The 57671-nt window shown below is 55.0% G+C and carries 52 protein-coding genes, 1 tRNA gene, 1 pseudogene and 2 riboswitches (2 of these 56 running past the window's edge); of the genes and pseudogenes, 30 read left to right on the forward strand and 24 right to left on the reverse strand.

Annotation, left to right across the window (positions count from 1 at the left end):
* From gcvP to gcvT, 3 genes are all read right to left on the reverse strand, one after another.
* Nucleotides 1–643, reverse strand: partial view of an aminomethyl-transferring glycine dehydrogenase gene (gene gcvP, locus GWA01_RS11005; RefSeq protein WP_146797958.1) — the 5' end (the start) only. Its footprint begins 2195 nt before the window's first position; only the first 643 of its 2838 coding nucleotides appear in the window; its start codon is at nucleotides 641–643; its stop codon lies off the left edge, out of view.
* A gap of 74 nt (nucleotides 644–717) precedes the next feature.
* Complete coding sequence (gene gcvH / locus GWA01_RS11010) at nucleotides 718–1077, reverse strand: glycine cleavage system protein GcvH (protein WP_146797962.1); 360 nt, start codon at nucleotides 1075–1077, stop codon at nucleotides 718–720.
* Between the two features lie 12 nt (nucleotides 1078–1089).
* Nucleotides 1090–2223, reverse strand: coding sequence for a glycine cleavage system aminomethyltransferase GcvT (gene gcvT, locus GWA01_RS11015; RefSeq protein ID WP_146797966.1), 1134 nt, complete (start codon nucleotides 2221–2223; stop codon nucleotides 1090–1092).
* Between the two features lie 60 nt (nucleotides 2224–2283).
* A riboswitch (glycine riboswitch) is annotated at nucleotides 2284–2357 on the reverse strand.
* Nucleotides 2358–2446: riboswitch (glycine riboswitch) on the reverse strand.
* A gap of 90 nt (nucleotides 2447–2536) precedes the next feature.
* On the opposite strand from gcvT, the gene GWA01_RS11020 reads away from it, so the two are divergent.
* Complete coding sequence (locus tag GWA01_RS11020; protein WP_146797968.1) at nucleotides 2537–2839, forward strand: putative quinol monooxygenase; 303 nt, start codon at nucleotides 2537–2539, stop codon at nucleotides 2837–2839.
* 1 nt (nucleotide 2840) lies between these two features.
* Nucleotides 2841–3101 (forward strand): putative hemolysin, encoded by a 261-nt coding sequence (locus GWA01_RS11025; protein ID WP_146797970.1) that lies wholly within the window; start codon nucleotides 2841–2843, stop codon nucleotides 3099–3101.
* A gap of 3 nt (nucleotides 3102–3104) precedes the next feature.
* On the opposite strand, the gene panB is transcribed toward GWA01_RS11025, so the two are convergent.
* Complete coding sequence (gene panB / locus GWA01_RS11030) at nucleotides 3105–3944, reverse strand: 3-methyl-2-oxobutanoate hydroxymethyltransferase (RefSeq protein WP_146797972.1); 840 nt, start codon at nucleotides 3942–3944, stop codon at nucleotides 3105–3107.
* A gap of 159 nt (nucleotides 3945–4103) precedes the next feature.
* Here panB and GWA01_RS11035 point away from each other — a divergent pair, with 159 nt between their 5' ends.
* Nucleotides 4104–4541 carry a MarR family winged helix-turn-helix transcriptional regulator gene (locus tag GWA01_RS11035; protein ID WP_146797974.1) on the forward strand — a complete coding sequence of 146 codons (438 nt, stop codon included), beginning with the start codon at nucleotides 4104–4106 and terminating at the stop codon, nucleotides 4539–4541.
* A 42-nt stretch (nucleotides 4542–4583) separates the two neighbouring features.
* Here GWA01_RS11035 and speE read toward each other — a convergent pair whose 3' ends face one another.
* The 6 genes from speE to miaA form a co-directional block, all read right to left on the reverse strand.
* Nucleotides 4584–5456: a polyamine aminopropyltransferase gene (speE, locus tag GWA01_RS11040; protein ID WP_146797976.1), complete on the reverse strand. Its 873-nt coding sequence runs from the start codon at nucleotides 5454–5456 to the stop codon at nucleotides 4584–4586.
* A 76-nt stretch (nucleotides 5457–5532) separates the two neighbouring features.
* On the reverse strand, nucleotides 5533–6003 hold the full coding sequence (speD, locus tag GWA01_RS11045; RefSeq protein ID WP_146797978.1) for an adenosylmethionine decarboxylase: 471 nt from the start codon (nucleotides 6001–6003) through the stop codon (nucleotides 5533–5535).
* Between the two features lie 371 nt (nucleotides 6004–6374).
* Entirely contained in the window at nucleotides 6375–7394 is a 1020-nt protein-coding gene (gene ilvC, locus GWA01_RS11050) for a ketol-acid reductoisomerase (protein ID WP_146797980.1), read from the reverse strand.
* Nucleotides 7394–7921, reverse strand: a complete 528-nt coding sequence (ilvN, locus tag GWA01_RS11055) for an acetolactate synthase small subunit (RefSeq protein ID WP_146797982.1) — start codon at nucleotides 7919–7921, stop codon at nucleotides 7394–7396. Before ilvN ends, ilvC begins: the two co-directional genes overlap by 1 nt.
* Nucleotides 7921–9717, reverse strand: a complete 1797-nt coding sequence (ilvB, locus tag GWA01_RS11060; protein WP_146797984.1) for a biosynthetic-type acetolactate synthase large subunit — start codon at nucleotides 9715–9717, stop codon at nucleotides 7921–7923. Before ilvB ends, ilvN begins: the two co-directional genes overlap by 1 nt.
* Nucleotides 9718–9747: 30 nt before the next feature.
* Nucleotides 9748–10731 (reverse strand): tRNA (adenosine(37)-N6)-dimethylallyltransferase MiaA, encoded by a 984-nt coding sequence (miaA, locus tag GWA01_RS11065; protein WP_146797986.1) that lies wholly within the window; start codon nucleotides 10729–10731, stop codon nucleotides 9748–9750.
* A 41-nt stretch (nucleotides 10732–10772) separates the two neighbouring features.
* Between miaA and serB the strand changes: the two genes are divergently transcribed.
* Nucleotides 10773–11666: a phosphoserine phosphatase SerB gene (gene serB, locus GWA01_RS11070; protein WP_146797988.1), complete on the forward strand. Its 894-nt coding sequence runs from the start codon at nucleotides 10773–10775 to the stop codon at nucleotides 11664–11666.
* Nucleotides 11667–11672: 6 nt separating this feature from the next.
* On the opposite strand, the gene GWA01_RS13055 is transcribed toward serB, so the two are convergent.
* Complete coding sequence (locus tag GWA01_RS13055) at nucleotides 11673–12263, reverse strand: hypothetical protein (RefSeq protein WP_186819558.1); 591 nt, start codon at nucleotides 12261–12263, stop codon at nucleotides 11673–11675.
* Between the two features lie 128 nt (nucleotides 12264–12391).
* Nucleotides 12392–12907 (reverse strand): DUF721 domain-containing protein, encoded by a 516-nt coding sequence (locus GWA01_RS11075; RefSeq protein WP_146797990.1) that lies wholly within the window; start codon nucleotides 12905–12907, stop codon nucleotides 12392–12394.
* On the opposite strand from GWA01_RS11075, the gene mutY reads away from it, so the two are divergent.
* Both mutY and GWA01_RS11085 read left to right on the forward strand, forming a co-directional pair.
* Complete coding sequence (gene mutY / locus GWA01_RS11080; RefSeq protein ID WP_228118593.1) at nucleotides 12891–13985, forward strand: A/G-specific adenine glycosylase; 1095 nt, start codon at nucleotides 12891–12893, stop codon at nucleotides 13983–13985. The genes GWA01_RS11075 and mutY overlap by 17 nt on opposite strands.
* Nucleotides 13982–14608 carry a hypothetical protein gene (locus GWA01_RS11085; protein WP_146797992.1) on the forward strand — a complete coding sequence of 209 codons (627 nt, stop codon included), beginning with the start codon at nucleotides 13982–13984 and terminating at the stop codon, nucleotides 14606–14608. The genes mutY and GWA01_RS11085 overlap by 4 nt, the downstream gene beginning before the upstream one ends.
* A 49-nt stretch (nucleotides 14609–14657) precedes the next feature.
* Here GWA01_RS11085 and GWA01_RS11090 read toward each other — a convergent pair whose 3' ends face one another.
* Nucleotides 14658–16148 carry a catalase gene (locus tag GWA01_RS11090; RefSeq protein ID WP_146797995.1) on the reverse strand — a complete coding sequence of 497 codons (1491 nt, stop codon included), beginning with the start codon at nucleotides 16146–16148 and terminating at the stop codon, nucleotides 14658–14660.
* A 240-nt stretch (nucleotides 16149–16388) separates the two neighbouring features.
* On the opposite strand from GWA01_RS11090, the gene GWA01_RS11095 reads away from it, so the two are divergent.
* Together GWA01_RS11095 and GWA01_RS11100 are read left to right on the forward strand one after the other, a co-directional pair.
* Nucleotides 16389–16586 (forward strand): hypothetical protein, encoded by a 198-nt coding sequence (locus tag GWA01_RS11095; protein WP_146797997.1) that lies wholly within the window; start codon nucleotides 16389–16391, stop codon nucleotides 16584–16586.
* Between the two features lie 109 nt (nucleotides 16587–16695).
* Nucleotides 16696–17979 carry an Hsp70 family protein gene (locus GWA01_RS11100; RefSeq protein WP_146797999.1) on the forward strand — a complete coding sequence of 428 codons (1284 nt, stop codon included), beginning with the start codon at nucleotides 16696–16698 and terminating at the stop codon, nucleotides 17977–17979.
* 18 nt (nucleotides 17980–17997) lie between these two features.
* On the opposite strand, the gene GWA01_RS11105 is transcribed toward GWA01_RS11100, so the two are convergent.
* Nucleotides 17998–19062, reverse strand: a complete 1065-nt coding sequence (locus tag GWA01_RS11105; protein ID WP_146798002.1) for a transporter — start codon at nucleotides 19060–19062, stop codon at nucleotides 17998–18000.
* 190 nt (nucleotides 19063–19252) lie between these two features.
* Here GWA01_RS11105 and GWA01_RS11110 point away from each other — a divergent pair, with 190 nt between their 5' ends.
* The 3 genes from GWA01_RS11110 (at nucleotide 19253) to GWA01_RS11120 (ending at nucleotide 21479) form a co-directional block, all read left to right on the forward strand.
* Complete coding sequence (locus GWA01_RS11110; RefSeq protein WP_146798004.1) at nucleotides 19253–19627, forward strand: superantigen-like protein SSL4; 375 nt, start codon at nucleotides 19253–19255, stop codon at nucleotides 19625–19627.
* 101 nt (nucleotides 19628–19728) lie between these two features.
* Complete coding sequence (gene ahcY / locus GWA01_RS11115) at nucleotides 19729–21024, forward strand: adenosylhomocysteinase (RefSeq protein WP_146798006.1); 1296 nt, start codon at nucleotides 19729–19731, stop codon at nucleotides 21022–21024.
* Nucleotides 21025–21095: 71 nt separating this feature from the next.
* On the forward strand, nucleotides 21096–21479 hold the full coding sequence (locus GWA01_RS11120; protein WP_146798007.1) for a DUF3597 domain-containing protein: 384 nt from the start codon (nucleotides 21096–21098) through the stop codon (nucleotides 21477–21479).
* A gap of 215 nt (nucleotides 21480–21694) precedes the next feature.
* Here GWA01_RS11120 and GWA01_RS11125 read toward each other — a convergent pair whose 3' ends face one another.
* Both GWA01_RS11125 and sucB read right to left on the reverse strand, forming a co-directional pair.
* A complete protein-coding gene (locus GWA01_RS11125; RefSeq protein ID WP_146798009.1) occupies nucleotides 21695–22681 on the reverse strand; it encodes a L,D-transpeptidase in 987 nt (328 codons plus the stop codon).
* 110 nt (nucleotides 22682–22791) lie between these two features.
* On the reverse strand, nucleotides 22792–23883 hold the full coding sequence (gene sucB / locus GWA01_RS11130; protein ID WP_146798011.1) for a dihydrolipoyllysine-residue succinyltransferase: 1092 nt from the start codon (nucleotides 23881–23883) through the stop codon (nucleotides 22792–22794).
* Nucleotides 23884–24047: 164 nt separating this feature from the next.
* Here sucB and GWA01_RS11135 point away from each other — a divergent pair, with 164 nt between their 5' ends.
* The 3 genes from GWA01_RS11135 (at nucleotide 24048) to rho (ending at nucleotide 27779) form a co-directional block, all read left to right on the forward strand.
* Nucleotides 24048–24683 carry a gluconate 2-dehydrogenase subunit 3 family protein gene (locus GWA01_RS11135; protein WP_146798013.1) on the forward strand — a complete coding sequence of 212 codons (636 nt, stop codon included), beginning with the start codon at nucleotides 24048–24050 and terminating at the stop codon, nucleotides 24681–24683.
* Nucleotides 24680–26227 (forward strand): GMC family oxidoreductase, encoded by a 1548-nt coding sequence (locus GWA01_RS11140; RefSeq protein WP_228118594.1) that lies wholly within the window; start codon nucleotides 24680–24682, stop codon nucleotides 26225–26227. The genes GWA01_RS11135 and GWA01_RS11140 overlap by 4 nt, the downstream gene beginning before the upstream one ends.
* Nucleotides 26228–26486: 259 nt before the next feature.
* Entirely contained in the window at nucleotides 26487–27779 is a 1293-nt protein-coding gene (gene rho / locus GWA01_RS11145) for a transcription termination factor Rho (protein ID WP_146798238.1), read from the forward strand.
* Nucleotides 27780–27844: 65 nt separating this feature from the next.
* Here rho and GWA01_RS11150 read toward each other — a convergent pair whose 3' ends face one another.
* Entirely contained in the window at nucleotides 27845–28291 is a 447-nt protein-coding gene (locus GWA01_RS11150) for a methylated-DNA--[protein]-cysteine S-methyltransferase (RefSeq protein WP_146798015.1), read from the reverse strand.
* Between the two features lie 460 nt (nucleotides 28292–28751).
* Here GWA01_RS11150 and GWA01_RS11155 point away from each other — a divergent pair, with 460 nt between their 5' ends.
* The 10 genes from GWA01_RS11155 to GWA01_RS11200 all read left to right on the forward strand — a co-directional run bounded on the left by GWA01_RS11155 (nucleotide 28752) and on the right by GWA01_RS11200 (nucleotide 40458).
* Entirely contained in the window at nucleotides 28752–31037 is a 2286-nt protein-coding gene (locus GWA01_RS11155) for a PQQ-dependent dehydrogenase, methanol/ethanol family (RefSeq protein WP_146798017.1), read from the forward strand.
* Nucleotides 31038–31100: 63 nt separating this feature from the next.
* A complete protein-coding gene (locus GWA01_RS11160; RefSeq protein ID WP_228118595.1) occupies nucleotides 31101–32498 on the forward strand; it encodes a cytochrome c in 1398 nt (465 codons plus the stop codon).
* A gap of 102 nt (nucleotides 32499–32600) precedes the next feature.
* Entirely contained in the window at nucleotides 32601–32996 is a 396-nt protein-coding gene (locus GWA01_RS11165; RefSeq protein WP_146798021.1) for a nuclear transport factor 2 family protein, read from the forward strand.
* A 51-nt stretch (nucleotides 32997–33047) separates the two neighbouring features.
* The gene (gene mnmE, locus GWA01_RS11170) at nucleotides 33048–34343 is read left to right on the forward strand and encodes a tRNA uridine-5-carboxymethylaminomethyl(34) synthesis GTPase MnmE (protein ID WP_146798023.1); all 1296 of its coding nucleotides are present in this window, start codon (nucleotides 33048–33050) and stop codon (nucleotides 34341–34343) included.
* Nucleotides 34344–34346: 3 nt separating this feature from the next.
* A complete protein-coding gene (gene mnmG, locus GWA01_RS11175; protein ID WP_146798025.1) occupies nucleotides 34347–36200 on the forward strand; it encodes a tRNA uridine-5-carboxymethylaminomethyl(34) synthesis enzyme MnmG in 1854 nt (617 codons plus the stop codon).
* On the forward strand, nucleotides 36200–36781 hold the full coding sequence (gene rsmG / locus GWA01_RS11180; protein ID WP_146798027.1) for a 16S rRNA (guanine(527)-N(7))-methyltransferase RsmG: 582 nt from the start codon (nucleotides 36200–36202) through the stop codon (nucleotides 36779–36781). Before mnmG ends, rsmG begins: the two co-directional genes overlap by 1 nt.
* A complete protein-coding gene (locus tag GWA01_RS11185) occupies nucleotides 36771–37574 on the forward strand; it encodes a ParA family protein (protein ID WP_146798029.1) in 804 nt (267 codons plus the stop codon). The genes rsmG and GWA01_RS11185 overlap by 11 nt, the downstream gene beginning before the upstream one ends.
* 5 nt (nucleotides 37575–37579) lie before the next feature.
* Complete coding sequence (locus GWA01_RS11190; RefSeq protein WP_146798031.1) at nucleotides 37580–38452, forward strand: ParB/RepB/Spo0J family partition protein; 873 nt, start codon at nucleotides 37580–37582, stop codon at nucleotides 38450–38452.
* 123 nt (nucleotides 38453–38575) lie between these two features.
* Nucleotides 38576–38651 (forward strand) — tRNA-Lys (locus GWA01_RS11195).
* Between the two features lie 322 nt (nucleotides 38652–38973).
* Nucleotides 38974–40458 carry a glucosyltransferase domain-containing protein gene (locus GWA01_RS11200; RefSeq protein WP_228118596.1) on the forward strand — a complete coding sequence of 495 codons (1485 nt, stop codon included), beginning with the start codon at nucleotides 38974–38976 and terminating at the stop codon, nucleotides 40456–40458.
* Nucleotides 40459–40486: 28 nt separating this feature from the next.
* On the opposite strand, the gene GWA01_RS11205 is transcribed toward GWA01_RS11200, so the two are convergent.
* The gene (locus tag GWA01_RS11205; RefSeq protein WP_146798036.1) at nucleotides 40487–42538 is read right to left on the reverse strand and encodes a glycoside hydrolase family 32 protein; all 2052 of its coding nucleotides are present in this window, start codon (nucleotides 42536–42538) and stop codon (nucleotides 40487–40489) included.
* A gap of 112 nt (nucleotides 42539–42650) precedes the next feature.
* Between GWA01_RS11205 and GWA01_RS11210 the strand changes: the two genes are divergently transcribed.
* From GWA01_RS11210 to GWA01_RS11225, 4 genes are all read left to right on the forward strand, one after another.
* Nucleotides 42651–43622, forward strand: a complete 972-nt coding sequence (locus GWA01_RS11210; protein WP_146798038.1) for a bile acid:sodium symporter family protein — start codon at nucleotides 42651–42653, stop codon at nucleotides 43620–43622.
* A gap of 183 nt (nucleotides 43623–43805) precedes the next feature.
* Nucleotides 43806–44579, forward strand: a complete 774-nt coding sequence (locus GWA01_RS11215; protein ID WP_146798040.1) for a sulfotransferase family 2 domain-containing protein — start codon at nucleotides 43806–43808, stop codon at nucleotides 44577–44579.
* Nucleotides 44580–44798: 219 nt separating this feature from the next.
* Nucleotides 44799–47291: a TonB-dependent receptor gene (locus GWA01_RS11220; protein ID WP_146798042.1), complete on the forward strand. Its 2493-nt coding sequence runs from the start codon at nucleotides 44799–44801 to the stop codon at nucleotides 47289–47291.
* Nucleotides 47292–47479: 188 nt separating this feature from the next.
* Nucleotides 47480–47986: a DUF892 family protein gene (locus GWA01_RS11225; protein ID WP_146798044.1), complete on the forward strand. Its 507-nt coding sequence runs from the start codon at nucleotides 47480–47482 to the stop codon at nucleotides 47984–47986.
* A 24-nt stretch (nucleotides 47987–48010) separates the two neighbouring features.
* Here the strand turns inward: GWA01_RS11225 and GWA01_RS11230 are convergent, their stop codons facing one another.
* Entirely contained in the window at nucleotides 48011–49417 is a 1407-nt protein-coding gene (locus GWA01_RS11230) for a glycosyltransferase family 2 protein (protein ID WP_146798046.1), read from the reverse strand.
* Between the two features lie 381 nt (nucleotides 49418–49798).
* On the opposite strand from GWA01_RS11230, the gene GWA01_RS11235 reads away from it, so the two are divergent.
* Nucleotides 49799–50668: a helix-turn-helix domain-containing protein gene (locus tag GWA01_RS11235; protein ID WP_146798048.1), complete on the forward strand. Its 870-nt coding sequence runs from the start codon at nucleotides 49799–49801 to the stop codon at nucleotides 50666–50668.
* Nucleotides 50669–50678: 10 nt separating this feature from the next.
* Here GWA01_RS11235 and GWA01_RS11240 read toward each other — a convergent pair.
* Nucleotides 50679–50996: pseudogene (locus GWA01_RS11240) on the reverse strand (bifunctional heptose 7-phosphate kinase/heptose 1-phosphate adenyltransferase); the annotation flags it as partial.
* Between the two features lie 389 nt (nucleotides 50997–51385).
* Nucleotides 51386–53269, reverse strand: a complete 1884-nt coding sequence (htpG, locus tag GWA01_RS11245; protein WP_146798049.1) for a molecular chaperone HtpG — start codon at nucleotides 53267–53269, stop codon at nucleotides 51386–51388.
* 189 nt (nucleotides 53270–53458) lie between these two features.
* On the opposite strand from htpG, the gene GWA01_RS11250 reads away from it, so the two are divergent.
* Entirely contained in the window at nucleotides 53459–53797 is a 339-nt protein-coding gene (locus GWA01_RS11250) for a metal-sensitive transcriptional regulator (protein ID WP_146798051.1), read from the forward strand.
* 37 nt (nucleotides 53798–53834) lie between these two features.
* Here the strand turns inward: GWA01_RS11250 and GWA01_RS11255 are convergent, their stop codons facing one another.
* The 3 genes in view from GWA01_RS11255 to flgE are tightly spaced (at most 18 nt apart) and all read right to left on the reverse strand, a layout consistent with a single transcriptional unit that may run on beyond the window.
* Nucleotides 53835–54908 (reverse strand): flagellin, encoded by a 1074-nt coding sequence (locus tag GWA01_RS11255; RefSeq protein ID WP_146798053.1) that lies wholly within the window; start codon nucleotides 54906–54908, stop codon nucleotides 53835–53837.
* A 2-nt stretch (nucleotides 54909–54910) separates the two neighbouring features.
* Nucleotides 54911–56437, reverse strand: coding sequence for a flagellar hook-associated protein FlgK (gene flgK / locus GWA01_RS11260; RefSeq protein ID WP_146798055.1), 1527 nt, complete (start codon nucleotides 56435–56437; stop codon nucleotides 54911–54913).
* 18 nt (nucleotides 56438–56455) lie between these two features.
* Nucleotides 56456–57671: the 3' portion of a flagellar hook protein FlgE gene (gene flgE, locus GWA01_RS11265; RefSeq protein ID WP_146798057.1), read on the reverse strand. 35 nt of this gene lie beyond the right edge of the window; the window shows 1216 of its 1251 coding nt (coding positions 36–1251); the start codon falls outside the window, past its right edge — the gene reads right to left on this strand; the stop codon is at nucleotides 56456–56458.

Genomic DNA, 57671 nt, shown 5'->3' on the forward strand with positions numbered 1-57671 from the left:
ACAGCAACGCACCAAAAACAGTGGAAGCATCCAGATCGGTCTCTGGATTACCAACAACAATTTCCCAGCCGAGAGGCTCGGCGCGCGTGCGGATCACTGCGATCGTTTGCGGGTGCGTGTCGGCATCCACAAAGAAACGGTCTGATTTTGCCTTACAGACACGCTTGGCAAGCCCCATCGCCTCGGCACAGGCCGTGCCCTCATCGAGCAGCGATGCGTTGGCAATATCAAGCCCGGTCAGATCTGCAACGAGCGTCTGGAAATTAAGAAGTGCTTCCAGACGTCCCTGACTGATCTCCGGCTGGTAGGGCGTATACGCCGTGTACCATGCGGGATTTTCCAGAATGTTGCGCTGGATGACGGGAGGCAAAACTGTATCGTAGTATCCCTGCCCGATCATGGATGTCATGACGACATTGCGAGAGGCAATCTCGCGCAGACGCGCAAGCGCCTCCTGTTCGGTCAATGCGGCACCAACCCCATGGTTGCTGCGATCCAGAATTGCGGACGGCACAGTCCGGTCAATCAGGTCATCAATGCTGGAAGCACCCACAACACGCAGCATCTCTCCAATTTCGGAGGAGCGCGGGCCAATATGGCGGGAGCTGAAGGCTTCGGTCTGGTCAGGCCACAGGGTCGTCACAATGGTTCTCTGGATCGGGCTTCAGGGCGTAGAAATTTAAAAGGGCCCTGCCAAAGCAGGACCCACAGAGCGCGTCAGAGGCTCTTGTACTGCTCGGCCGTCAGCAGGCCCTTAAGGTCATCGGGGTTCGAGACTGTCATCTTGTAGATCCAACCTTCACCCTCTGCATCGCTCCCGACCAGCGTCGGCTCGTCGGAAAGCTTCGTATTGAAACCCGACAACGTGCCTGCCACTGGCGCATAGATGTCTGAAGCCGCCTTGACGGACTCAACAACAGCCGCCGTATCGCCAGCAGCGACTTCGGTGCCTTCGTCCTTGGCTTCAACGAAAACGAGTTCGCCCAGCTCTTCCGAAGCATGAGCCGTAATGCCCACCGTTGCTTCTTCACCGTCCAGACGGATCCACTCATGTGACTTGGTGTAATAGGTCGTCATCACTGTATTTCCTTAGCGCTTGAAACCGGGAGCCACGAACGGCATTGCCCGGACATGGACAGGCACAAACTTTCCACGCAGTTCCGCAAACAGTGCGGTATCCACATCTGCAAATTCGGTAGCAACGTATCCCATCGCCACCGGAGCATTGACCGTCGGGCCAAAGGCACCAGACGTTACAACGCCAATTTCTTTCGTGCCTTCAGCGTCCGCAAAGAGCTTCGCGCCCGCACGCACCGGCGCACGCCCCTCAGCCATCAAACCGACACGCTTGCGCGACACTCCCTCGCGCGCCTGACGAAGCACGATATCCGCGCCGGGATATCCCCCCTCACGGGAGCCACCTTCACGGCGGGCTTTCTGGATTGCCCATGCAAGAGACGCTTCGATCGGGGTGGTGGTCGGATCAATATCGTTGCCATATAGACACAAACCAGCCTCCAGACGCAGCGAGTCACGCGCGCCAAGACCAATCGGAAGTATCTGAGGCTGCGCCAGAAGCGCACGCGCTACAGTCTCTGCATCCTTGGCGGCAATCCCGATTTCATACCCGTCTTCACCGGTGTATCCTGAACGTGACAGTGTGACCGAAACACCGGCAAGCTCGGTCTCGATCGCATCCATGAATTTCATGTCTGCTGCTGCCGGGCAAAGCGACGTCAAAGCATTCTGGGCTTCCGGTCCCTGCAGAGCAATCAGTGCCCGATCAAAATGCCGGGTCACGATGCAACGATCACCAAGCGCCTTCTCGATCAGGTCCGCGTCCTGATGCTTGCATGATGCGTTGACCACAACGAACAGATCCTGCCCCATATTCGCGACCATCAGATCATCACGAATACCGCCTTCATCGTTCGTCAGCAGGCCGTAACGCTGCCTGTGCACACCAAGAGCCGCATAATCCGCTGGGATGAGCGTCTCGAGAGCGAGTGCCGCGTCGCGAACATCGCCACTCTTTGCCGCAATGCGAAGTTGCCCCATGTGTGAGACATCAAACAAACCTGCACTGGAGCGGGTATGAAGATGCTCTGCCATGAGACCAGCCTTATACTGGATCGGCATTTCATAGCCTGCAAACGGCACCATTTTGGCACCGAGTTCCAGATTAAGAGCATGCAGTGGTGTTTGGTGAAGCGTATCGCTCATGCAGGAAGTTCCAGACACAACAGGGACATGAAAAAGCGGACGCATCCCTCACAGGAAAACGCCGCCCCTTCTGTCCTTTTGCCTGAGATCGCTATCCCGTCGGCGGGCGCAACCGCGCCACTCTCCAGAATTTACCGATCGACTCGGTCCTTTGGCCTGAGAGTTTCCGGGGCGGTTGCTCCTTCGGCGCTGGCTCAAGGCCAGTCTCTCCCGTGTCGATCACTTTTTATTCTGCCAGCTTCCTCAAAGCTCCGCAATCGTTACGATCGACTGTGCGTTACATGTTTTATCGCCAACACGAGGGGAAACGTTCATGGTCGGACAACTCACGGTTATCGCCGAGTTTGAAACCACATCAGATACCTATGACAAATTTCTGGAAATCTGCACCTATGACAGTGAGCGTTCCGTGGCGGACGAGGCAGGCTGTCATGCTTTCAACGTCCTCACCCCGCAGGATGAAGCAAACACGATCGTCCTTGTTGAAATTTATGAAGACCGCGCAGCATTCGAGACGCATCTGAAAACACCGCATTTCGGTAAGTTTGCAGAGACGGTAAAGGATCTTGGCATCAAGGAAAGAAGCGTGCGTTTCCTCACACAGAGAGCGCCCTGACATGCACAGAATAATCCGATATGCGGCTTTTCCTACGCTAATAATGATTGCGGGATGTACCCATCACGCACCACCCGAACGCATCGGAATGCCCAACCCCGCAAGTGCATACTGCGTCCAGCAGGGTGGGCATGATGAAATCCTGGACACCCCACAGGGACAGATCGGGATCTGCCATCTATCCAATGGCAGAGCCTGTGAAGAATGGGCGCTTTTCCGCGAGCACCGCTGCACGCTTCCGACGCCACAGGTCGGGCGATAGGCTTTAGCGATCAGTGATCTGCTGAAGTGCCTCCTGAAGAATTTCAGGCTTGATGGAGGCACTTTGCGCAGCCGTTGGAAATGCTCCAGACGACACCTCCGCTACATACACCTTAAGCGCCTCTGTCATCTGCGCTCCGATCTCGGCAAACCGCTTTGCATGCCTTGGTGATTTTTCCTCGAAAAGGCCAAGAACATCATGCCAAACCTGCACCTGCCCATCGCATCCGGCGCCCGCGCCAATTCCAATGACAGGAATATCAAGACGCTCTGAAATTATCGCCGCCAGTTCTGCAGGCACAACCTCCAAAACCAGACCGAAAGCGCCCGCCTCCTGAAGCGCTAAAGCATCTTCAATCAGTTTCTTGGCCGCCCTGACATCTTTACCTTGCACACGCAGGCCAATCTGATGCTGGGACTGTGGCGTCAGCCCGAGATGACCCATCACCGGCACACCCATTTCCGTAAGTTTGCGGACAACAGGAACCATTTCGGCTCCCCCCTCAAGCTTAAGGGCCTGCCCGCCCCCGCCTTGCATGATCTTTCTGGCGGATGTCACCGCATCTTGCAGTGTTGCATACGTCATGAACGGTAGATCCACGACGACAAGCGCTTCCTGGCTTCCGCGCATGACCATTCTGGCATGCAAAATCATGTCATCGACCGTGACAGGTAATGTCGTATCGTGGCCATGCACGACCATACCAAGCGAGTCCCCAACCAGAATTATCTGCACGCCAGCACGCTCTGCGATCAGGGCTGAGGAATAATCATAAGCCGTGAGCATGGTAATTTTCTCACCTGCGGCTTTCATGTTCCGAATATCAAAAATTGTTCTGCGCATGATTTCTCACCAACCGTGACCAAAATGTTAGCCTACCTAGCGTGCACCAGCAGGAAGGAACACAGCTCGAGTTTACTGCGCCTCGTACGGAACAAAATAACTACGGAACGGAATTTATATAACATGTTATATAGTTATTACTGATACAGGAGATCAGCGATGGCCGATGAAAATTCCACCCCGAGGCCCGGACAACTGGCCAATCAGACCGCGCGCCTTTTTATTCGAGCCATTGATCAGGCATTAAAGCCCCTTGGTATTCGCTCCGGGCAAATTCCCGTCCTGCTCGCACTGCGAAATGGCAAGGAATTAAACCAGCGCGCCCTTATTGAAATTGTGGGTATTGAACAGCCGGGCATGGTGACGCTGCTTTCAAGAATGGAGCGCGACAACCTGATCAGGCGAACACCAGACGCAAAGGATAAACGGAGCGTACGCATCAGCCTTACAGACGAAGGCGAGGAAAAGAGCGCGCGTGTCCCGGAATTTCTGGAAGAGGTAAACAATAAGGCACTTACGGGTTTTACAACCCTCGAACGCAGCATTCTGACAGCGTTGCTGGACCGTATTATTTTAAATCTGGAAAATAAAGAATAATGCCTGCATCCGGGAATTTTCCGGATGCAGGAAACGCAAAAATTATTTCGCGCTCGTGGGCAGATGCTCAGCAATATACGGCGGCAGATTAAATGAGCCGACGTGAATTTCTGGCGTCCAGTAGCGTGTGGTTCCAAGAATATCCGCCGCTTCAGCGCGCGCGCGGATCTGCTCCAGCGTCTGCGTATTCGGAGACTGACCCTTGGAGGCCATACCAAGCGTCATGAAGCCACCGACATATGTCGGAACAGCGGCAACATAGGCAGTGACATGGGGGAAGAAATTCGCACGGCGCAGGCTTGTTTCATGCAGTTCATCAGCCTGCATGAAAGGCACGCCGCACTGGTTCACAATCAGACCTTCATCTGACAGGATACGTGCGCAGTTGCTATAGAACTCGTCCGTAAACAGAACCTCGCCAACACCGATCGGATCCGTGCTGTCGACGATGATCACATCGAACGATCCGTCCGCAGCTTTTGCAACGTAGTCGATACCGTCACCAACAATGACTTCCGCGCGCGGATCATTCCACGCATCACCTGCGATGTTCGGCAAATGCTGCTTGGAAAGCTCGATCACTACACCGTCGATCTCGACCATAACGGCCTTCTCAACGGTGCCGTGCTGCAGAACACGACGCAGAACGCCCCCGTCTCCAGCACCAATGATCAAAACACGCTTTGCGCATGGGTGCGTCAGCATGGGCACATGCGTCAGCATTTCCTGATAGACGAATTCATCCCGCTCGGTGATCTGGATCACGCCGTCCAGCACCAGGACGCGGCCATGGCTTGAACTCTCAAAAACCACAACGTCCTGAAAATCGGACTTTACGCGCGCAAGTTCGCGCGTCACGAGAAAACGCTGTCCCCAGTCCGGGTACAGAGTCTCGTTGATCCATGTCTCTGCCACGGTCATCGTTTCCTTGTCGGATTTTTAGTGCAAAAGGCCGGCACGCGCCGGCCCTCTCTGCCTGGAAGAAGACTGCTTACGCAGCCCGGTCCTGCACACGTCCACGGCGCATCGCGTCAACTTCGACACGACCTGCCTGGAACAGGCGCTGCATCACCGGAATCGACAGATTCGGATCACAAGCACCACACATGAACACGTCCACAGCTGCGAAATTGCGTTCTGGCCAAGTGTGGATCGAGATGTGGCTTTCTGCGAGCACGATCACACCCGACACGCCACCATTAGGCGTGAAATGATGAAAATGGCTGTGCAGAATCGTTGCGCCAGCAGCAATTGCTGCTTCGCAGAGCGTTTCATCAATCCGCTTCGGATCATCGAGGTTCTGGGCGTCCCAGAAATCGATCAGCAGATGGTTGCCAGCGTAACGCATGCCGTCACGCTCGATGAAGTAATCTTTACGCTCCTCTTCAACAGAGTGAGCTTCGACGTTCTGGATATCTCTCGGGAGTCCCGATACCATCCCCAGTTGAGCAAGTGCGTTCATCACGTACCCCCAAACCAGTAGACAGCCTGTTGGGCGAAATTCGCCCCCTTGGGCCAGGAAGCGCGCTAGTTAGAGTGCCCATTCCGAGGATGCAAGGCTTTTCTGGGCTAATTCGTCAATATGTCACATTCGGTGCCCTGAGAGGCTGTATATTTCCCACAGTTTCAAACCGACAGCACGAGGAAACAACGTGAATCCCCGTGCGGGCACGCCATATACCGACCAGAAAATCTACATACAAAAGCGATTCGCTACGGCAACGGTGGCAAGCACAACTGGCTGGCTACAAACACAAACACGCACCACAGAGGGTGCGTGTTCTCATGGCTCCTGCCAGCCCGATGGGGGCTGCAAAAGCAATAACCGTCAGATCAGTTGCGAGTCTTGTCGACCAGCTTACCCTTCGCGATCCATGGCATCATCTCACGCAGCTTTGCACCGACCTGCTCGATCTGATGTGCATCGTTATGCGCGCGGGTTGCCTTGAAGCCGACACCGCCAGACTGATTCTCCAGGATGAAGTTGCGAACGAACGTTCCGTCCTGAATGTCCTTGAGGACGCGCTTCATTTCAGCCTTGGTTTCAGCCGTCACGATGCGCGGGCCCGTCACGTACTCACCATACTCCGCTGTGTTGGAGATGGAGTAGTTCATGTTGGAAATGCCGCCTTCATACAGCAGATCCACAATGAGCTTCAGTTCGTGCAGACACTCGAAATACGCCATTTCCGGAGCGTATCCGGCTTCAACCAGCGTTTCGAAACCAGCGCGGATCAGCTCAACCGTACCGCCGCACAGAACAGCCTGCTCGCCGAAAAGATCGGTCTCGACTTCTTCCTTAAAAGACGTCTCGATGATGCCCGCACGGCCACCACCATTTGCCGACGCATAAGACAGGGCGATGTCCAGAGCATGGCCGGAAGGATTCTGTGCCACGGCAACCAGAGACGGAACGCCACCGCCACGCTGATATTCAGAACGCACCGTGTGGCCAGGGCCCTTTGGTGCGATCAGGAAGACGTCCAGGTCAGGACGTGCTTCGATGATGCGGAAATGGATGGAAAGGCCATGTGCGAACGCAAGAGCCGCACCCTGTTTCAAATTGGCTTCAAGATGCTCCTTGTACAGCGCGCCCTGACCCTCATCTGGCGTCAGAACCATGACCACATCGGCCCAGGCAGCAGCCTCTGAAGGGTTCATGACCTTGAAGCCAGCAGCTTCGGCCTTCTTCACAGCGGAGGATTCCGGGCGCAGACCAATAACGATCTCCGAAACACCGCTGTCCTTCAGGTTATTGGCGTGAGCGTGACCCTGGCTGCCATAGCCGATGATCGCGACTTTCTTGCTCTTGATCAGTCCCAGATCGGCATCGCGATCGTAATACACTCGCATCAGACAGGCTCCTCGTTAAGGTGAAAGACAGAAGGACCACGCGCAATCGCGGCGATCCCGGTGCGCGAAACCTCAGCCAGGCCAAGGGGGCGCATCAACTCTATGAATGCATCAAGCTTCTCGGAAGACCCCGTCAGCTCAAACACAAAACTTCCGGCGGTCGTATCGACAGCCCGGGCGCGAAAGGAATCAGCAATGCGCAGGCCTTCCGTGCGGGCTTCCCCACGCGAGACAACCTTCACAAGCGCCAGCTCACGACCAACATACTGCCCTTCTTCCAGAAGGTCGCACACGGCATGCACAGGAATCAGACGCTTTAGCTGTGCCTTGATCTGCTTGATCACCTGCGGCGTGCCAGACGTCAGAACCGTAATACGCGACAGATGCCGCTCGGCATCCACAACAGCAACCGTGAGGCTCTCAATGTTGTAGCCGCGCCCGGAAAACAGTCCGACCACACGGGCCAGCGCACCACTCTCGTCCTCGATCAGGACCGAGATGACCGATTTTTGGATATCGTCCGCCATCAGACCAGCATCATCCCTTCTTCGGTCAGACCTGCAGCCTCGGAATCCTGATCCGGGCCAAGCAGCATCTGATTATGTGCCGCACCCGATGGAATCATCGGATAGCAGTTTTCATTTTCCGCCACGCAGATATCCGCCACGACCGGGCCGTCATGGGCCAGCATTCTGCGGATCACATCATCGAGTTCACCGACATTCGTGGCACGCATACCCGTACCGTGGAAAGCTTCCGCCAGCTTGACGAAATCTGGCAGGGCCTCGCTGTACGACTGAGAATAACGCGAGCCATGCAGCAGTTCCTGCCACTGGCGCACCATCCCCATGTAGCGGTTGTTCAGGATAAAGATCTTCACCGGCAGACGATACTGCGCAATGGTTCCCAGCTCCTGAATGTTCATGAGCGTGGAAGCTTCACCGGCGATATCGATCACCAGTGCATCCGGATGTGCAACCTGCGCGCCCACAGCAGCAGGCAGCCCATAGCCCATCGTTCCCAGTCCGCCAGATGTCAGCCAGTGATTTGGCTTGTCGAACTGGAAATGCTGAGCCGCCCACATCTGGTGCTGGCCGACTTCGGTCGAGACAAACGTGTCACGGCCGCTTTCCTGCGTTAGCTCATACAGACGGCGAACAGCGTACTGGGGACGAATGATCGCAGACGGCGTCATATCCTGCGTGAAGCCGAAGCCATCAACGCTGCGCCATGACGCAATCTGGTTCCACCAAGCAGTCAGATCAGGTGCAGGCGTGTCATCCCAGGCCTCCAGCAATGCCTCAAGAGTATCGCGCAGATCGCCTTCGAGGCGAACGTCAACCTGAATGATCTTGTCGATCTGGCTTGGATCGATATCCGCATGGACCTTAAACGAATCCGGCGAGAACGCGTCCACACGTCCCGTCACACGGTCGTCAAAACGCGAACCTAGTGCGATCAGCAGGTCACAGCCATGCGTGGCCATGTTTGCCTCGACCGAACCATGCATACCCAGCATGCCGAGAAACTGCGGATCCGGAGAGGGGAATGCTCCAAGTCCCATCAACGTGGACGTTACCGGATAACCCGTCTTGCGAGCGAGACGGCGCAGCAGTTCGGACGCCTCAGGCCCGGAATTGATCACGCCGCCGCCCGTGTAGAACAAAGGACGTCTGGCCGTCTTCATGGCCTCGATCGTGCGAGCGATCGCCGCAGCGTCCGGGCCACCCTGACGACGGAAACGCTGCAGGCGTGACAGTGCAGGCGGCGTCAATGGCGCACCACCCACCGTGATATCCTTGGGCAAATCCACCAGTACGGGTCCGGGGCGACCAGAGCGCGCAACCTCGAAAGCCTCACGCACGGTCTGCGCCAGAGCGCCCGGCTCACGAACCAGATAGTTATGCTTGGTTGCAGGCCGCGTGATGCCGGTCGTATCAGCTTCCTGAAAAGCGTCGTTGCCGATCAGTTTCGTAGGAACCTGACCGCACAGGCACACAAGCGGAATGGAATCCATCAGCGCATCGACAAGACCCGTTACGGCGTTCGTTGCGCCCGGCCCCGACGTTACCAGCACGACACCGACCTTACCCGTCGAGCGGGCATAGGCCTCAGCAGCATGCACGGCAGCCTGCTCATGGCGGACGAGAATATGACGAATCCGGTCCTGCTTGAAGAGCGCGTCGTAGATCGGAAGGACTGCGCCCCCCGGATAGCCAAAAATGACCTCTACGCCCTGTTCATCGAGCACACGCAGAAGGACTTCCGCACCATTCAGCGCGTTGTTCCCCGTCTTCGGCTCTTTGTCAGCAGCACCTGTCACCGTATCCTCCCCAGGTATGAGGCGCGGGATTTAAGACGGGATTGCGCGGACGTCAACTCGATTTGATATAAAATTTTCTATTTTTTCATATTCTCTTTCCGAAAGTTGCGTAGATAACGTGTGCCTACGCAACGAAATCATCGCATCATCCTGCTTGCCCAAAGCGTGATGCCGAAACCATGTTGCCTGACGCCGGGTGTAACGGCCCGTCGCGAGAACTGCGGCGGCCTTTGCTGCCTCCATGGTTTCTTCTCCACGTAGAACGGCACAAAGCTCAGGCACACCATGGGCCCGCATGGCCGGAAGAGCGGGTGAGAGATCACGCGCAACCAGACGTCGCACTTCATCCATCGCACCCTGTTGGAGCATGAGACCAAAACGCTCGTTTATTGCGTGACGCAGCTCATCACGCGGAGGATCAAGCTGAACCGACACGAAGCGATAAGGTGCCGCAGGAAGGCCCGGCTGTGACCGCCACCAGAACAGCCCATACCCCGTTCCACGCCAGACCTCCCATGCGCGAGCGATTCTCTGTGTGTCGTTAGGCCGCAAGGAGGCTGCGGTTTCAGGGTCAACTGCCTCAAGGCGCGCATGCAGTGCAGCAGGGCCGATTTCGTCTGCCAGTGCGCGTGCTTCGGTCCGTGCTACTTCTCCCGGGTCAGGTACTTCTACAAGACCGTCTGTGAGCGCCCGGAGATACATTCCTGTGCCGCCACACAGAATGGGAATCCGGCCCGCATCACACGCAGCCTTCATTTCCCTGAGAGCCTCCTCTCGCCACCACGCCACGCTTCCGGGTTGGGCGGCATCCAGCACACCATAAAGACGGTGCGGAACAGCGGCCTCATCTGCGGCGTCCGGGCGGGCCGTGAGGATACGCAGATCACTATAGACCTGCATGGAATCGGCGTTGATAACCGTACCGTCAAAGGCACGAGCGAGATCAAGAGCGAGAGCCGACTTGCCGGAGCAGGTTGGGCCAGCCACAATGATCGCAGTCTTCGGGGCATTCATTCCCCGTTCCTGCCACACGCGCCGGACCGTTACGAGAGCCCATGTCATTTCCTTCAGTGCTGACCATCATCGCCGACCGCAAGTCTGGCCCCCTCAAACCCGAAGCCATCGATGTGGCCCGGACACTCGTCAAAGGCAGCAAGCCGGTTGTGCTGTCCGAAGGTGAGGCCGTCGACATTCCCTGCCCGAAGCCAGGGCCGGGGTCCGCAAGTGCTGCAACCATCCGCGCAACGCTTGCGCCCTATCGCGTGGATGCACTGCTCATGAAAACACGCGGGCGCCGCAAGGCGCTGCTTGTTGCAGACATGGATAGCACCATCCTCACCGGCGAGACGCTGGACGATCTCGCGGCTCTTGCAGGCTGCGGGGAGGAAGTGGCTGCGATCACTCAAGCTTCCATGAACGGAGAGCTTGATTTCGACACAGCACTTGAACGTCGGGTCGCGCTTCTCGCAGGCAAACCCGCCTCCCTTCTTGAAGACGTCTGGCAGAGCCTGACCCTGACGGATGGAGCCCGCGAGCTCGTCCAGACCATGAAGGCACACAATGCCCGTACGGCACTTGTTTCAGGCGGATTCACATGGTTCACGCAACGTGTTGCGGAACTGTGCGGCTTCGATGAGCATCATGGCAACGCGCTTGAAATCATTGATAACACCATGACCGGCAAGCTCGCAGCGGATATTCTTGGGCCAGATGCCAAACGGGATCATCTGGAACGCCTGACAGAAGAGCGCGGCGTGCAGCTTCGTGCTGCCCTGACCACGGGTGATGGCGCAAACGACATCCCCATGCTGATGGCTGCCGGTCTTGGCCTAGCCTTCCACGCAAAACCCAATGTTCGCAAGATCGTTGGCACGCAGATCAATTTCTCAGGTCTGCGTGCCCATCTTTTTGCACAGGGCTATACAGCCGGGACGTTCGTCACCGACTGAAGAACCTCAATATCCCCAGGTGTATGGCGGTGGTCCGCCGCCATATGGGGTGTATGGAACAACATATCCGGGCTGCGGCGCGTAATAGACAGGTGGCGGGGCATAGCCCTGATAAGGCGCGTAACCGTAGCCGTTATAGTAGGACGACGTTGCAGCGCCCACAGCGAGGCCGGTTGCAAGCCCAGCGCCTATGCCCCAGCCACCCCAACCCCAGCCGCCGCCCCAGCCTGGCATACCCCAGCCATAGCCGAACCAGCCGGGTCCACCCCAGCCGTTCCAGCCAGCGCCACGCCAGCCAGAGAAACGGGGGCCACCCCATCCGCCTCCCCAACCGCCACCGGGACGAAACCCCCAACCGGGACCGCCGCGATACCCACCACCACCGGGGCCGCCACGAAAGCCGCCGCCTCCACCAAAGCCACCACGCGGGCCGCCACCGTGAAAACCACCGCCACCTCCCCAACCGCCGCCATGGAAACCACCTCCCCCGCCACCATGACCGCCGCCACCGCCAGGAAATGCCTGCGCAGGAAGGGACACAGCACCTGTCATCAGGGCCAGAGCAAATACCGCGCCAACCTTTGTAAATCGTTTCATGGTCCGTCTCCTCCGGCCCAGTCATTGGCAAAAATGCCAGAGCCTCTCATATCGGTGCAGGTTGAGCGCGAAAAAAGGGCGAAATACGGTAGTGGAACATTCTGTTTCACGTGAAACATCCAGTCGCATTATCTTCGGCGGCGCCGGGCACTCACATGCCCTCCAAGGCGCTCCAGAGCCTGACGCAAATCCTCATCATCAATATCCGCTACATTCACCTGAAGGGGTTTCGGTCTAACGGGACGCGGTGTCTCGAATGCCGTCATGTCCTGAACGACCTTCAACCGCTTAAGTGTATGTTCACCACGCAGCCCGCAGGCCGTGTTGATGCGTTCGAGAATCTGCGGAGCAAAATGCTGGAGTTCCATCGCCACCGGCCCCGAGCAGGCAAGGGTAAGTGTTCCTGCGCTCATGCGTCGTGGCTCGGTCTCGCGCCCCAGACGTGGGCCGACAAAATCCTCCCAGTCCATCATCAACCGAACAAGCAAGGGCGATTTTTTCTTAAATGCCAGCTTTGTCAGGCCTGGGATAAAGGTTCCGATCTGGCGCTCGCCCCATTTGCGGGGCTGCCATCCACCATCCTGAGCATTTCCCTGAGTAGAAGACGCTGTCGGGTGCTTGTTTGAAATGCGATCCTTCGTCATATCCGCTCCTGTGACTCCCGATGCATCCGCCCTGCTCCGCTGGTATGATACCCACCGGCGCGTTCTGCCCTGGCGCAGCCTCCCCGGCCAGCGGCCAGATCCCTATGCCGTATGGCTGAGCGAAATCATGCTTCAGCAAACAACGGTCCGCGCCGTCATATCATATTACGAGCGCTTCCTGAGCCATTATCCAACCGTTCAGGATCTGGCGGCAGCCCCGCTCGAAGATGTTCTGCATCTCTGGGCAGGTCTTGGCTATTACGCACGCGCCCGGAACCTGCATGCCTGCGCCCGGCGCGTTACGGAAATGGGCGGGTTCCCGCAGACGCTCGCAGAACTACTCACTCTTCCCGGCATCGGCGCATATACCGCGCGCGCCATCGCGGCGATTGCGTTTGGCGTTCCTGTCGTGCCAGTGGATGGCAATGTGGAACGTGTAACGGCGCGTCTGTATTCGATCGAAGACCCCCTGCCTGCTTCCCGCCCACTCCTCGCGAAACATGCAGCCAGACTGAATACCGACCAGGAAGCACAGGACCGACCATCCGATTTCGCACAGGCTCTGTTTGATCTTGGCGCAACGATCTGCACCCCGCGCAATCCGTCCTGCCTGACCTGCCCCTGGCAAAAAAAATGCATGGGATTGAAGAATGGAGTCGCGGCGAACCTGCCCCTCAAAACACCCAAACAGGCAAAGCCTGTTCGTTACGGCGTTCATTTCCTGCTCCATGATCACAATCAGAACATTCTGCTGCGTACGCGACCACCCAAAGGGCTTCTCGGCGGCATGGACGAAATTCCGGGTACTGAGTGGCGCTCGGAACGATGGTCTCCCGCCGAAGCTCTGGCGGCTGCGCCAGCACTCGTAAACTGGGTGGCACGCGGAGAAATCAAGCACGTCTTTACGCACTTCACGCTTTATCTGATGGTGTATGAAGCAACGCTCCCTGCGAACCACAATGCCGGGATCGATCCCTCCTTTGGCGCGTTTCGAACCACGAAGCGGGCCGCACTGCCCGGCGTCATGCAGAAATGCCTGTCCCTTGCTGCCCCCGAAACGGACGCGGAAACACCATGAACCTGACTTCTCCCAGCACACGGCTCTGGATCATGGACTGGCATGGCTGGATGCTGGACCATGATCCTGTCAGCGATTCATACGCGCGCAGCCCCTTCCGTCCGGGGTACTATCCGGGTCTTTCCTTCATAGCCCCGGCAGATTTTTCACTCCCGTGCCCATTAGTCGCGGAAAAGAGCATCTCGATGCCCCGAGCCCTGCCTCAGCTAACGATGATCGAAACGCCCCGCTCGCCTCTCGTCGCTTTATCACGACAGAAACCCGAAAGCCTTGTAACCTGTGCACCCGTACCCGGTGCACGTGGTGAAGTGCATTTTAACGCCACGGTACTCAACGACTGGGAAATGTTCCTTCCCATGACCGGAAACATGGTCCGTGGGTTGGGCATTCTCATGGAAGCAAGTGCTTCAACAATGAGCTATGCAGACGGCACGCCCTGCGATCAGCTCGTTGTCCGCAGCGCTATGACAGCGCAGACAGGCACTTTTCGGTTTTCTCTCGCTGCCCATCACGACCAGATCGAAGGGGTCAGCCTGTTGGGCAATGGTGAAACACTCACACTCCATCTCACGAGCGTGGACGGCGAAACCAGCCATAATCTGACCGTCAAGCGCGCGGCCTGATCCTCAGGGACGTTTCTGCACGTCCCTGAGCAACGACTGATTAATCAGCTTAATCAGCAATCACTTCCTGATTGGTTGCCGCTGAAGCATGACCAACTGGCTTGTCTTTCTCAATCGCCCGGCGAACACCCTGAGCCCATTCAGGATCAGCCTTCTCAAAAAGTGCGAGCTGACGGTCTACGATATGCTGGGGTACGCCCTGCATGGCCCCTGCAAAGTTCTCAAAGAAGCGCTCCCGCTGCCCAGCATCGAACATCCTGAACAGGACACGGGGCTGAGCAAAATCATCCCCATCTGCCCGGTGCTCGTAAAAGCCGATGTCCCCGCTGACGCGCAGTGGTGGTTCGATGACGCTTCGGTCTTCCGTAGGGCCACCAAATGAGTTCGGCTCGTAATATTCTCCATCACCGGGATGAGGCGCGTCAAAACGCATCGGGCCATCCAGATGGTAATTCTTCACGGGCATTTTCGGACGGTTTACCGGAAGCATCTCATAATGCGTTCCAACCCGGTAACGGTGTGCATCCGCATATGCAAACAGACGGCCCTGTAACATCCTGTCTGGAGAAAACCCGATCCCCGGCACGATATTCGAAGGAGAAAACGAAGCCTGTTCCATCTCCGCAAAATAATTCTGCGGATTACGGTTCAGCTCCATCACACCCACTTCATGAAGCGGAAAATCCTTCTGTGACCAGACTTTGGTGACGTCAAACGGATTGAAGCTCACGCGCTCCGCCTCAGCCTCCGCCATGATCTGGATGAATACGGTCCATTGAGGGTGCTCACCACGCTCGATCGCATGGTAGAGGTCTGCCTGCGAAGATTCGCGGTCCCTGCCAATAACCTCATTGGCCTCGCTGTTCGTCCAGTGCCGATGTCCCTGCCGGGTTTTGAAGTGAAACTTCACCCAGAACCGCTCACCCTGCGCATTCCACAGGGAATAGGTATGGCTGCCATAACCGTTCATGAACCGATAGCCCTGAGGAAGGCCACGATCAGAAAACAAAATGGCGACCTGATGCAGGCTCTCCGGGCTCAAGGACCAGAAATCCCACATTGCCGTCGCCGAACGCATATTGGTTCGCGGATGGCGCTTTTGGGTATGAATGAAATCAGGAAACTTGATCGGGTCACGCACGAAGAAGACCGGCGTGTTGTTCCCCACCAGATCCCAGTTTCCCTCGTCCGTATAGAATTTCAGTGAAAACCCACGGACATCACGCTCTGCATCTGCTGCTCCGCGCTCTCCAGCAACGGTGGAAAAGCGGGCCAGCAGCTCCGTCTTCTTACCGACTTCGGAAAAAATGGCAGCACGCGTGTAGGCAGTAATGTCCTTGGTGACCGTGAAGGTCCCATACGCACCTGAGCCCTTCGCATGAACCGTACGTTCCGGAATGCGCTCTCGGTTCTGGTGCGCCAGTTTTTCGATAAGCTGATAGTTTTCCAGCAGCAGCGGGCCACGGGCACCAACCGTCTTGCTGTCCTGATTGCTTCCCCAAGGGGCGCCCGCGGTCGTCCGGATCGTATTATCAGTCATGTCAGGTCTCCTGCTTCAACAAGCTAAGCGGCGTCAGATTATAAAACCAGGAAAAAAGGTAAAACCGATTTATTCTATCTCTCTGATCGGAAAATATAGTCTTTAAGTATGCACTTGGCTGCTGTGTTCCTGTCGGGTCCCGGGATTTGCTGAACGAGGTGTCGCCAGTCTGGAGCGAGCGTCAGGAACCATGGCGCTCAGACTGAGCAATGTCTCATCCGGAAAATCTTCAGCCACAACATGCCCTCCCTAGACCGGCGTGTCGCTCCGGCAGAGAAACTGGCCCAGATTGGCCTCAAGCACCATTTCGCAGCTGCGGGTGATTCCTGGTTCAACGGCGGCGTTGGTGGAGCAGGCGGCCTGGGGCAAGCGTGTTACATCCGCCAACTCCCGCAAGCCACAGCAGGGCTGAGCTTTTCCGAAGAAGTTTGCCCTTGATACCCCGCTGCAGACTCTGTCTGCAGCGGGGGTTTTTGTGTGCTTTTTCGCATCTTTTCCATGATCAAACCGGATGGACTTGCCGAAAGCGCACGTCTATTGACGCCCGATGTCATCGGTCACGCTCCCCAATACCCTCCGGCTCGGCATCGATTTTGGCACGACCAACAGTGTCATCGTTCTGGCCACACCAGACGGAGAGACGAAAACCATCCGGTTCTCGTTCCCCGATCATCCGGATTCCGATACCTGTCGGACACTGCTGTGTCTTTGGCAGGATCATGAAGGCGGCCGCCTCGTTCTGAAAGAAGCCGTAGGCCCGGCAGCTATTGATGCATATCTCGACGATCCGGCGGAAAGCCGCCTGATCATGTCGATGAAAACATATCTGGCTCAGAAATCATTCCGCGAGACACAGCTGCTGGGTCGCCGGATGACGCTGGACATGCTGATCGCACAGTTCCTGAAATGCCTGCTGGACAATGTTGGCCTTGATCCCGCTCAGGTCAGCACCACGGTCGGGCGTCCCGTACATTTTGCCGGCGATCGCGCGGATGACGCTTTTGGCGAACAGCGCCTGCGAGAGAGCTTTGCACGGGCAGGTTTCGGGAAGGTTTCCGTAGCACTAGAGCCCGAAGCTGCGGGCTGGCGGTTTGCCCAGCGCCTCAAGGCACCGGCAACGGTTCTGGTCGGTGATTTTGGCGGCGGCACAAGTGATTTTTCGATCCTGCGCCTCGATCCGGATTCTAAAAAAGGTGCTGAAGCACTGGGCTATTCCGGCGTAGGAATTGCGGGAGATCAGTTCGATTACCGCATTATCGACAACGTCATTTCGCCACATCTCGGCAAAAACTGCACCTACCGCGTGATGGGCGGCTCCCCCCTGCCCGTGCCGATCGAATGGTACGCGAGCCTTGGCCGCTGGCATCGTTTGTCCCTCATGCGAACGCCACAGACCATGCGCAACATACAGGACGTTGCACGCACGGTTTCCGAACCGGATAAACTTCAGGCACTCCTCACCATCATCGAGGACCAGCAGGGTCAGGAGCTTTACAAATCCGTCGGAGAAGCCAAGCGCGCGCTCTCTTCCGCAGAGAGCACCGTGCTGCGTTTTGCGTACGAAAACATCCGGATCGAGGAAGAGGTCACCCGCGCCGATTTCGAACGCTGGATTGCACCGGATGTCGCGCGCTTCGAACAGGCGGTAGAGGAGGCACTCTCACAAGCCGGTCTGAGCGCTGACGGCGTTGACCACGTCTTCCTGACGGGTGGAACATCATTCGTCCCGGCAGTGCGCGACATGTTCATCCGCAAATTCGGTGCAGAGCGCGTCGATATGGGTGGCGAATTTGTTTCCGTCGCTGAGGGTCTGGCGCTGATGGAGGGATAATTTCCCTCCTGCGGCCAGTCAGAGCAGGCGCAGCAGCTTCATAAACAAGAATGTCACGCCCATGAACACGAAGCAGACAACCCCTGCTTCGACGGTTCCAAACGTTCCCTGAGCCAGAAACATTCCGCCCGTATTCATGCCAAAAAATCCGGTCACGAATGTAGCGGGGAGCATGAGGGTCGTTGCGACCGAAACGATATACAGGCGCCGGTTCGTCTCTTCCGCCTGGCTTGATCCCAGCTCATCCTGAAGAGACCGCGCACGGTCCTGAAGCGCAATAAGATCGTCCAGTGCCGCGTGTACCTGACGTTCCGCCCGGTCACGCAAATCGTCTTCGGCCCATTCCGGAAGACTCAGATCCTCGTCCTTAAGCACACGGTCGATCGGGGTCACAACACGACGCAGTTCCGTCGCACGTCTGCGGACCTTGCCCACGATTCCGCCCAGATGACCCAGATCCGAACGATGCTCAATTACAAGCAACACGTCCTCCGCGCGGTCCAGTTCATCATCGACCTGAGCAAGCTGCCTGCGGACAATTCCCGTAAATTCACGCAATGCACGATCAATGACCCCCGCAGGCGTGCGGGGAATCGTATCCGGCCGTAGCGAGCGATATGCAGCACCCAGCACCGGAATCGGGTTGCGTCGTGTGGTAATGAGAAGCTCTGGGCGCATGGCGAAACGCCACGCACAGATTTCCCGATCCTCTTCCGACAGGGCATCGTCGAATGCAGGCAGCGCCCCCCATACGAGATCGCCCCAGGCTTCAAGCGCTATGCCATATTCGGTTTCCGCCAGCATCGCACAGACATCTTCCGGGAGGTCCGGAAGATTCGCGACATGCGCACGCGCCGAGCTATGAACGGTATCGAAATGAAGCCAGTACCAGCCATCGCCTGTCAGCTTCCGGCCCGGTGTGAGCAGAATTTCGACTTCAGACGCCTCAAGGGTACGGATTTCCTGTCCCGGAACCGCGTGAATGGCCCAGACGAGTCCATTTGCGAAAACCGGCTTGTCTCCCTCGCGGTAAGCGGGGTCGATCACGGTAAACGGGAAATTATAGACAGTGCTGTCTGACACGGCATCCTCCCGTCTTCCGAGGCTCTGTGCGACCGGCCGGAAGGCCAGGGTTCAGTTTGGTAACCGGAGGCTGTCTGACACGACGTTCCCCCACACGCAATATGCTCCACAACGCAACTGTTCGCGCCACCCAGAGTTATCAACGTATCCCCTACAGGACCAGCTCTCCTCTGAAAAGGAACGAACTGCCATGTCCATTCATCTCAAATCCACTTTTCTCGCAAGCGCCCTTCTGGTTGCCGCCTCATCCTACGGAGCAACCGCATCCGCACAGGCCGTCAGCACACCCAGCACCGATCAGGCGCAGTCTGCAAACTCGGCTGTTCAGAAGGCCCAGAATTCAACAGGCACCCAGCCTGTAAACAACCTGCCTTCATCCCAGAACGTCATCAACGAACAGCCCGGCACGAACAACCCGTCCACACCACCAACAATGGTCCAGGACCCTTCTGGCAAGACCGGCGCAGTGCCTTCAGCCCAGAAAAACCCGCGCCGCGTAAAGACGCACCATCATGGCCATAAAACCGCACCAGCCACGCAGAGCACGACATCCAGCCCTGAGTGACATGAAACGGACATTCATTCCCTGAGCGCCGGGCACTTTGCGTGCCTCGCGCAAGGCTCTATACCCTCACTGCATCAGATACCGGCAGTGAGGGCCTCTTCATGACCACGCAGGATTACAAGGTTCACGACATTTCCCTGGCCGATTGGGGCCGCAAGGAAATTTCCATTGCAGAAGGCGAAATGCCGGGCCTGATGGCCCTTCGCGAGGAATACAAGGACAGCCAGCCGCTCAAGGGCGCACGCATTGCGGGTTGTCTGCACATGACCATTCAGACTGCTGTTCTGATCGAGACGCTGACGGCTCTCGGCGCAACAGTCCGCTGGTCCTCATGTAACATCTTCTCAACCCAGGACCATGCTGCTGCTGCAATCGCTGCTGCCGGTATTCCCGTCTTCGCCTGGAAGGGCCTGACGGAAGAAGAGTTCAATTGGTGCATCGAGAAGACAATCACGGGTCCTGACGGCTGGACGCCAAACATGATCCTCGATGATGGCGGCGACCTGACGGTCATGATGCATGACCACTTCCCTGACCTTCTGAAGGACGTTCGCGGCCTCTCTGAAGAAACCACAACGGGCGTTCACCGTCTGTGGCAGATGGAAAAGGCTGGCACGCTGAAGGTTCCGGCCATCAACGTGAACGACAGTGTCACGAAGTCCAAGTTCGACAACCTTTATGGTTGCCGCGAGAGCCTCGTGGATGCAATCCGTCGTGGTACGGACGTCATGATGGCAGGCAAGGTTGCCGTTGTTGCCGGTTACGGCGACGTCGGAAAGGGCTCCGCCGCATCTCTGCGCAGCGCAGGCTGCCGCGTACTCGTGACGGAAGCAGATCCGATCTGCGCCCTGCAGGCCGCCATGGAAGGCTATGAAGTCGTCACGATGGAAAACGCTGCACCGCGCGGTGATATCTTCGTCACATGCACAGGCAACGTGGACATCATCACGATCGACCACATGCGTGAGATGAAAGACCGGGCAATCGTCTGCAACATCGGTCACTTCGATAGCGAAATTCAGGTTGATGCCCTGCGCAACTATCGCTGGAACAACATCAAGCCGCAGGTGGACGAGATCGAACTGTCAGAAGGCCGTCGCATCCTTCTGCTGTCCGAAGGCCGCCTGGTGAACCTTGGTAACGCCACCGGACACCCATCCTTCGTGATGTCAGCGTCCTTTACCAACCAGACGCTGGCCCAGATCGAACTATGGACGGCAAAGCCTGGCCAGTACGACGTCAAGGTTTACACCCTGCCAAAAGCACTCGACGAAAAGGTTGCTGCACTTCACCTCGCAAAGGTTGGCGCAGAATTAACTCAGATGTCGAAGAAACAGGCAGACTACATTGGCGTTCCTGAACATGGGCCGTTCAAGCACGATCTCTACCGTTACTGATCGGACCGGACTGTACGGGGCGAAGTCCTTTCGCCCCGGGTCCTCTCCCGTCACAAGTCAGGAGTATCTCCATGGGTATTTTCAGCACGATCATGTCAAAGATCTTCGGCCATGCCGAAGCCGCGACAACGGGCGCCACGGCTGACGCCCAGCCTGCAGCAGGCACACCTGCCGCAGCACCCGCCACGCCAGCCGCTCCCGTGGATGTCGATGCCGTTCTGTCTGATCTGGCTTCCAAAGCCGGTCAGCCTCTGAACTACAAGACCTCCATTGTGGATCTCCTGAAGCTGCTGGGTCTGGACAGCTCGCTTGATGCCCGCAAAAGCCTCGCTGGCGAACTGCATTATTCAGGCAGCACCGATGATTCTGCCACGATGAACGTATGGCTCATCAAGCAGGTTTATGCCGAGCTCGCCAAAAACGGCGGCAAGGTACCGGAAGGCTGGGCCCACTAAGTCCTCATCTTTCCGTATACAAAAGAAAAGCCCGGGTCATTTGCCCGGGCTTTTTTTATTCTAATTCCAATTCATATTTCAGATACGGAGCACCACAAAAAGTCCGTCAGGCTGGGGGGGGCTCTTATGAGAAACTCTACCGTAGTTTTGTGCTCATATTGAACAGTGCGAAGAAATTGTTTCTAAACAAAAACATTACTTTTAGAGAATATTATTCAGGGAATTTGTCTCTTGTCTGCTAACGGGTCAATTTTCGGCTCCGTCTGAGGCCCGGAATCAACCACGACAATCAGATCCCCAGCAATTTTGACAGGCTCACGATCCTTGGGAAGCAAAGCGCGAAAGCGCGTGTCATAACTTGCAGCCTGCTCGTACAAAACATCTATAAGTCCATAATGATCCATGAAGTGGTTCATTGTCGCAGGAATACGGATACACCCTTCAGAGGCAGGATGCCCGAGACGCCATTCCAGAAAGTGAGGATCCGTTGCATGAATTTCCAAACGGATCTGACCGGTCTCGTGCTTGGGTAACCATCCCTTGGTCGCCGTCTGCCACCCCAGATCCCAGACGCGCGATCCTTTGGCACCAATTCCCATAATGCCATTCTTGTTCTTTGTGCCCTCAGCGCGATAGCCAAGTCTATCTGCACTGTTCTGGAATACACCCGTTGGGGTTATGTAATAATATTTGCGCCCCGTATTCCCTGTCGAAACAGGACTTCCCCCCAAAGACACCCACGGCGCATCAGGTAGCGCCAGAACATAATCCATCCTCTGCACGTTTTCGTTGCGGTCAACAATCATGATCAGTTGCGGCCGGTCGATGACCGTTCCTGCTGCCTGAATTTCAGTCTGTGCCAGCGCAATGAAACGTGCGCGATGTTCAGGGGTGTATGTTGTAAAGCGCTTGATCTGCTGCCGCATTTTCAAAACCAGAGCAGCGGCTTCTTCACGCGCCTCCCCATCACTCACGACGGGCAGTGGTGGGATCACGACCGGAGATGGAATCGGCGCCGCATCAGTTGGTGGGTTAGATGCAGGAGTTGCGGTCGGATCACTGATCGGCGGTACCGGCTGGGCGGCACTAGGTTCAATCGCATCCGGATGTGCACATGCATTGAGCGGCAAGGCAGCACTCACCAGAACTGTAACGGCAAAAGCCTTTGCGAAAGGTTGGGTCAGTCGGGCGATCTGCCACATTCAGAAATTTCCTCGGGTCCAATATTACAGTTGAACGCGAGGGGGCACACAAAAGTGCCCAGCGTTCGATGAATGAGCGGTATTTTAATTATGCCCCTCCCCATTCAAGGTTACAGATCAAGCAGCAATCGGCGTGGGTCCTCCACAAGCTGCTTCACCCTTACAAGAAAGCTGACAGCTTCCCGACCATCTACCAGACGGTGATCATAGGAAAGCGCGACATACATCATTGGCCTGATAACAACCTGACCATCGCGCGCGACAGGCCGATCCTGAATCGCATGCATTCCCAAAATACCCGATTGCGGGGTGTTCAAGATCGGGGTGGAAAGCAGGGAGCCGAAAATCCCACCATTCGTGATGGAAAACGTTCCGTGTGAGAGTTCTTCGAGTTTGAGCCCCCCCGTGCGTGCGCGCTTTCCATAATCCGCGATCCGACGCTCAAGCTCGGCAAACCCCATCTTGTCCGCATCATGCAACACCGGAACGACAAGCCCGCGCTCTGTTCCAACAGCGATACCGAGATTGACGAAATCACGATAGACAATCTCGTCCCCTTCGATCTGCGCATTCAGAGCAGGATAATCCTTCAGCGCCCCGACAACAGCCTGCGCGAAAAAGGACATGAAGCCCAACCTTGCGCCGTCGTGCTTCTTCTCAAACGCTTCACGATACTCTGCGCGTAGTTCCCGAGCGGCACTCATATCGATTTCGTTGAACGTCGTCAGAATAGCAGCAGTGTTTTGAGCTACCTTCAGATTACGGGCGATGGTCTGACGCAGGCGCGATAACGGAACCCGGCGCTCCCGCGTATCGGAACTGGACGGAATTTCGGCTGCAGGCGCACGTGCCGTCACCGCGACGGGCTCGGGAGATTTCGGCGGAACAGGCTTCTCCGGCACTGGTGTCGGTTCGGCTGCAATAACAGGTTCAGGCTTTGGGGCAGCTTCCCGCACAGGGGCACTCGCCGTCTCATCCACAGCCCCCAGAACGGACCCGATTTCCACCTCGGTTCCTACGACAACGCAGGCCTCAAGAACACCGCTGGTCGGCGCAGGAACTTCAACACTGACCTTGTCTGTTTCCAGTTCAAGAATGGTTTCGTCATGCTGAACATAGTCGCCAGGCTGTTTCAGCCAGCGCGCAACGATCGCTGTCGTCAGGCTTTCACCCAGAACCGGCACCCTGATCTCGACCGTCATCACCACTCCTCAACTGTCCGAACCCGGAAAGGGTATGTATCGTGTCTGCATGCCCGACCATCGGGCACGGTTTTCAGAGTGACGATACTGCATCTTCTCCGCAAGCGGGAGGCGGAACCATCTCTAATGCCGGGACTTTGAGACCAAAGCAAAAGGAGGCCGACATGACACCGACCCCCAACATCACAGATTTCCTGAGTTCGGACCATATTTCCGAACGCACCCGAGCCATTCTCCAGCAGCGGGCCACACCGGTTCCCGAGGATTATGCCCCAGGGCAACTGTCTCCCGAAAGCTTCCGGATTTTACGGAGCGTCACAAATGACCTCCTCCCACAAGAAACAGTACTGGGTACACAGGCTCTCGATCTCGCAGCACGCATCGACATGTCATTGGCAGGCAAGCGAGACGGCTGGCGTTATGCTGAGCTTCCATCTGATATTCAGGCCTGGGAAGCAGGTCTTCTGACCATCACCGATCTGGCTTTCACCCAACACGGCTCTTCATACCCGGACCTGACACCCGAACAGCGTGGCACTCTTCTTGATGATGTGACGAAAGGGCTAGCGGGAATAGATCAGGCAAACCGCCTCAATGCCCCTCAGATGAAGCTCTGGACCAGCGATCTACGCGCTGAAACAGTGGCATGTTTCATGTCACATCCTGCTGTTCAGTGCGCGTTGGGTATTTCCTCCTCCATGACCGGTGGAGACAATGTGTTCCAGGGCTTTGCAAATGTGACACCAGACAGCAAAGAAGCCTTTGAACCCGAGGCCATCGTTGCGGAGGCCCGTGTATGAATATGGAAACAGCAATGCGTCATTACGCGAATACCGACTGCGTGGATGTCGTCGTGGTCGGAGCTGGCGCTGGTGGCTCTCCGTTGGCAGCCGAACTCGCCAGACATGGCAAAAGCGTTGTCGTTCTTGAAGCAGGCCCGCGCTTTCGGCCAGAGGGCCATACGCCGGACGAACCAGTCGCCAATGAGCTTTACTGGCTAAACGAGCGCCTCTCCGGAGGGGAATCACCACAGGCTTTCGGCGGCAACAACAGCGGCACCGGGCTTGGTGGCTCTTTGCTGCACTACGGCGCCTTCATGCCACGCATCGATGCCCGTGATTTTTATCTGCATCGCGAGACGGGAAAAGGCTTTGACTGGCCCTTCGGACTGGAAACGCTTCTTCCTTATATAGAGCGCGTAGAATCTTTCATCGGGGTCTCTGGCCCCGCGCAATACCCTTGGGATGCAAAGCGCCGCTACGCTTATGCTCCTCCTCCCGCCAACTCCGCGGCCCTACGGATGCGCGAAGGGTGCGAAGCCGTAGGCCTAAAACATGCGGACGGACCGGCTGCCGTCATTACACGCGATATCGAACAGCCCCATTTCGGCACCAGACATGCCTGCGCAAACTGTGGCGCGTGCCATCAGGGCTGCCGGAACGGAGCCAAATCGGGCACCGACAACACTTGGCTGCCCATGGCCGTGGCTTATGGTGCAGAGCTTCGCGATGGCTGCTTCGTCCACGACATCGAGCGTGATCAAGCTGGCCGCATCATTGCCGTGGTCTATCTGCGGGATGGCAAGCAACATCGCCAACGCTGTGCTGCCCTTGTCCTCGCAGCGGGAGCTGTCGAGACACCCCGCCTGCTGCTCCATACCGGCCTGGCGAACAGTTCGGGTCAGGTTGGCGAAAACTACATGACCCATGTTTCGACGCAGGTTTGGGGAACATTTGATCAGGATATGCGCCCCAACCGCGGCTATCCATCGCTTACAATCACGGAAGATCTTGTGCGTCCCAAGGATGCAGATTTCGTTGGGGGTTATCTTGTTCAGTCCCTGGGTATGATGCCCGTAACATGGGGCCTGAACATGGTACGCGGCACCACCATTCGTGGTCAGAGCCTGACCGACGCCCTTTCACGCTACAATCGCAGCGCTGGCATCGGGATCAACGGTGAATGCCTGCCACGCCCGGAAAACCGTGTCAGTCTTTCGGATGAGACAGATGCAACAGGGATGCGCAAACCCCGGATCGATCATTCATACGGACCTAATGAGCTGGCAATGCACAACCATGCAGCCCGAACGCTCTCGGATATCTGGAAAGCTGCAGGCGCGCAGGACATCCGCGTGATCGACCGCGCAGCTCATATGAGTGGCACATGCCGCATGGGCACCGATGGCAGTTCATGTGTTGTCGATCCGGTGGGAAGAAGCTTCGATATCGAAAACCTCTGGATCTGTGACCACTCGGTCTTCCCCAGCGCAACCGCGGCAAACCCTGCGCTGGCAATCATGGCACTTTCTTTGCGCACGGCAGAAGCCATGCTGGCAGCGTAATTCCTGCGAAGAACCGGCCTTTACAAGGGAAAACTTGACACCGGATCAGGCACTCAGGTAATCGGACAGAGACTTCCTGGTGGTGTTCCATCGCCGGGGCTCCCCTCCCAACCGGATGACGCCTGCTTCCGGTGTCGGGCTTTACCACCTCGAAAAGCCTGACATCCGAAGCCTCCGCTTCTGGCTTCTGTCATTAACAGACCGGCGCATCCTCCCGTATCAGGTCTCGCCCCCTGCGGCACATCAAGGCGCGTATTTCATGCATCTCGCCGAACTGAAGAAGAAGTCTCCCGCCGATCTGCTCGATTATGCAGAAGAGCTGGAGATCGAAAATGCTTCGTCCATGCGCAAGCAGGACATCATGTTCGCTATCCTCAAATCCCTTGCCGAGCGCGATCAGGCGATCTACGGCGAGGGTACACTCGAAATCCTGTCAGACGGCTTCGGCTTCCTGAGAAGCCCGGAAGCCAATTATCTTCCTGGCCCGGATGACATCTACATTTCCCCGACCCAGGTGCGCCGCTTTGGCCTGCGCCCGGGCGATACGGTGGAAGGCCAGATCCGCGCACCGCGCGATGGCGAGCGTTATTTTGCGCTGCTGAAGGTCAACACCATCAACTTCGAAGCGCCGGAAACCGTCCGGACACGGATCAACTTCGACAATCTCACGCCGCTCTACCCAGAGCGTCGCCTGAAAATGGAAGTTGAACAAAAAGAAGCCCCTGCCCCAGTCTCCGGCCGTGGAAAGAAGGATCAGCGCGACTATACACCGCGCGTAATCGATCTTGTTTCCCCGATCGGCATGGGACAGCGCGCGCTCATCGTGGCACCTCCGCGCACCGGTAAGACCGTAATGCTCCAGAGCATTGCAGCCTCCATTTCCGCCAATCATCCTGAAGTGTTCCTGATCGTCCTGCTGATCGACGAGCGCCCGGAAGAAGTGACGGACATGGCGCGCTCGGTCCGTGGTGAAGTCGTTTCCTCCACCTTTGACGAGCCGGCAACCCGCCACGTCCAGGTTACGGAAATGGTTCTCGAAAAAGCCAAGCGCCTGGTCGAGCACAAGCGCGACGTCGTGATCCTTCTGGATTCCATCACGCGTCTTGCACGTGCTTACAACACCGTTGTGCCGTCATCGGGCAAGGTGCTGACCGGTGGTGTGGATGCCAATGCCCTGCAGCGCCCGAAGCGCTTCTTCGGTGCAGCACGAAACATCGAAGAAGGCGGTTCCCTCACGATCATTGCAACAGCGCTGATCGACACGGGCTCTCGCATGGACGAAGTCATCTTCGAAGAATTCAAGGGTACCGGTAACTCGGAACTCATCCTGGACCGCAAGCTCGCCGACAAGCGCACCTTCCCTGCCATCGACATCACCAAGTCGGGCACGCGAAAGGAAGAGCTTCTGGTCGACCGCTCCGAGCTTTCCAAGATGTGGGTACTGCGTCGTATCCTCGCGCCAATGGGCACTATGGATGCGATGGACTTCCTGCTGGACAAGCTCAAATACAGCAAGTCCAATCAGGATTTCTTCGACGCTATGAACAACTGACGGACCTGTCCGCCAGAAAGCGTTACGGATCAGGGGGGCTTAGGCTCCCCTTTTTCATGTCTGCTTTATTCGCCGGTTTCCAACCCAAGCAGCATCGTCTTGTCATCAAGGCCACCTGCTCCGGAATATCCCCCAAGATGACTAGTACCGACCACACGATGACAGGGGATAAGGATAGGAATCGGATTGGCGCCCGCTGCTCCCCCTACAGACCGAGGAGAGCCACCGGCAAGAGCTGCAACCTGCGCATAACTCCTGGTTTCGCCATAAGGAATGCCCCTAAGTACTTCCCAAACGCGCAGACGGTATGAAGTCCCGTATGGCTCCATTGGAATCGTTCTGAAATCAACGGAATCACCGTCGAAATAGCGTTCAAGAAGATCTCTAACCTCGACAAGAAGAGGTGTTTCCTCCTGATCACGGCCCCACCCCCAGTCCAGAGCGACTATTTTGCCGTTATCCTCACTGATTGTGAGGGCACCAAGGGGGGAATGAAGAGAAATCTGAGGCATATCTCACGCTGCCCGAGCGCCGGAAAAGCGTCAATATCCCTTTGACGTCTCTAGGAATCCCGCATCAAGGCATGTTTGTGATGCATAATTGGTACAGTCGATATACCAAAAAAACATATGGGACCTATTTAGGACCCTTTTTGACACATTGTGTAATTCGTTGAGAAACTGCCGTTTTCATGTCAAGTATTAGTTAGATGCAAATGCGATCCATTATCATATAGATCCTAAATGTTTCGTAAGACCCCATCAAGGCATCTGTCATCTGTTCTGATCACGGAAACGTCAGAGACTGCGCCTTCAACAAGGAATAAAGAAGGGACATGAAGTTCTTGTGTTGCTGGAGTTTCAGCGACTTGTTTTCTGCCTTTGGGACCATGAGCAATCACGGTCATAACTGGACCAAACAAGTCTGATAACCAGTGACGGGAACAGTCTTTACAAAGAGGACAGCCGGATCATGGTTTCTGGTCTATTGGCGCCGATCAAGCATACGAGACAGCGCCTTCTTACCTGCGCCGCCGCCCTGGCGCTCTGTGCAGCGGCACCTGCCGCACTCGCGCAGGAAGATACGGGCTCTGCCATCGTCAACGCCGACCAACATCCAGGAGACTGGATGACGTATGGCCGGACCTATTCCGAGCAGCGTTTCAGCCCGCTCGACCAGATCAACAAGGACAATGTCGGCAAGCTAAAGCTCGCATGGCACTATGACCTGGATACGAACCGTGGCCAGGAAGGCACTCCGCTGATCGTCAATGGCGTCATGTATGCCACGACCAACTGGAGCAAAATGAAGGCGCTGGACGCAGCGACCGGCAAGCTGCTCTGGGCCTATGACCCAAAAGTTCCCGGCAACATCGCTGACCGCGGCTGCTGTGACACCGTCAACCGCGGTGCGGCATACTGGAACGGCAAAGTCTATTTCGGCACTTTTGACGGCCGCCTGATCGCCCTTGATGCCAAGACCGGCAAGCTGGTCTGGAGCGTCAACACGATCCCGCAGGACGCCTCCCTTGGTCACCAGAAATCCTATACGGTTGATGGCGCACCGCGCATCGCCAAGGGCCGCGTGATCATCGGAAACGGTGGTGCAGAATTCGGCGCACGTGGCTTTGTGTCTGCTTTCGATGCAGAAACAGGCAAGCTCGACTGGCGTTTCTTCACGGTTCCAAACGCCGAGAACAAGCCTGACGGCGCTGCTTCAGACAAAATCCTGATGTCCAAGGCTTACCAGACCTGGAGCAAGGGTGGCGCCTGGCGTAAGCAGGGCGGCGGCGGAACGGTCTGGGATTCTCTGATCTATGATCCCGTCTCTGACCTGATCTATCTTGGCGTCGGCAACGGCTCACCCTGGAACTACAAGTATCGTTCTGAGGGTAAGGGAGACAACTGGTTCCTTGGTAGCATTGTCGCCATCAAGCCGGAGACCGGCGAGTATGTGTGGCACTTCCAGGAAACCCCGATGGACCAGTGGGATTACACCTCTGTCCAGCAGATCATGACCATCGACATGCCGATCAATGGCCAGATGCGCCATGTGATCGTCCATGCTCCGAAAAACGGTTTCTTCTACATTCTGGATGCAAAGACGGGTGAATTCCTGTCCGGCAAGCCGTATGTTTACGAGAACTGGGCAAAGGGTCTGGACCCGCAGACGGGCCGCCCCAACTACAACCCAGACGCTCTGTGGACTCTGACAGGCAAGCCCTGGTACGGCATTCCCGGCGATCTTGGTGGCCATAACTTCGCTTCCATGGCCTACAGCCCGCAGACAAAGCTGGTCTATATCCCGGCTCAGCAGGTTCCTTTCGTTTACGATCCGCAGAAGGGTGGCTTCAAGGCTCACCACGATAGCTGGAACCTTGGTCTGGACATGAACAAGGTCGGCCTGCTGGACGACAACAAGCCCGAGGATAAGGCTGCGAAAGAGCAGTTCTTCCGTGACCTGAAGGGCTGGATTGTCGCGTGGGATCCTGCAAAGCAGCAGGCAGCTTTCCGCATTGATCACAAGGGCCCGTGGAACGGCGGCATCCTCGCCACTGGCGGCGGACTGCTTTTCCAGGGTCTCGCAAACGGCGATTTCCACGCCTACGACGCGACCAATGGCAACGACCTGTTCAGCTTCCCCGCACAGAGCGCCATCATTGCTCCTCCGGTGACCTACACGGCCAACGGCAAGCAGTATGTCGCGATGGAAGTGGGCTGGGGCGGCATCTATCCGTTCTTCCTTGGCGGTGCAGCACGCACATCCGGCTGGACTGTCAACCACTCGCGCATCATCGCCTTCGCGCTTGATGGCAACGACAAGCTTCCCCCGCAGAACGACAAGGGCTTCCTGCCCGTTAAGCCGCCTGCAAAATGGGATGAAGCGCGCACCAAGGATGGCTACTTCCAGTTCCAGACCTATTGCGCAGCATGCCATGGTGACAACAGCATGTCCGGTGGTGTTCTGCCAGATCTTCGCTGGTCCGGTGCGATCCATAACAAGGAGCGCTTCTACAATCTGGTCGGTCGCGGTGCTCTGACCGCTTACGGCATGGATCGCTTCGACACATCCATGACACCGGATCAGATCGAGGACATCCGCAACTTCATCGTCAAGCGTGCCAACGAAACCTTCGAAGACGAAGTGAAGGCCCGCGACAACCGCGAAGGCACCCCTGACAAACAGACGCTCGGCGTTCCCCAGGGTCCAACGCCAGCTCCCACCATTGGCCCGGTTTCAGCACCGGATCACCCATGATTCATGGTGAGGAGGGCTTGAGAGATGCTTACGGGATCAACACGCGACAGGCTGGTATGTAACATGAAACAGGGATGGAAATACGCGGCCGTAATTGGCCTCATGGCGGTGTCTTTCGGCGCCGCCCACGCCCAGGATGCTGACGAGGCCCTGATCAAGAAGGGCGAGTATATCTCCCGTCTGTCTGACTGCGTTGCCTGCCACACCGCACTGCACGGTCAGGCTTTTGCTGGTGGTCTGGAGATCAAGAGCCCGATCGGCACGATCTACTCCACCAACATCACGCCGGACCCGACCTACGGTATCGGCAAGTACACACTGCAGGACTTCACCAAGGCAGTTCGTCAGGGAATCCGCAAGGATGGCAGCACGGTCTATCCGGCTATGCCATACCCTGAGTTCGCACGCCTGTCCGACGAGGACATCAGCGCGCTTTACGCCTATTTCATGCACGGCGTGAAACCAGTCGCACGGCAGAACAAGCAGCCAGACATCAGCTGGCCGCTTTCCATGCGCTGGCCGCTGTCGATCTGGCGTTCAATGTTCGTGCCATCCGTCCCCAAGGGAAATGACCCGAGCATTCAGGACCCAGAAATTGCCCGCGGCGAATATCTCGTCAACGGCCCGGGCCATTGCGGCGAATGCCATACACCTCGCGGCTTCGGCATGCAGGTTAAGGCGTATGATGCCAAGGGCGGCCCGGTTTACCTCTCCGGCGGCGCACCGATCGACAACTGGATTGCTCCAAGCCTGCGCAGCAACAGCGATACAGGTCTGGGACGCTGGTCTGAAGACGATATCTTCTTCTTCCTGAAGACAGGCCGTATCGATCATTCCGCAGTATTCGGTGGAATGGCCGATGTGGTTGCTTACAGCACGCAACACTGGACGGATGACGACCTGCGCGCCACCGCGAAGTACCTGAAGAGCATGCCTGCTGTTCCGGAAGGCAAGAACCTTGGTCAGGACGATGGCCAGACCGTGGCTCTGCTGGAAAAGGGCGGTCAGGGCAACGCTGGTGCGGAAGTCTATCTGCACAACTGCGCCATCTGCCACATGAATGACGGCTCAGGCGTCAACCGTATGTTCCCACCACTGGCAGGAAACCCGGTTGTTCTGACTGACAACCCGACATCCCTCGCAAACGTCGTTGCGTTCGGTGGCATCCTGCCTCCAACCAACTGGGCACCGTCCGCAGTTGCCATGCCGGGCTTCAAGGATCACCTCTCTGACCAGCAGATGGCAGATGTCGTGAACTTTATGCGCAAGGCCTGGGGCAACAATGCACCGGGAACCGTGTCGGCTTCTGATATCAGTAAGCTGCGCACCACTGGCGCACCAGTTTCCACCGCAGGCTGGAACACATCGAGCCAGGGTTGGATGGCATACGTGCCGCAGCCATACGGTCATGGCTGGACCTTCTCTCCGCAGACTCACTCCGGCGTGGACAACGCCCAGTAAGTTACGCGACAGAGTTCTGGTTAAAAAAAGGGGGGGACCGGAAACGGTCCTCCTCTTTTTTTTGCGCAGGCCACCCGCTCTCAAACCGACAAAGGCAATCAAATGCCTCCCCCACAATCAGTAGAAGTTACTCTGCCGGTGCAAAAACAGCTTGAGGCGTACAACCTACGCGACATCGAAAACTTCATGCTGTGGTGGGCGGAGGATTGTCAGTATTACGCTTTCCCCTCAACCCTCTTGGCAGCAAATGCCACAGAGATACGCGCGCGCCATATCGAACGGTTCAAGGAGCCTAATCTGTTTGGGAAACTGCACACACGGACAGTGGTAGGCAACGTCGTTGTTGATCATGAAACTGTTCAGCGAAATTTCCCGGACGGCGCAGGACAAGTCGACGTGATCTGCATCTATGAGGTCCAAAATAGTAAGATCACGAAAGCATGGTTCAAAGTTGGTGAGCCGCGTCTCCATCAGCAGATCTCGCCATTGAAAATCTGATCAGCACGGAAGGAGATTTCGCCGCGCGCGCTCCTGCTCTACAGTGAAGCCATGACGTCTAATTCCTTATCGGGCTCCAGAGTTATCTTCGCACTGGCAACAGGTGCAGGTCGCGGCGCGATCGCAATTATGCGCGCGAGTGGCCCCGGCAGCTCAGAAATTCTGACGGCTCTGTGTGGCAGCCTCCCTGCCCCCCGTCGTGCAAGCCTTCGCGCCCTTAAACATGGTGGAGACATTCTGGATCACGCCGTAGCGCTCTGGTTTCCCGGCCCCAACTCCTACACGGGCGAAGACGGTTTCGAACTGCACCTCCATGCAGGACCCGCAATCATTTCCCGGGTCGCAGATGCTCTCCTTGATCTCGGCGCGCGCCCTGCCGAACCCGGTGAATTTACACGTCGTGCTGTTCAGAAGGGGCGGCTGGATCTGCTTCAGGCCGAAGCGATAGCTGATCTTGTCGAGGCAGAAACCGAGAGCCAGCGCAAGCAGGCACTCAAGCAGGCAGATGGCGCATTGAGCCGCCTTTATGATTCCTGGGCGCACAGGCTACGGCTGGTACTGGCGCATCAGGAAGCCCTGATCGACTTTCCAGACGAAGACCTCCCGGAGGAGATCGAGCACAGCCTGATCCGTGAATTTACGGCGCTCCACAACGAGATGAACGCACATCTACAGGATAATCGCGGCGAACTGATGCGTCAGGGCCTGACAGTTGTCATCGCAGGCTCTCCAAACGTCGGAAAATCCAGCCTTCTCAATGCCTTGTCGGGGCAAGACGCCGCAATTGTCACCCATCGTGCAGGCACAACCCGCGATGCCATCGCCGTGGATTGGGTTCTTAATGGCGTCAGGCTCCGATTGATCGACACAGCGGGGTTGCGTGAGACTGAAGACGAAATAGAGGCCGAAGGAATCCGGCGTGCACTGTTTCACGTGAAACAGGCAGACGTCGTGCTGCATCTCCTTGCGCCGGACGAAAGCGCCGCGTGCCTTTCGGCTGAAGAAATTCCTGTCCGAACCAAAATCGACATCGCGCCCGCCCCTGAAGGCATGCTAGGCATCAGCACCCTAACGGGAGACGGACTAACGGAGCTACGTCGGACGCTGACAGATCGTGTTGCTGCCCTGACGAGTGGCTCGGCAGCCCCTCCTCTCACCAGGGCTCGACACAGGGCAGGCATTCAAGAGGCCGTCATCCATCTGGAGCGGGCGCAGAATGCATCTTGGCCGGAACTGCGCGGCGAGGAGCTTCGCCTCTCCATGCAGGCTCTCGGTCGTCTGACAGGCCGGGTCGACATTGAATCCCTGCTCGACGCAATATTCGGGCAGTTCTGTATCGGGAAGTAGAGTTTGAGCGATTTTGACGTCATCGTGATTGGCGGAGGCCATGCCGGCTGCGAAGCTGCGGCTGCCTCTGCACGCTTCGGCGCCAGGACTTTATTGCTGACACACAGCATCGAGACAGTTGGCGTCATGTCCTGCAATCCCGCGATCGGGGGCATCGGAAAAGGTCATCTTGTGCGCGAAATCGATGCGCTTGATGGGCTTATGGGGAAAGCCGCTGACCGGGCGGGCATTCATTTCAAACTCCTCAACCGCTCCAAAGGCCCGGCCGTTCATGGCCCACGCGCTCAGGCAGACCGCTCACTCTACCGCACAGCGATTCAGGAACTTCTGGCTGAAACACCCAACCTGACACTCATGGCAGGCGCCGTCGGAGACCTGATCGAGAAAGATGGCCGCATTTGCGGTGCAATCTGCGAAGACGGACGAACTTTCACAGCAGGAGCGGTAGTCCTGACAAGTGGCACCTTTCTTCGTGGCGTCATACATGTCGGACACCAGCAGCAGGCCGCCGGGCGTATTGGCGAAGCACCGGCAACCAAACTGGGCGAACGTCTAGAAGCACTCAACCTGCAGATGGGCCGCCTGAAAACCGGCACCCCTGCCCGTCTGGAGCGCAGCACCATCGATTGGGATGCGCTTGCGGAAGATCGTGGTGACGACGTTCCTGAACCATTCAGCACACTCACCACATCCATCACAAACAATCAGACCTCCTGCAGAATTACGTCTACAACCCCCGAAACTCACCAGATCATCAACGAAAACCTCCATCTTTCTGCAATGTATGGTGGCGCGATCGCAGGGCGCGGCCCACGATATTGCCCATCCATTGAGGACAAGGTTGTGCGCTTCGCCGAGCGTTCATCCCATCAGGTCTTTCTGGAGCCTGAGGCACTCCCGGGTAACCCCGGCGGGAATCTGGTTTACCCTAACGGTATCAGCACAAGCCTTCCCGCCGATGTTCAGGCACTCATGATCGCCTCCATGCCGGGGCTGAAGAACGCCAGGATCGTGACGGCAGGCTATGCGGTCGAATATGATTACGTAGATCCACGTGAACTGCTGCCCTCTCTGGAACTGCGTAGCTTGCGAGGTCTGTATCTCGCCGGGCAGATCAACGGTACCACCGGCTACGAAGAAGCAGGCGCACAGGGTCTCCTCGCCGGGCTTAATGCAGCACGCTCGACCGCCGGGAACGATGCCATCATTTTTGATCGCAGTGAGGCCTATCTCGGCGTCATGATCGACGATCTGACTTTGCACGGCATCAGTGAACCATACCGCATGTTTACATCCCGCGCAGAGTATCGACTCAGTCTGCGCGCGGACAACGCCGACCTGCGCCTGACACCAAAAGGGGTGCTGGCTGGGTGCGTATTACCTGACCGCCAAAAGGCTTTTGATGCTCAGAAGCACGACATCGACGCAGCAATGGCCCGTGCAACAGAGACGACTTTCCTGCCGCAGGTTCTGCGCGACGCTGGATTTGAAGTCTCGCTTGATGGCCGTCGTCGCACGCTGCTTGATGTTTTGGCCACGAATGGCGACCGAGATCAGGCGGGTATTCTGGCGCCCTGGTTTGCTGAGTTACCCCTGCGTGTGAGGCGTCACGTTGAGACCGAGGCCCGTTACGGAGGCTACCTGCAACGGCAGGATCGCGAAATCCGGCAGCTTGCCAGCGAAAGCGCAATCGTTCTTCCGGAAAATCTGGACTACAGTGTGATCGGCGGCCTGAGCAGCGAGATGCGTGAGCGTCTTTCTCAGGCCAGACCACCAAGTTTTGCCGCAGCGCAACGTGTACGGGGCGTAAGCCCAGCTGCACTCGTCGCCCTGCTGGCACATGTAAGGACCCTTTGATGACCACCGTTTCACGTGAAACAAAAGCGCGGCTGGAGTGCTTTGCCGAGGTGCTCGCGCAGTGGAACGCGAAAATCAATCTCGTCAGCCCACGAGACATGCGCTTCATCTGGCCTCGCCACATTGATGATAGCCTTCAGCTCGTGCCCATGATCCCTGAAGGCGCAACCATCACCGACCTCGGGTCGGGGGGTGGATTTCCGGGGCTTATTCTGGCGATCGCCACCAGTAACCCCGTGACGCTGATCGAGTCAGATCAGCGTAAATGTGCTTTCCTTCGCGAAGCAGCGCGGCTGTGCGAGGCAAACGTCACTGTCATTCCCAAACGCATTGAGGCTGCAACTCCCGAGCCCGCCGATATCATCACGGCCCGCGCTCTTGCCCCACTCGAAAAACTTCTCGGCTGGGCGCGCCCTTTGCTCAAGGAAGATGGATTTTGTCTATTTCTTAAAGGAATAAAGGCACAGTCCGAGTTGACCGACGCAAGTCGCGACTGGCACATGACCCATAGTATTATTCCCAGCCGCACCGACCCCGGCGGAGCCATCATTAAGGTCAGTGATTTTAAGCGTGTCGTCTAATTCAGAATCCCCCATCACCCGGATCGTCGCAGTCACAAACCAGAAGGGTGGCGTCGGTAAAACGACGACGACCATCAATCTGGCTGCGTCTCTCGCACGTCGGAACAAGCGTGTGCTGCTCGTTGATCTCGACCCACAGGGCAATGCCTCCACTGGTCTGGGCATCGAATATGACCAGCGCAACGTGGGTACATACGCAGCCCTGATGCAGGAAGCCGCACCGGCAGACCTTCCCCAGGAAACGCAGTTCGAAAATCTCTCCATTATCACAGCGAATAACGAGCTTGCGGGTGCGGAGATCGAAATGATCGCGGACGAGCGCCGCGAATATCGTCTTCGGGATGCGCTACGGGCGCTGGAAGGTCAGTACGATATAATCCTGATCGACTGCCCACCCAGCCTCGGCCTGCTGACGCTGAACGCCCTCGTCGCCTCCGACAGTGTCCTGGTTCCACTCCAGTGCGAGTTCTTTGCACTTGAAGGCATAAGCCAGCTTGTGCGGACCATCGACCGCGTGCGACGCGCTTTCAACGCTGATCTGCATCTCGAAGGCATTATCCTTACGATGTATGATCGCCGCAACAATCTCTCGGAACTCGTAGCCCAGGATGCCAGAGGCTTCTTTGGGGAGCAGGTCTTCGAAACCATCATTCCCAGAAACATCCGCATCTCGGAAGCCCAGAGCCACGGCACGCCCGTGCTCGACTACGATGCGCGTTCCACGGGAGCCGCAGCATATCTTGCGCTGGCTGACGAACTGCTGACAAAAACGGGTAACGGGAAGAAGGCATAGCCGCAATGGCCAAGAAGGACATTTCTCCGCGTCTGGGCCGCGGCCTCGCCGCCCTGCTTGGAGATCAGGCGACGCATCTCGCGCGCACCACACGCGGGACAGGTCAGGTGCCACAACCTGCAACTCTCTCCATCGACGTCATGGAGCCCAGTCCGTTCCAACCACGTCAGGACATGGACCCCGAACGTCTGGCAGAACTCGCCGATTCCATTCGTTCACGCGGCGTGCTGCAACCCATTCTGGTACGGCCAGATCCACAAAATCCCGAGCGTTATCAGATCATTGCAGGTGAGCGCCGTTGGCGTGCGTCTCAGCTTGCGGGCCTGCATAGCGTGCCCGTTCACGTCCGTGCGCTTGATGATACTGACGCAATGGCAGCTGCACTGGTCGAAAACCTCCAGCGCGCAGACCTCAACCCGATCGAAGAGGCCGAAGGGCTTCAACGCCTTGTCACGGACTACACACTGACACAGGAAGAGCTTGCAGGCGCAGTCGGCAAGTCCCGCCCCCACATCACCAACACGATGCGGCTCCTCAATCTGCCCGCAGAGGTGCGTCAGCATGTCCGTAAAGGTGAACTGAGCGCAGGCCATGCCCGTGCGTTGCTTGCCTATCCTGATCCGGTTGCGGGTGCAAAAATCGTTCTGGAAAAGGGATTGAACGTCCGCCAGACGGAAGCCCTTGCAGCTGGAAAGGAAAAGAAAATTCTTCCAGCAACACGCAAGCAGGACCCGGAAATCGCACAGCTGGAGCGCGATCTTGCAACCCGTCTGGGGTTAAAAATTCAGATCTCTTTCGATGGAAAAGGGGGCTCACTGAAGATCGACTACCGCTCTCTGGAACAGTTCGAGAGCATCCTGCGCCTTCTAAAATCATAATAATACATTGATAATACTGGGTATTTTCATTTTCCTGAGAAAAATATCGTCCGGATTTGAAAATACCCCTTGCCAGCGTCGGCAACCCATTGCTAAAAGGCGCTCCACCGGAAGCCGGGTTATGGGCACATAGCTCAGTTGGTAGAGCAGCTGACTCTTAATCAGCGGGTCCAAGGTTCGAGCCCTTGTGTGCCCACCATACCCCGCTTCCGGTCTTTTTCCCTGATTTTATGAACGTTGAAATTCCTGATAAGCCTGCTCATTCACTTGAGCAAAATGCTGTATCTACGAGAATTTTCGACATATGAAAATTGATTGTGTTGCGACAGGCGACACCTGATGCGATCGAGCCATTACAGCCGGAACTTAAAAACATATCCGGTATCTGATACTGCGCTCCAATCATGAAATATCGCCCCCGATATTCGACGTTTCGAGCCTTCTCGAAGCCTTATCAAAAAAATGAATTGCTGATATCAAGCCAATAAATATTCAGCTTCCTCGCCATAATGAGTGAAAAAATGATCTCAACAGAAAAATATAAATCACATCATCCTTGGATTTATGTTTTTGCCATTAGTATCATTTTTTCATTTCCGTTATTTTTGGCAAACTCTTATTACATGGATGACAATGCGCGAGCTTTATATGGATATGCTTGGAGCCATAGCGGAAGAATTTTCTCAACAGTTCTAATGAACCTGCTCGACCTGAATATCAGAAATGTTTCCGATATTTCGCCACTTGGGCAGATACTTGGCCTATTGGCACTGTCATATTCAGCACTTTTCCTGACCAGACGCATAACCCGCCTAGAAGCTCCAGATCCGGTCTCGCTTTATCTATGCGGGCTTCCTCTGGCAGTCCAACCTTTCTTTCTCGAAAACCTCTCCTATAAATTCGATGCTTTACCCATGCTCCTTGGCCAGAGCTGTGCCGTCATGGCCGCAAGTCTTTTATGGGATGGCGCGCTGCTTCGAAAACTCGCTCTAGGCGTATTTTTTCTGTTCAGTGTTCTGTGTTTCTACCAACCTTGCCTAAACACGTTCCTGGCGCTCTGCGTGGTGGTCTTTGTAGCAGACTGTGCTCGCAACGATCTTCGCACAGCCTGGCGTACACTCAGTCTGGAGGCCTGTGCGTTCATCATTGCAGGCATCGCCTACCACTTCATTGTTGCGAAGCACTTCGTGCACGGAAGCTATGAAGGTGGCCACGCGGTCATGAGAGATATGCAAACACTTTCTCTGAGCAGCCTGATGGACAGTATTAGCGGCGGCACAGCTCTGCTGAACAGTCTTTTACATGCAGGCGCCAAGCCCCTGCTCTGCGCTTTTTATGCCTTGGGGAGTGTTTATGCCGTCAGAAAGGGTCTGGCCTGTATTCGGCAGAAGACATCCCTATCCATAGCCGCCGGACTGTTAGCTGCCCTGTCTCCAGTGATCCTGCTTCTTTTGCTGGCAGGGATCATGCTGCTCTTACAAAATCCAGTTTACGAGCCGCGGACTTTCACCGCCTTTTCCGCCTGCGTCATCTTCGCGAACCTACCTTTCATTTTCATGAAAGATCACAAGATTCGCCTCGTTGCGTTCCTGCCAATGCTCTATTTTTTCGTCATTTCCTACAGCTATGGAAATGCGTTGGCTGAAAAGAGCCGTTTTGAGAACGCTGGAATTACGCATCTTACGGAAATTCTGAACGATGCAGGCTTCAAAACCGGTGATGACCTGTTCATTTATGGAAACGAGCGCGAGGCTCCTGTTGTCCGCAATGCGATTACCATTTTCCCGATACTTGCAAAGCTCCTTCCCCGGCAGGGCCTGCATGACAATGATATTTTTGGATATGTCATGCTCCGCAAAAACGGCGCCGACAGCCGAGAACATTCATCCGCAGAATGGAATACGGCTCGGAAACTTCTTCAAAATACCAATATCGTGCGGAACACGCCGGACTTCACGCTTTATCGCACCGGCCGCATCTATTGCCTGACATTGCAGGGAAGTTGAGGGGCCCCTCCCCTCCTCTGCATGAACCTCACATCGCTGTCTGGCGGTTCATCGTCTTGCGCAACGGATAGAGCTTCACATTCTGTACTGTAGCGCCCGCGTTCGTAGCCTGCAGGCTTAAGGTATCAAGTGGGTTGGCCGGGAATACGAGTGCTGTTCCTACGGACATCCCGTCATTGGCAAAGATTTCCAGTGCGCAGGCGTCCAGCACAATGCGCAGAGAGAAACGACGGTTGTCTGCCGTAAGCGGCGTTGAGAACCGCTCCGTAAAGAAAGGTTGGGAAAAACCATTTAGGTCGCCCCGATCCAACCAAAGCTGGCTGGAAAAAGCATCAAACCCGATTGTCAGCGTCTCGCCCTGACTGTTGGAAAACGCCACGATAAATCGTCCCGCCCGACCCTGCACGCCGTCTGGCTGCGCGTTTGGACGTTCGTCAACCGTTACAGTCAGCGAAAATTCGATGGCTGTCGCAGGTGGAATGGCAACCTGAGCACCGCTTTGCGCCGCAATACGTCCAACCGGAAACGGAATTTCCGGCCCCCGCAAAGCCTCCAAACCTCTGGGGCGCTGAACCAGCCTCAACCACCCTGCCTCGTCATGCCTCAGGCTGATATCACGCGGCACAGTCATCAGACCGCGCCAGCTCCTGTTGGGGACTTCTTCGCAGTACTGCCAGTTTCCGAACCACGCGAAATAAGTCGCTGCACCATTGGGCATGTCATTATAGACCTGCATGGCATAGCTGTCTTTTGCGAAGTCCGTCAGACCAATAACGGTGTCTTCGGGCTGAAAGCGCTCACCATCAAAATCGCCAACAAAATACTGGGTTATGCTGCCGCCCTGGGGTCCACCAGGGTTCACCGATACAAACAAAACCCATCGCGTCCCGTTAGTACGATCCTCGACTTTGAGTTCGATCAGGTTCGGACACTCATAATCCACGCCAAACAAGCCGGCCGGCCCGAAATCACTCAGATGCATCCAGTGCATAAGATCGATCGAGCCATAAAACGCCACTTTGTGTTCACGGGCCTTGACCACAACCATGACCCATTTCTGACTCTGCTCATGCCAGAACACTTTTGGGTCACGGAAGGAATTTCGACCGATATCCAAAATGGGGTTATGGGCGTAATCCATAAAATGCTGGCCACCATCAGGGCTCCAGGCAATATACTGTGTCTGCTTTTGCGGGGTAGCGCGTGTATATATGGCTACCAGCCCACCAGGGATTGGCGGCGCAGCAGGTTTAACGGGCGCTGGAGGGACACTCTCAGACGCCTGAATATCTACTTTTTCCAAAGCTGACGAATTCGGCTCACCCAATACCGGCAAGGAATCAGGGCTCGGTGGCGCTAGCGGGGAGCGGTTTACAGGCTGTCCCGTACTCTGCATGGAGGTGGGGCCCGGCGCCTGATCTTTTGGAGGAGCGTCGGGTGCATCCAAACGTAACATCGGGGAGAGCGCGTCAACAGCGGCCTGGGTGGCACTGGGCGCAGACGATACTGCAGGCACATCTGCGGAAGGAAGAGATGTTTCCCCGGATCGTACTGCCGCCGCAGCTGTGCTGGGACGTTGCGGGAACAGCCCGGAGACGTTCTCGCGGTCCATCACCACACATCCACTATACGCCTCTCCCGCTGCCGTCTGATCAATGGCGATCGGCTGATCCTGCCAGCTATAAAGGTCTGTGCTGATAGCGTGCCCCCAATGCACACGACCGGCATAAGGCGCGGTGGGATCATACTGATAATACAGATGAAAATACTGCCCATCGAAAATCAGACCGTTCGGGTCGTTCATGAATCCCGCAACGGGAGAGAAATGGATGCTTGGGCGATAGAAATAATCGCTCTGCGTTTTGATGACAGGTCGCATATTCGCGCCAGGCTGATTGGCAGGCTCGGCATGCGAATTATTCGGCTGGTTACGCTTCTCGTTCGACGCAGGACCGGAGGGAGCCCCGGGTGCAACATCGGCCCTTGCTGTGCGGGCAGTGCCCACAAACGTACCCGCAGCAAGAAGGGAGGTCAGGGCCCTGCGGCGACCAAGGGAGAGCCTGTCTTCACGATCCGTCATGATGGCAGGATATACACACCTGACCCTCTTCGTAACCGCCGCAGACATTTTATGGCGTTACAAAGACTGGCAGCCGTTGCCAGATCCTTGCGTCTGCGAACATACATATCGCATGAAACGCGTCGATCCTTTTTTGCTTTCCCTGATCTGTGCCATCGCAATGGCCTCTTTCCTGCCCTGCACAGGGCAGATGCGACACCTGCTTGAAGGCCTGACGACCACTCTCATCACCTTGATGTTCTTCTTTCAGGGCGCGAAACTGGAACGTCATGCGATCATCGACAGCGTGAAGGACTGGCGCCTGCAAGGCAGTGTCCTGCTCTCGACATTCGCCCTCTTTCCTCTTCTTGGGCTGGGGCTTCATGCCCTGTTCCGTACGCTCATTCCTGGCGCGCTGATTGGTGAGGAACTGTGGTCCGGGATCCTGTTTCTCTGCTGCCTTCCTTCAACCGTACAGTCCTCAATTGCCCTGACATCCATTGCCCGCGGCAACGTCCCTGCGTCCATCTGCGCTGCAACCGTATCGAATATCGCCGGTATCGTTCTGACGCCCCTTCTGACTGGTATGGTGCTCGGTCATGTGGGCGCCGGGCACTCCCCTCTGGAATCCGTGCTGGATGTTGGAAAAGAGCTGCTGCTGCCCTTTGCTTTGGGTCAGGCACTCCAGACCTGGATTGGCCCGATCGTACGCAAGCACAAGGTTCTGATCTCATTCACAGATCGTGGGTCCATCGTGCTGGTCGTATACACAGCTTTCAGTTCAGCCGTGGTCGAAGGTATCTGGCACCGCGTTCCCGCCCTGCACCTACTGGATGTAGCACTGCTGGACAGCGCCATCCTCGGCCTTGTACTGGCGATGACATATGCGATGGGCCGTCTCATTGGGCAGCCAACCGAAAGTGATATTTCCCTTCAGTTCTGCGGCTCCAAAAAATCGCTGGCTTCAGGAATTCCCATGGCCAGCGTTATTTTTCCGGCTACATCCGTCGGCATTATTGTACTGCCCCTCATGATCTATCATCAGATACAGCTTTTCACATGCACTCTGCTTGCCAGACACTATGCGAAACGCTCACACCTGTAATCACCAGAAAATTTTACGCCATTTTCAGGTCCGATCTTCAAATAATAAAAATATACAGACAGGAAAGGTATACAAATACTCATTCAAGTCACATTTGTGACGATCCGTTACATATGTTTTTTTGACCTGAGAGCCATATCTTTCCAGTATTTCCTGAGGAACAGTGGGAAAGACGGTCGGATCATGAGCATTTACAGCAGGACAACGCCCAATGCGCGCGCTCTGTTCCCAAATGCCCCCCCTGCCCCACTCCCTGAGACTGAAAGCGCTGGTCGCAGAGCTATCCAGTCAGTTTTCAAGGTCAAACAGTTCAATGACATCCACGAACGCGCCGCTGACCTGAAGTTGAGGCTCCCTGCTGGCGGCAAGCGCGCTCAACGCATTGAGCGTATCCGCCAGGCAGGCGTTCTGTTTGTGCACGTTCCGAAAAATGCTGGGACATCTATTTGTAACCAGCTGTATGGAGGAATCATGATGCATGAGAGCGCGCGCTATTATCGTCATGTCGCTCCTGAGCTATTCCGGAGTGTGCCAAGCTTCGCTATCTGGCGTCATCCTGTGGAGCGTTTTGTCTCCGCATATGCATTCGCCCGTCGCGGCGGGACATCCCGGGTGAGCATTCACCCGTCCGTCCGCGACACCTATTCGGCATTCTCGTGTCTGGACGATGCAATAACCCACGTCGAAAATACACGTTCACCCTATGATCTGGATCACGTGTTCCGCCCACAGAGCTGGTATGTCTGCGATCGTAATAATAACCTCATCGTAGACCAGCTTTTCAGCATGGATATGCTATCCCACCTTCAGCAACACGTCCCTGCCTTGCAGAATCACCCGATTTCACATCTCAACGAGAACAAAAATAGCGTCCAAGCCACGGAAAAACAGGCAGCCAGAATCCTGAACATTTATGCCCAGGATAAAAAATTGGCCCAGCACCTGTTCCAAATATGAATTTGTATCATTGAGAAATATATTTTCTGACCTGAAAATGTCATAAAAAATCGCTATTCCGCAGTTTTCTGAGCGAAATCCGGGGGTTTTGTGGCGCAAAAGCCATAACCCTCCCGTATCATAATATGTCAGTCTGATCTTGATTGAACACGATCTGCAGTCGTGATTTTTCTCCCCCTCGGTTACCTTCAATTTTGGCCGAGAAAGATCTCAAACACGATGCGCCTAGCCCGCCTCCTCTCGACCTCAGCGTTGATCGCTCTAGGGGTTACACCTGCACTTGCTGCCACACCGGGCGCAACCAAGCAGGCTGCAACCCCCAAGCATCACGCTGTCGCTCCGAAGAAGATCGACGCACCTTCCATGATGGGCAACACAGCTCCTACCGACCAGAAAGAAGAGCACGTTTCGGTCAACGGCCACCGTCGCTATTTCGATGGCGTAACACGCACTGCCGTTGGCGGTGGTCTTATGGAAAAGCAGGATAGCGCGAAATCCGTTTCCGCTGTCTCGCGTGACTTCATCGAGAAGCAGGCTCCGGGCCAGGATCCGATGCAGTTGATTGCACTACTTCCGGGTGCCAACGTGTCCTCATCTGATCCGGCAGGCCTCACCGGCAGCAACATGAGTGTTCGCGGTCTGGATCAAACCCAGATGGGCTTCACACTTGAAGGCTTTCCAATCAACGATATCGGCAACTTTGCTGTATATTCGCAGGAAATCGTTGATTCAGAAAACCTGAAGACGATTTCTCTCGCACAGGGTTCTGCAGATCTCGACAGCCCGCATCTCAGTGCAACGGGCGGCGTAGTCGACATGTACATGATCGACCCGAAAATGAAGAAAGGCGGCGCATTCGACGTCAGCTACGGTTCATACGATTACACACGCGGCTTCCTGCGACTGGACACGGGAAGAATTGGCCACACAAATCTGCGCGCCTATTTTTCTGGTTCCTACGTTACGGAAGGTGTTAAAAACACCGATTACACAAACAGCAAGCTTCATGCCGAAGCCAAGTTCGTAAACGATTGGGGCCAGAACAACCGCGTCTCCCTCGCCATCGTTGGCAACCGGCTTTACAACTATCTTTCAAACAGCGTGAACAAGCAGTCCTGGGAAACATATGGCCGCGGCGTGAACGGCTATGTTGCCCCCAAGACCGTAAATGGCGTGTCCGTACAGAACACGGTTTGGAACTCGACCTATAATCCAAACGGCTCTGACAAAGGCGCATCTTACTACAAGCTGCACCAGAACCCATTCACCAATATCTATGCCAGTGCGCCTTCGCACTTCACACTCACCGACAACCTAACGCTGACTGAAACGCCATATTTCTGGTACGGTGACGGCAGTGGTGGCGGTGCATACAACACCAATTTAGAAAACCTCTCCTACGGTGCGACCAAGACGACCGGCACCCTGAACGGCCGGGGCGGCACACAAATGCTGTATAACCCGTCTATCACAACCACATATCGTCCAGGTGCAGTCACAAAGCTTACACTGACCACAGGGTTTAACCGCCTGATGGTTGGTTACTGGTTCGAATATTCAAAGCAGAAACAGCAGGGTCCTTACACAGGCGTCGGCGCCGACGGAAACCCATGGAATGTCTGGGGCTCCTCACCGGAAGTCGTGTTGGCAAACGGCCAGACCTATCAGTACCGCAGTACTCTCACCCAGACCCGCGTCCATACGATGTTCATCGGTGACAGCATGTCCCTGCTGCACAACAAGCTGACAATTGACGCAGGCCTGAAATATTCGATCGTAAGTCGCAGCGGCACGAACATGCTGCCAGACACCTCCACCGGCCGTAACATCAGCCAGACCTACTACGAGCCACTGCCAACTGCTTCGATCCGCTATCAGATCAACCCGGAAAACCAGGTCTTCGTCTCTGGCGCAACCAACTTCCGCATGCCGACAAACTACTCGCTGTATGACTCAGGCGCGTATTATGCCGGTTCGGGCTACTCAACCCACGCCAACACCAATCAAAGCCCTGAAATTTCGATTTCGGAAGAAGCTGGATATCGTTACACGGGCTCCACCATCATGGGTTCCGTTACGTATTTCCATTATGACTTCACCAACCGCCTAATCTCTCAGACGCAATGTCAGGATGCGGCCTGCAACAACTACTTCACCACGAATATCAATGCTGGTGGGCAGACCACGAACGGTGTGGATGCAGAAATTGGTACGCGCCCCATTTTCTACCACATCCGCCCCTATGCTTCGTTCGAGTATGTTGATGCGCGCCTTGGAAGCAACCTGCTTGGCGGCAGTGGTAGCAGCGCTGCGTACCTGCCCACCAAAGGAAAATTCGCACCTGAAACACCCAAGTATCAGGTAGGCTTCAACCTGGACTATGACGACGGCAGCCTCTTCGGTGGCTACAACCTGAAATACATTGCTCGCCAGTATTCCACCTTCATGAACGACCAGTCCATCCCGGGTTATGTCCGCATGAACCTGAATATCGGTTACCGCTTCCACAACGTTGGCTTCCTGCAGAGCCCGAACATCAAGCTGAACCTCAGCAACCTGACAAACAAGGGCTATCTGGGCTTCGTGAAGAGCGTGCAGACCAACGCACTTCCGACGGTCGGCCTCAATGGCAAGACAGTTAAAGCTGCAATCCCAACCTACTCTATCGGCGCACCTTTCGCGGCGATGGCAACAGTTAGCGCAGGTTTCTAAGCCTTCGCTCTGTAAGGTTCAATAAAGGCCGCGTCGGATATTCCGGCGCGGTTTTTTTTGTGCCTGAAGCGCACGAGATCCTCACTCAAACTCAAGCGTTCTCCAATTGAAACCATCAAGGCAAAAGCCTTGCGCTTACTTCCGTGATATGGGCATGTATCTTGCCTAAGTCAGGTAGAGGAAAAACGGTGAGCCGCATTAAATCAGCGAAAAAATCGCCACTTGAGGTCTATCAAACCAGACTTGAAGAGCACCTCTCCATCGTCTCCAAAGCGGTGGATACAATGCTGATCGAGCTTCCGCGAGCTATCAATTATCCAGAACTTCATTCCAGAATGAATTTCGATCTTTCCATGGCTAGATCTCATCTTGAGCAAATCGAAAATCTTGTAGCTCAACGAGGGATTGCGGCCCCCTTCTCTCTCGAAACTGTCTCCAGCGTCATCGATAATGTCTCAAGCCTGCTGCATGGAGGAGAAACAAACGACGTTCTAACCAACGCGATGGCTGCGGCTGGATACAAAGCACACCAGATTGCGTCTTTTGATGCCTTAATTGCCTTAGCTGCACATCTTGGCTTTGAAGCCGATCTGAAGACATTGAGTTCAATGCGGGAAGAAGAATATAGCTCCGCAAGGTGGCTCGAACGAAATATGGGCGCAATCGTCAAGCGCTACCTCACCTGCCAGAATTAAAGTACGTAATCTCCAAAGCTGCTGTTACCAGGACGCTATACCGAATACCTGCACCTGACAGAAATGAAGATATATCTGCTGACCAAGTAGTGTAATTTTTACAAAACGCGCAGGTACGCCTTCTTCGTTTCTCCAGATGTAAGGAGAACCATCTGCACCTCCATATGAAATATTGTCATCTTTACGGTGAATAATAACCCAACTGTTATCATCATCAGATACAGATATTTCCAAATTGGCACTGCGCTCGATAGCGTCATCAAGCCTGTTAAAAAGGCGTATCTCATGAATTCGAGCGACTTTCCCCAAGTCAACACGCCACCAAGGATTATCTTCACATGCTGTGTGATGCGCGGGAAAATTAGGAATTTGCCCGGAAAGCGGACCTTCCGCGTTTTCTTCAACCGGCATATCACCTAGAACTGATGACTGCGTGGCAAGGCATCCCTCAGAAATTAGCGGCCATTCAGGTAAGGGAAAAACACAGCACGAAGCCGGATTTGAAATTTCTGACCAATAATTTTTCAAATATGGATCAAATACTGCATTTGTCGCTGCAAGAAATCTATCGCGCTCACTACGTGACATACCGCCCCAACGGCTTTGCTCAACGTAATTTCCAGAGATACTTCTGCGGGATCTTATATCAAAATCCTGTTCTGACTTAATATTATAATGTGCAATAAAAGCAATATCAATAATCTTCTTATTTCGGTCGTCTTCTTTCAGGTAACTCCAAGCCTGATGTGGAAAATTATCATAATATCCTTTTAGGGAATCCCCTAAAACGTTTACAGCTTTCAGATCTGGTGCCAACCCAAGAAGGTTATGATGAATTGCTTCTGAAGGATGGAGAAAGACCTTTCTATATGGTATCTCAGTACTTCTAACGAGAATTTTAGTAAACGGTGTTGCTCCATCTTCACGGCGCGTATAGTTTTTCAATACTGACCCTTTAGGTCTAATTTTATGATCGTTATTCCCAAAAAAAGACCAGTTAAAGTATAGAGCATCAATATCTGTATATTTTTCTATAAATTCTCCAATATTATTTATATTTTTCAAACAAATAAATTCATCAACATCCAGAAACATTATCCATTCGCTTTCTGTAGAATAGTGTCTCAGAAAATGAAAAAACATCTGGAATTGTGCTCCAGTGACTCCATAATGGCGAAAAGTTACTTTAGGAGTATTCCCTACTGTAAACGGGAAAACTGCCTCAAACATTTCTTCTGGATTATCATCATTACAATAAATATAAATATGGTCAAAGCCAATGGAGAGATGGTATGAAATCCACTCGACGATATATGGTGTTTCCCAACGGGCCGTCGTCACCAGACTAAACTGGTGCTTGGGGGCAGGACGAGCGCCGCCTTGAGAAATCACGTCCAGAGGCGCAAAGCCGTAATCAGTCCAATTTTCCATGTTTTACAGAGTACGTTGAGCCACTCCTTGACGTCAAGTATTTATGATCAATATTTAAAGTTAAAAAATTTCTTTGAAAGAAAATTATAAGAAACCGTGAATTAATATTGAGTGATTAAAGATAATTGTTTTTTATTACAGAATAGATAAACCATATCGATATCAATAAAATAAAGTAATATTTTATTTTTAAAGCCCATAAAATGTTTTAAAACAAAGATAATATCCCATATCAAAATATTTCTATGTGACGAGATAAGAAACGTGCCATATTGTTTTTTCTTACTGCCGCTCCTTGAAATGCGCCAAGGAGATGGCATGTCTGAATATCTTTCGTTTCTGGGCCTCTGGCTCTATTACAGGTCGTAATTCTGAACAGTCATGACTGCTTCACCGCCACCTTCCGGTCACCGTATTCTGCCGCTGGCCACGCTCGCTGTGCCAAACAAGGCGCAGCTTGAGCCACAGATTAGTCGGCCATTCATGAATGGCCATTTAACGGCGGGCAGACCAGATCCGCAGAACATTGCCACTCATGGACAAGCTGCCATCATTCTGGATGCCAGGCATGGTGTCCTTCATTTGAATACTACCTCCACCTTGTTCATGGACAATCAGCAGGACGACACTGGTGCAAACCAAACACATAAAGTCGTCTTGGATAGCTCTACCTTACTATTACAGGTAAACAAGGAAAGCTTGCTCACCCAACTGCCTGCTTTGGCAGGGCTCCCGCCTGTTTCCTTTTCGACCGATCAGGGCCCTGGGGTATTTCTTTTCACGGCTTGTGACCTGCTTGAAAAGGGATCGCTCAGAAACTCGTCAGAACAGGCGCGCAAACGACTACTCCGTCATATGATGGAAACTCTGATCACGACCCTGCTGGAAGCTCTTGATCTTGAAGTCAGCGTCGCAGGCCGCCGTCGGCACAGACAGAAGCTCGTTCGCGAATATATTGAAAAACGCCTCGCAGACCCAACGCTCACTCCTCAAAAAATCGCTCAGGCTTACGGTATTTCCGCTCGCGCTCTTTATCTTCTTTTTGATGGGGAGCCTGGAGCTGTAGCCGGGTGGATTTTAAATCGCCGTCTTGAGCGCATACATGCGGACCTGATCAACCCAGCCTGTTCGACAGACGCAATCGCTGTGATCGCATATCGCCATGGTTTTCGAAACGCAGCACATCTCTCACGACGTTTCAGGCAGAAATTTGATATGTCCCCTCGGGAAGCACGGCAAAAAGCCAGCTGAAAGCCAGCCCTCACACTGATTGTGAGGGTTTTATGGATTGCACAATCCGGGACGTCGACTGGTTGTTGACCAGCTCAACAAGTGCCACACGTCCCCCATTTTCCTTAACGAAACGGCCTCCTACCACTTCATCCTCACGATAGTCAGCGCCTTTAACAAGCACATCTGGGCAAAGCGTCTGAATGACCTGAAGCGGCGTCTCTTCATCGAAGAGAACAACCAGATCTACATGCCTTAAAGCCCCCATGACGATCGCTCTGGCCTGTTCATTCTGAATCGGTCGTGAAGGACCTTTGAGACGCGACACAGAGCGGTCAGTATTCGGGGCTTATTCTCAGGTTGTCATACCATCTTCAGGGTGGGTAATCAGGAGCACTTTACCGCTAAATTGCTCTGATATGAGTTCATAACCTTCGAGAACCTCTGCTCCGGAAGACCATACACCAGCACTGCCTCCTGCCAGTTATGCGAAATAGCTCCCACAAGGAATAGGCGCCTCAGGGGAGATCCTGCTGACATCTCCGGACACGTATCGATCCAGAAGAAGGTACCGATGACCGCCACACGACCAAACTGAAAATCCTTGATCATTGCAGTCTCTTCCTCATTTCTGCACAGCAGCCAAGCAGCCTCTCTGGCTTAGTTTCCCAAGAAGGCGGCCAAAAGAAAAGGGGCGGCAGGACAATGCCCCACCGCCCCCTTAGCAGAACAGGGTGATCAGTCTGCGGCATTCCCGGCCAGCAATGTTGCCAGAATCCTGGCGAACCCACTGGCATCAGGAAGAGCCTCTCCTTCCTGAACACGCGCAATATCAAGCAGAACACGTGCGTGGTCGGCGATGTTTTCTCCCTTGGCCACGCGCTCTGACAGAGAGCGGATCAAAGGATGACGCGGGTTGATCTCAAGAATAGGAGGCGTCGCAGGCATTGCCTGTCCAGAGCGACGCAGGAGGCGCTGCATCGCCATGTCTGGGCCACCTTCGGAGGTGATAACAACAGCGCTTCCCGTCAGCCTGACCGTGCTGCGCACATCCTTCACCTGATCTCCAAGAGCATCCTTGAGAGCGGGAATCAGGGCATCGAGATCCGCTGGCTCGGCTGTATCTGCACTGGCGGCCTCAAATTTCTCCAGATCCCCATGGGACTGGCTGACAGAACGGAACGTTTTATCCTGATATGAATTCAGCCGCTCCGGCCAGAAGCCATCCACTGGATCCGTCAGCAACAGAACTTCTAGGCCGCGCGCCGTAAAGCCTTCCAGCTGAGCAGAAGCTTTCAGAGCATCCATATTATCACCCGTGAGATAATAAATGACGTCCTGACCATCCTTCATACGGGAAATATAGTCGTCCAGTGTTGTCAGCGCAGCATCATGGGTTGAATGGAAGCGCGCAAAACCCGCAATTTCCTGACGGTGCTCACCATCTTCCCATAGCCCTTCCTTGATGACAGGGCCGAAATTCTCCCAGAATGCATCGAAACCGGACTCAGCGTCCTTAGCGCGGGTCTTGATTTCATTCAGCACGCGCTTGGTAACAGCTTTACGAATACGGGAAAGAACCGGTGTCGCCTGAAGCATCTCACGCGACACATTTAGAGGAAGATCTTCCGTATCGACTACGCCCTGAACAAAGCGCATCCAGTTTGGAACCAGTTCTGCTTCATCCGTGATAAACATCCGACGGACATGAAGGTGAATCTTGCTCTCGCGAGATTGCTCCATGAAGTCGAACGGACGCGCACCCGGCAGAAAAAGGAGCGCTGTAAATTCAGTTGTGCCTTCTGCGTGCCAGTGCAGGGTTGCATATGGCTCTTCAAAAGCATGAGCGACATGACGATAAAATTCGGCATACTGCTCAGGGGTAATCTCGGATTTCGGCTTTCTCCATAGAGCCGTACCCTCATTCGCAGACTTATCTTCGCTGGTTCCATCTTCGTTGGTTTCACGAAGAGTGATGGGCCACGAAATATGATCAGCCCATTTGCGCACAATCGAGCGCAACCGCCATGTGTCCAAAAACTCTTCCGCATCGTCCTTCATATGCATGACGATATCGGTGCCCGGCGTAGATCGGGATGCTGGCGAAAGGGTATAGGACCCTTTTCCATCAGAAGACCACATCCACGCATCATCAGAACCAGCCTTGCGCGATGTCACATCGACACGGTCAGCCACCATGAATGCCGCATAGAAGCCGACACCAAACTGACCAATCAGGCTGGGGCGATCCTCAGGCTTTGCTGAATCCAGTTTCTGACCAAAAGCCCGCGTCCCTGAGCGGGCAATAGTGCCCAGATTCTGGGTCAGCTCTTCACGGGTCATGCCTGTTCCATCATCGGAGATGGTCAAAAGCTTGGACGTTTTGTCAGGATTGATACGAATGGATGCATTACCCGGAAGGGCCAGAGCAGTATCCGTCAGAGCTTCGAAACGACGCTTGTCTGTGGCATCTGCTGCATTTGCAACCAGCTCGCGCAGAAAGATCTCACGATCTGAATACAGCGCATGGACCACGAGATCGAGAAGACGCCCGACCTCTGCGCTGAATTCATGCTGCTCAGCCTGTGGTGCCGTATTTTCTGTATGTGTTGTTTCGCTCATGTCTCACATTGTCCAGTAAAGGAAAGTGCCTAGAATATGCGTGCAGGGTCGTGCTTTTTCAACAGGCTCAAGATATGCCTTTGCAGATTCTGAGCCACGCAGAGCATGCGTCATTTTGCACATTCAATCCCAGGCGGATGGTGAGCGACATTCTTAAATGACGGTTTTTACTGAAAAAGGATGATGGTGATGAGAGAAAATTATACGGATCAGGAAGGTCAAGATCCCTGTCATTACCATCAGACGGCAGATGACAGACGGGTAGAGCAACCCCAAAAAAAAGCTCTCATCAATCGCCTCAGACGTATCGAGGGGCAGCTTGGTGGTGTGCGCAACATGATCGAGAATGATCGCTATTGTGTAGACGTTCTTACACAGATTTCTGCGATCAAATCTGCACTCGACGGTGTCGCTATCCAGCTTCTTTCAACACATGCAAACGGGTGCGTCCGGAATGCTGTAATTGAAAATGGAGGCGATGAAGCTATGGAAGAACTTTTGGGCGTCATCCGGAAAATGATCCGCTGATCTCTATATCCGAATCATAACCTACCCCCTGGGCGTCTTAAAGGTAACTTGCGAGCGTCATGCCCTTCATCTTTGAGATGATGGAATACGAAGCCTCCAACTGGTTCTGCGTATCTGTCATCTGAACAGAAAGCTGGGCCAGATCCACATCTTTCGCCTTACCGAGCTGATCCGTCAGCATCGAATTCATTTGACCCAGCGCTGAACTCTGCACGGTCAATGAGTTTTGAGTAACACCCATCTGTCCAGCCATATCCGACAGGCCTGTAACAACGGATGTGTTGGTCTGCTGCAATCCTTTTACAATCGCATTAAAAGAATCACTCCCTGCGGATACACTTCCCAAAGAAGCAACGACCATAAGGTTGCGCATCAGATCCCGGATCGGTGACCCCGTGGAAACATCTGTGGCAGCTCCGCCCTGCGTCGCCACGACACCAATTGCAACGGGAGCTCCTTGGCTAACAATAGCTTTCACACTTTGTCCGGAAGCAGTCTCGGGATCAGTGGAAAGGGACGCAGAAAATGGATCACCCGCGGTCGTGTCAGCGCTCGCCTGAAGTGTGCTAGCAAGCACGTCCTGTGCGCTTGTGCTACCCGTGGACGCAACTATCGACTGAATATTGCTCGCCAGCGTGCTGTTAACCAAATTACCATTATCGCTGACCGGCGCCGTCTGAAGGTCCTGACCGGAAAACACATAGGTGCTGCCCTGCTTCGTATTCAGCAGGCTGCCCAGACTATTCAGTGCGTTCTTCGCTGCAGAAACAGCCGTTGCCACACCATCTGCCGATACATTGCTCTGCAACGTCGCAAGTGTGTCATTAAGATCATTGGCGATGCTCGAGATCTGCTGAACTGCGGTCTGGGTTGTGCTAAGCGTGTTCTGAGCAGTCGTAATATTTCCGGTCCATGCCCCAATCTGAGTAATGGCTGGCTGAAGGGATATTGCCTGACTTCTGGACGATCCAAGGCCAGCATATGTCGTGGATTTCACACCACTTGCAGTCGCTGTTTTCTGGCTATCATTCAGTTGTGACAGATTGGAAACACCCAGCAATAACTGACTGGACGCTGTATTATACGCATAAGTCGCGACGACACCCGCCATGATCAGCTTCCTACTGCATTGAGAAGAGCCGAGAACATGCTCTGAACCGTCGAAACGACTTTGGCATTGGCGGCATATGCGTTCTGAAGGCTCACTACATTAGCCATTTCCGTGTCCACCGAGACACCAGAACTGGTATTGAAACTGGTGGAGATATTGCTCTGGGACGTCTGCGACAGCGTCAGGCTGTTTGAAGCCGAATTGGCTGTCGCTGCCTGACTGGATGTCAGCGTTGTCGCGAGATCCAGAATGGTCTGATTTCCAGAATAGCCCGTAGAGAGGTTGCCGTTGAGTCCCAGACTGCTGCTGTCCGAAGAAGGCTGTGCTGTGCCGTCAGCAAGCGTCAAGCCAAAGGCATATTGCAAGACGTTCGTGACGGTTGTCGTGCTACCGGCACTTCCATTAACAAGCTGAGACGGATCGGCGGTGTATGTCGCCGAAACCTGCATGTCCTGTGCAAACCCTAAAGTACCAGCCGGCGTGAGCGTGCCGCTCGATGAGCCCGGAAGTGTACCTGTAGACGTGGTAAACAACGTCATGCCCTGTGCTTGAAAACGGTTTGCTGTCGTGGACGCAAATGCATCCAGCTGTGCCTGCATGGTCGGAAGTGTTGTATCACGCAGCGTAATGTTGGCCCCCAAAGAGCCACCCGAAAGGCTGGAAGTCACGTCACGGCCATTGAGCATAATGCCGGGAATTGCGTTGGCCGTAGTGGTCCCTGGATAAGCTTTATCGACGGTTACTTCGGCGCTCGAAGTCGTAAGTGGCCACGTCGAAGAAACGGCTTCCCCCGCGCTTGTCCTGTTATGTGTCGGCAGCGTCGTCCCGTTCGTAGTGGTGATCGTCATGTCGCCGTTCCCGCTGACGCGCCAGTTCACTCCGATCTCGCTAGACAGAGACGACAGGGCCGTGAAACGTTGGTTTTCGAGATCAGCCGTACTCTGCCCGGAGGCTTTGAGCGTCATGATCTGGGTAGACAGAGTACCGATCGTCGTAAGGTTGGTATTGATATCTGAAACCGTCGACACGATGCTGTCCTGCGCAGACTGTCTCTGGTTCTGATATGTTTCGCCCAGCGTATTCACACTTTGGACGAGACTTTGCGCTGCACTCACAACACTGCTTTGCGCTGAACTGCTCGTGGGCGTTGACGAGAGAGAAAGCAGATCGGATTGCACTTTGCCCAGCAGATCAGAGAGCGTTCCGCTTGAACCTGAATCCGCACTGGTAGAACCCTGCAAAGCTGTAATTGCAGAAAGCGAATTACTGGTCGCCTGATAGTTCGCCACGTCTGCATTCTGTGCATACAAAACGCGCTGAAGCTGATCATTTGTCGCCAGTGTCGTGGCGACCGTAGACACCCCGTAGCCTATGCCACCAGCCACATTGGACTGAACATTGGCAATTTCCTTAATATACCCAGACGTTCCTGCATTCGCGACATTCTGGGACGCAACGGCCATGGCCTGCTGTGTTGCACTCAAGCCGCTGGTCGCAATGGAAAGTGCGTTATTCAGTCCAAGAGACATTTTTTCTATCCCTCAGTCTTACTGGATCATCGCAAGGGTTGTCTGCAGCATTTGATTCGCTGTCGTGACGACCTTTGTATTCGCCCCATAAGCCTGCTGATCAACGATCAACTGGGTCAAGTTGCTGGTAAGGTCTGTTGTTGAACTCTCGAGAGACCCGACATCCAGCGTTCCAGCGCCATTCGTGTTAACTGCAGTAGGGGCACTCGGGCTGCCGGAAGTGGCTGTCGCCGTGTAGGCCTGACCGTCCTGAGCAGCGAGACCATTTGGGTTCGAAAAGGTCGTTAGCGGAATTTTGGCAACGAGTTGTGAAAGGCCGTTGTCAAAAGTCGCCATGACCGAGCCATCGGACTGGATCGCAATACCACTATAGGTACCCGTCGTTGTGCTGTCCGTGGTCATTGTTGACGTCGTTGCACCAGAAGATGTGCCGCTCGAAAGGCTTACGCCAGACGTGCTTCCAATAGTCCCCAGAGACACAGTCATGTTCTGCGGCGTTCCAAGGAACGCGAATGATGCAGTTGCACCTGTAGCCTGCGTAGTATTACCCACCTGCTTCAGTGAGCCGTCATCGTTGAATGTGACGGTCGTATTGTTGGTGGGGTCTGCCGTATTGCTGACTGTCCAGGTATCCGTGCCCGTCTGGGTCCATGTCAAAGAGACATCGTGAGCCACACCCTGACTGTCATAGGCGGTTGCGGTGGTTGTGCTGGTCTGGCCAGTGCCACCCACGCTTCCAATTGCAGATGAGACTGTCATGGTCGTGGTCTGCGTAGGGCGGAAAGCAACGTTCTGAATCTGAATTGGCGCCAGTGTCGTGCTCATCTTCCCGGATGAATCGGTCTGATACCCCTCAAGGTAGTAATTCGAGGTATTTTTCAGATAACCGTTGGCGTCCTGAGAAAAGTCACCGTTTCGCGTATAATATTGCTGTCCATTGAAAACGGGCGCTGTTCCTGTCGAATTACCCGAGGCTTGCTGAACATTGAAAAATCCGTTCCCGGAGATTGCAAGTGCCAGCGTATTGGTGGACGCCGTAACTGTACCCTGATTATCGTTATGCTGACGGGTGGTTGCCAGCACGCTGTCGCTCATGGACTGGCCATCCTGAACCAGGCTGTTATTCGTTACATAGTCCGCAAAGCTTGTTGTCGTGGCCTTGTACCCAACGGTCTGGCTGTTGGCGATGTTGTTACTGAGATCCGAAAACGCGTGAGACTGCGCATTGAGGCCG

The organism is Gluconobacter wancherniae NBRC 103581, from assembly GCF_007988885.1.
Lineage (GTDB): Bacteria > Pseudomonadota > Alphaproteobacteria > Acetobacterales > Acetobacteraceae > Gluconobacter > Gluconobacter wancherniae.

Coding starts and splice junctions, on each gene's coding strand:
- GWA01_RS11255 (WP_146798053.1), bottom strand. CDS start 54,908: ATGGCGGGTGTCGTCGCGACTTATGCGTATAATACAGCGTCCAGTCAG.
- GWA01_RS11125 (WP_146798009.1), bottom strand. CDS start 22,681: ATGTGGCAGATCGCCCGACTGACCCAACCTTTCGCAAAGGCTTTTGCC.
- rho (WP_146798238.1), top strand. CDS start 26,487: ATGCATCTCGCCGAACTGAAGAAGAAGTCTCCCGCCGATCTGCTCGAT.
- GWA01_RS11205 (WP_146798036.1), bottom strand. CDS start 42,538: ATGACGGATCGTGAAGACAGGCTCTCCCTTGGTCGCCGCAGGGCCCTG.
- GWA01_RS11165 (WP_146798021.1), top strand. CDS start 32,601: ATGCCTCCCCCACAATCAGTAGAAGTTACTCTGCCGGTGCAAAAACAG.
- mnmE (WP_146798023.1), top strand. CDS start 33,048: ATGACGTCTAATTCCTTATCGGGCTCCAGAGTTATCTTCGCACTGGCA.
- GWA01_RS11075 (WP_146797990.1), bottom strand. CDS start 12,907: ATGACGAAGGATCGCATTTCAAACAAGCACCCGACAGCGTCTTCTACT.
- GWA01_RS11190 (WP_146798031.1), top strand. CDS start 37,580: ATGGCCAAGAAGGACATTTCTCCGCGTCTGGGCCGCGGCCTCGCCGCC.
- GWA01_RS11150 (WP_146798015.1), bottom strand. CDS start 28,291: ATGCCTCAGATTTCTCTTCATTCCCCCCTTGGTGCCCTCACAATCAGT.
- mutY (WP_228118593.1), top strand. CDS start 12,891: ATGCGATCCTTCGTCATATCCGCTCCTGTGACTCCCGATGCATCCGCC.
- GWA01_RS11140 (WP_228118594.1), top strand. CDS start 24,680: ATGAATATGGAAACAGCAATGCGTCATTACGCGAATACCGACTGCGTG.
- GWA01_RS11020 (WP_146797968.1), top strand. CDS start 2,537: ATGGTCGGACAACTCACGGTTATCGCCGAGTTTGAAACCACATCAGAT.
- ilvN (WP_146797982.1), bottom strand. CDS start 7,921: ATGGCGGACGATATCCAAAAATCGGTCATCTCGGTCCTGATCGAGGAC.
- GWA01_RS11155 (WP_146798017.1), top strand. CDS start 28,752: ATGGTTTCTGGTCTATTGGCGCCGATCAAGCATACGAGACAGCGCCTT.
- GWA01_RS11200 (WP_228118596.1), top strand. CDS start 38,974: ATGATCTCAACAGAAAAATATAAATCACATCATCCTTGGATTTATGTT.
- GWA01_RS11215 (WP_146798040.1), top strand. CDS start 43,806: ATGAGCATTTACAGCAGGACAACGCCCAATGCGCGCGCTCTGTTCCCA.
- GWA01_RS11160 (WP_228118595.1), top strand. CDS start 31,101: ATGAAACAGGGATGGAAATACGCGGCCGTAATTGGCCTCATGGCGGTG.
- GWA01_RS13055 (WP_186819558.1), bottom strand. CDS start 12,263: ATGAAACGATTTACAAAGGTTGGCGCGGTATTTGCTCTGGCCCTGATG.
- htpG (WP_146798049.1), bottom strand. CDS start 53,269: ATGAGCGAAACAACACATACAGAAAATACGGCACCACAGGCTGAGCAG.
- GWA01_RS11025 (WP_146797970.1), top strand. CDS start 2,841: ATGCACAGAATAATCCGATATGCGGCTTTTCCTACGCTAATAATGATT.
- GWA01_RS11210 (WP_146798038.1), top strand. CDS start 42,651: ATGAAACGCGTCGATCCTTTTTTGCTTTCCCTGATCTGTGCCATCGCA.
- gcvT (WP_146797966.1), bottom strand. CDS start 2,223: ATGAGCGATACGCTTCACCAAACACCACTGCATGCTCTTAATCTGGAA.
- GWA01_RS11110 (WP_146798004.1), top strand. CDS start 19,253: ATGTCCATTCATCTCAAATCCACTTTTCTCGCAAGCGCCCTTCTGGTT.
- GWA01_RS11230 (WP_146798046.1), bottom strand. CDS start 49,417: ATGGAAAATTGGACTGATTACGGCTTTGCGCCTCTGGACGTGATTTCT.
- GWA01_RS11095 (WP_146797997.1), top strand. CDS start 16,389: ATGCCCTCCCTAGACCGGCGTGTCGCTCCGGCAGAGAAACTGGCCCAG.
- GWA01_RS11085 (WP_146797992.1), top strand. CDS start 13,982: ATGAACCTGACTTCTCCCAGCACACGGCTCTGGATCATGGACTGGCAT.
- GWA01_RS11100 (WP_146797999.1), top strand. CDS start 16,696: ATGTCATCGGTCACGCTCCCCAATACCCTCCGGCTCGGCATCGATTTT.
- GWA01_RS11250 (WP_146798051.1), top strand. CDS start 53,459: ATGAGAGAAAATTATACGGATCAGGAAGGTCAAGATCCCTGTCATTAC.
- speD (WP_146797978.1), bottom strand. CDS start 6,003: ATGAACGCACTTGCTCAACTGGGGATGGTATCGGGACTCCCGAGAGAT.
- miaA (WP_146797986.1), bottom strand. CDS start 10,731: ATGAATGCCCCGAAGACTGCGATCATTGTGGCTGGCCCAACCTGCTCC.
- GWA01_RS11090 (WP_146797995.1), bottom strand. CDS start 16,148: ATGACTGATAATACGATCCGGACGACCGCGGGCGCCCCTTGGGGAAGC.
- ilvC (WP_146797980.1), bottom strand. CDS start 7,394: ATGCGAGTGTATTACGATCGCGATGCCGATCTGGGACTGATCAAGAGC.
- rsmG (WP_146798027.1), top strand. CDS start 36,200: ATGACCACCGTTTCACGTGAAACAAAAGCGCGGCTGGAGTGCTTTGCC.
- flgK (WP_146798055.1), bottom strand. CDS start 56,437: ATGTCTCTTGGACTGAATAACGCACTTTCCATTGCGACCAGCGGCTTG.
- GWA01_RS11120 (WP_146798007.1), top strand. CDS start 21,096: ATGGGTATTTTCAGCACGATCATGTCAAAGATCTTCGGCCATGCCGAA.
- panB (WP_146797972.1), bottom strand. CDS start 3,944: ATGCGCAGAACAATTTTTGATATTCGGAACATGAAAGCCGCAGGTGAG.
- GWA01_RS11235 (WP_146798048.1), top strand. CDS start 49,799: ATGACTGCTTCACCGCCACCTTCCGGTCACCGTATTCTGCCGCTGGCC.
- GWA01_RS11135 (WP_146798013.1), top strand. CDS start 24,048: ATGACACCGACCCCCAACATCACAGATTTCCTGAGTTCGGACCATATT.
- serB (WP_146797988.1), top strand. CDS start 10,773: ATGTCATTTCCTTCAGTGCTGACCATCATCGCCGACCGCAAGTCTGGC.
- gcvH (WP_146797962.1), bottom strand. CDS start 1,077: ATGACGACCTATTACACCAAGTCACATGAGTGGATCCGTCTGGACGGT.
- GWA01_RS11035 (WP_146797974.1), top strand. CDS start 4,104: ATGGCCGATGAAAATTCCACCCCGAGGCCCGGACAACTGGCCAATCAG.
- ahcY (WP_146798006.1), top strand. CDS start 19,729: ATGACCACGCAGGATTACAAGGTTCACGACATTTCCCTGGCCGATTGG.
- sucB (WP_146798011.1), bottom strand. CDS start 23,883: ATGACGGTCGAGATCAGGGTGCCGGTTCTGGGTGAAAGCCTGACGACA.
- GWA01_RS11220 (WP_146798042.1), top strand. CDS start 44,799: ATGCGCCTAGCCCGCCTCCTCTCGACCTCAGCGTTGATCGCTCTAGGG.